The 57,671-nt window shown below is 41.8% G+C and carries 48 protein-coding genes, 1 tRNA gene, 1 riboswitch and 2 other annotated features; of the genes, 7 read left to right on the top strand and 42 right to left on the bottom strand.

What is annotated here, in order from left to right; all coding sequences use genetic code 11:
- Positions 1-316: 316 nt before the first annotated feature.
- From D0469_RS00250 to D0469_RS00210, 9 genes are all read right to left on the bottom strand, one after another.
- Complete coding sequence (locus D0469_RS00250; protein ID WP_117324655.1) at positions 317-1,303, bottom strand: hypothetical protein; 987 nt, start codon at positions 1,301-1,303, stop codon at positions 317-319.
- Between the two features lie 95 nt (positions 1,304-1,398).
- The gene (locus D0469_RS00245; RefSeq protein WP_117324654.1) at positions 1,399-2,565 is read right to left on the bottom strand and encodes a LysM peptidoglycan-binding domain-containing protein; all 1,167 of its coding nucleotides are present in this window, start codon (positions 2,563-2,565) and stop codon (positions 1,399-1,401) included.
- A complete protein-coding gene (locus D0469_RS00240; RefSeq protein WP_142919139.1) occupies positions 2,562-3,176 on the bottom strand; it encodes a PilN domain-containing protein in 615 nt (204 codons plus the stop codon). The genes D0469_RS00245 and D0469_RS00240 overlap by 4 nt, the downstream gene beginning before the upstream one ends.
- Before the next feature lie 15 nt (positions 3,177-3,191).
- Entirely contained in the window at positions 3,192-4,169 is a 978-nt protein-coding gene (gene pilM, locus D0469_RS00235) for a type IV pilus biogenesis protein PilM (RefSeq protein ID WP_117324652.1), read from the bottom strand.
- A 15-nt stretch (positions 4,170-4,184) separates the two neighbouring features.
- A complete protein-coding gene (locus D0469_RS00230; RefSeq protein WP_117324651.1) occupies positions 4,185-4,940 on the bottom strand; it encodes a prepilin peptidase in 756 nt (251 codons plus the stop codon).
- A gap of 115 nt (positions 4,941-5,055) precedes the next feature.
- Entirely contained in the window at positions 5,056-5,577 is a 522-nt protein-coding gene (locus tag D0469_RS00225) for a type II secretion system protein (RefSeq protein ID WP_117324650.1), read from the bottom strand.
- Between the two features lie 158 nt (positions 5,578-5,735).
- Positions 5,736-5,819, bottom strand: a riboswitch (cyclic di-GMP riboswitch).
- Between the two features lie 68 nt (positions 5,820-5,887).
- Complete coding sequence (locus D0469_RS00220; RefSeq protein WP_117324649.1) at positions 5,888-7,096, bottom strand: type II secretion system F family protein; 1,209 nt, start codon at positions 7,094-7,096, stop codon at positions 5,888-5,890.
- Positions 7,096-8,136: a type IV pilus twitching motility protein PilT gene (locus D0469_RS00215; protein WP_117324648.1), complete on the bottom strand. Its 1,041-nt coding sequence runs from the start codon at positions 8,134-8,136 to the stop codon at positions 7,096-7,098. The genes D0469_RS00220 and D0469_RS00215 overlap by 1 nt, the downstream gene beginning before the upstream one ends.
- Before the next feature lie 11 nt (positions 8,137-8,147).
- Positions 8,148-9,794, bottom strand: coding sequence for a GspE/PulE family protein (locus tag D0469_RS00210; protein WP_117324647.1), 1,647 nt, complete (start codon positions 9,792-9,794; stop codon positions 8,148-8,150).
- A 240-nt stretch (positions 9,795-10,034) separates the two neighbouring features.
- Here D0469_RS00210 and D0469_RS00205 point away from each other — a divergent pair, with 240 nt between their 5' ends.
- Genes D0469_RS00205 through D0469_RS00195 form a run of 3 tightly spaced genes read left to right on the top strand, consistent with a single transcriptional unit; the run spans position 10,035 to position 12,300 of the window.
- Positions 10,035-10,574: a type IV pilus modification PilV family protein gene (locus tag D0469_RS00205; RefSeq protein WP_117324646.1), complete on the top strand. Its 540-nt coding sequence runs from the start codon at positions 10,035-10,037 to the stop codon at positions 10,572-10,574.
- A 13-nt stretch (positions 10,575-10,587) separates the two neighbouring features.
- A complete protein-coding gene (locus D0469_RS00200) occupies positions 10,588-11,055 on the top strand; it encodes a PilW family protein (RefSeq protein WP_158553308.1) in 468 nt (155 codons plus the stop codon).
- 12 nt (positions 11,056-11,067) lie between these two features.
- Positions 11,068-12,300, top strand: a complete 1,233-nt coding sequence (locus tag D0469_RS00195; RefSeq protein ID WP_117324644.1) for a hypothetical protein — start codon at positions 11,068-11,070, stop codon at positions 12,298-12,300.
- A gap of 44 nt (positions 12,301-12,344) precedes the next feature.
- Here the strand turns inward: D0469_RS00195 and D0469_RS00190 are convergent, their stop codons facing one another.
- From D0469_RS00190 to D0469_RS00180, 3 genes are all read right to left on the bottom strand, one after another.
- Entirely contained in the window at positions 12,345-13,658 is a 1,314-nt protein-coding gene (locus tag D0469_RS00190; RefSeq protein WP_117324643.1) for a VanW family protein, read from the bottom strand.
- Between the two features lie 17 nt (positions 13,659-13,675).
- Complete coding sequence (locus tag D0469_RS00185) at positions 13,676-15,190, bottom strand: hypothetical protein (RefSeq protein WP_117324642.1); 1,515 nt, start codon at positions 15,188-15,190, stop codon at positions 13,676-13,678.
- A gap of 206 nt (positions 15,191-15,396) precedes the next feature.
- Positions 15,397-16,686, bottom strand: a complete 1,290-nt coding sequence (locus D0469_RS00180) for a bifunctional folylpolyglutamate synthase/dihydrofolate synthase (RefSeq protein WP_117324641.1) — start codon at positions 16,684-16,686, stop codon at positions 15,397-15,399.
- Positions 16,687-16,786: 100 nt separating this feature from the next.
- Between D0469_RS00180 and D0469_RS00175 the strand changes: the two genes are divergently transcribed.
- Positions 16,787-17,689, top strand: coding sequence for an ATP-grasp domain-containing protein (locus tag D0469_RS00175; protein ID WP_117324640.1), 903 nt, complete (start codon positions 16,787-16,789; stop codon positions 17,687-17,689).
- Positions 17,686-18,531 (top strand): ATP-grasp domain-containing protein, encoded by an 846-nt coding sequence (locus D0469_RS00170; protein ID WP_117324639.1) that lies wholly within the window; start codon positions 17,686-17,688, stop codon positions 18,529-18,531. Before D0469_RS00175 ends, D0469_RS00170 begins: the two co-directional genes overlap by 4 nt.
- Positions 18,532-18,587: 56 nt before the next feature.
- On the opposite strand, the gene D0469_RS00165 is transcribed toward D0469_RS00170, so the two are convergent.
- Positions 18,588-21,248, bottom strand: a complete 2,661-nt coding sequence (locus D0469_RS00165; protein WP_117324638.1) for a valine--tRNA ligase — start codon at positions 21,246-21,248, stop codon at positions 18,588-18,590.
- 226 nt (positions 21,249-21,474) lie between these two features.
- Positions 21,475-21,713, bottom strand: a binding site (T-box leader).
- Positions 21,714-21,955: 242 nt separating this feature from the next.
- Here D0469_RS00165 and D0469_RS21430 point away from each other — a divergent pair.
- Positions 21,956-22,147: a hypothetical protein gene (locus D0469_RS21430; protein ID WP_117324637.1), complete on the top strand. Its 192-nt coding sequence runs from the start codon at positions 21,956-21,958 to the stop codon at positions 22,145-22,147.
- Positions 22,148-22,379: 232 nt separating this feature from the next.
- Here D0469_RS21430 and ysxE read toward each other — a convergent pair whose 3' ends face one another.
- The 8 genes from ysxE to hemA all read right to left on the bottom strand — a co-directional run bounded on the left by ysxE (position 22,380) and on the right by hemA (position 31,840).
- A complete protein-coding gene (ysxE, locus tag D0469_RS00155) occupies positions 22,380-23,417 on the bottom strand; it encodes a spore coat protein YsxE (protein ID WP_117324786.1) in 1,038 nt (345 codons plus the stop codon).
- A 9-nt stretch (positions 23,418-23,426) separates the two neighbouring features.
- The gene (gene spoVID / locus D0469_RS00150) at positions 23,427-25,073 is read right to left on the bottom strand and encodes a stage VI sporulation protein D (protein ID WP_142919138.1); all 1,647 of its coding nucleotides are present in this window, start codon (positions 25,071-25,073) and stop codon (positions 23,427-23,429) included.
- A 164-nt stretch (positions 25,074-25,237) separates the two neighbouring features.
- Entirely contained in the window at positions 25,238-26,527 is a 1,290-nt protein-coding gene (hemL, locus tag D0469_RS00145) for a glutamate-1-semialdehyde 2,1-aminomutase (protein WP_117324635.1), read from the bottom strand.
- A 329-nt stretch (positions 26,528-26,856) separates the two neighbouring features.
- Entirely contained in the window at positions 26,857-27,840 is a 984-nt protein-coding gene (gene hemB / locus D0469_RS00140) for a porphobilinogen synthase (RefSeq protein WP_117324634.1), read from the bottom strand.
- 93 nt (positions 27,841-27,933) lie between these two features.
- Positions 27,934-28,716 (bottom strand): uroporphyrinogen-III synthase, encoded by a 783-nt coding sequence (locus tag D0469_RS00135; protein ID WP_117324633.1) that lies wholly within the window; start codon positions 28,714-28,716, stop codon positions 27,934-27,936.
- Positions 28,716-29,648 carry a hydroxymethylbilane synthase gene (gene hemC / locus D0469_RS00130; RefSeq protein WP_117324632.1) on the bottom strand — a complete coding sequence of 311 codons (933 nt, stop codon included), beginning with the start codon at positions 29,646-29,648 and terminating at the stop codon, positions 28,716-28,718. The genes D0469_RS00135 and hemC overlap by 1 nt, the downstream gene beginning before the upstream one ends.
- 9 nt (positions 29,649-29,657) lie before the next feature.
- Positions 29,658-30,491, bottom strand: a complete 834-nt coding sequence (locus D0469_RS00125) for a cytochrome C assembly family protein (RefSeq protein ID WP_117324631.1) — start codon at positions 30,489-30,491, stop codon at positions 29,658-29,660.
- An 11-nt stretch (positions 30,492-30,502) separates the two neighbouring features.
- Positions 30,503-31,840 (bottom strand): glutamyl-tRNA reductase, encoded by a 1,338-nt coding sequence (gene hemA, locus D0469_RS00120; RefSeq protein WP_117324630.1) that lies wholly within the window; start codon positions 31,838-31,840, stop codon positions 30,503-30,505.
- Between the two features lie 517 nt (positions 31,841-32,357).
- Here hemA and D0469_RS00115 point away from each other — a divergent pair.
- Positions 32,358-32,843, top strand: a complete 486-nt coding sequence (locus tag D0469_RS00115) for a hypothetical protein (RefSeq protein WP_117324629.1) — start codon at positions 32,358-32,360, stop codon at positions 32,841-32,843.
- Positions 32,844-33,132: 289 nt separating this feature from the next.
- On the opposite strand, the gene D0469_RS00110 is transcribed toward D0469_RS00115, so the two are convergent.
- The 21 genes from D0469_RS00110 to D0469_RS21425 form a co-directional block, all read right to left on the bottom strand.
- Positions 33,133-33,900 carry an NAD-dependent protein deacylase gene (locus D0469_RS00110; protein WP_117324628.1) on the bottom strand — a complete coding sequence of 256 codons (768 nt, stop codon included), beginning with the start codon at positions 33,898-33,900 and terminating at the stop codon, positions 33,133-33,135.
- Between the two features lie 135 nt (positions 33,901-34,035).
- Positions 34,036-34,629 carry a ribosome biogenesis GTP-binding protein YihA/YsxC gene (yihA, locus tag D0469_RS00105; protein WP_117324627.1) on the bottom strand — a complete coding sequence of 198 codons (594 nt, stop codon included), beginning with the start codon at positions 34,627-34,629 and terminating at the stop codon, positions 34,036-34,038.
- Positions 34,626-36,953: an endopeptidase La gene (gene lon / locus D0469_RS00100; RefSeq protein ID WP_117324626.1), complete on the bottom strand. Its 2,328-nt coding sequence runs from the start codon at positions 36,951-36,953 to the stop codon at positions 34,626-34,628. The genes yihA and lon overlap by 4 nt, the downstream gene beginning before the upstream one ends.
- Positions 36,954-37,200: 247 nt before the next feature.
- On the bottom strand, positions 37,201-38,865 hold the full coding sequence (gene lonB / locus D0469_RS00090) for an ATP-dependent protease LonB (RefSeq protein WP_117324624.1): 1,665 nt from the start codon (positions 38,863-38,865) through the stop codon (positions 37,201-37,203).
- Between the two features lie 438 nt (positions 38,866-39,303).
- Positions 39,304-40,572 carry an ATP-dependent protease ATP-binding subunit ClpX gene (gene clpX / locus D0469_RS00085; RefSeq protein ID WP_117324623.1) on the bottom strand — a complete coding sequence of 423 codons (1,269 nt, stop codon included), beginning with the start codon at positions 40,570-40,572 and terminating at the stop codon, positions 39,304-39,306.
- A gap of 551 nt (positions 40,573-41,123) precedes the next feature.
- A complete protein-coding gene (gene tig, locus D0469_RS00080) occupies positions 41,124-42,410 on the bottom strand; it encodes a trigger factor (RefSeq protein ID WP_117324622.1) in 1,287 nt (428 codons plus the stop codon).
- Positions 42,411-42,586: 176 nt separating this feature from the next.
- Entirely contained in the window at positions 42,587-43,615 is a 1,029-nt protein-coding gene (locus tag D0469_RS00075; protein WP_117324621.1) for a tetratricopeptide repeat protein, read from the bottom strand.
- A gap of 314 nt (positions 43,616-43,929) precedes the next feature.
- A complete protein-coding gene (gene leuD / locus D0469_RS00070) occupies positions 43,930-44,529 on the bottom strand; it encodes a 3-isopropylmalate dehydratase small subunit (RefSeq protein WP_117324620.1) in 600 nt (199 codons plus the stop codon).
- Between the two features lie 65 nt (positions 44,530-44,594).
- Positions 44,595-46,022 carry a 3-isopropylmalate dehydratase large subunit gene (gene leuC / locus D0469_RS00065; protein WP_117324619.1) on the bottom strand — a complete coding sequence of 476 codons (1,428 nt, stop codon included), beginning with the start codon at positions 46,020-46,022 and terminating at the stop codon, positions 44,595-44,597.
- Between the two features lie 104 nt (positions 46,023-46,126).
- Positions 46,127-47,239 carry a 3-isopropylmalate dehydrogenase gene (gene leuB / locus D0469_RS00060; RefSeq protein WP_117324618.1) on the bottom strand — a complete coding sequence of 371 codons (1,113 nt, stop codon included), beginning with the start codon at positions 47,237-47,239 and terminating at the stop codon, positions 46,127-46,129.
- A gap of 22 nt (positions 47,240-47,261) precedes the next feature.
- A complete protein-coding gene (locus tag D0469_RS00055; RefSeq protein WP_117324617.1) occupies positions 47,262-48,797 on the bottom strand; it encodes a 2-isopropylmalate synthase in 1,536 nt (511 codons plus the stop codon).
- Entirely contained in the window at positions 48,784-49,809 is a 1,026-nt protein-coding gene (gene ilvC / locus D0469_RS00050; RefSeq protein ID WP_117324616.1) for a ketol-acid reductoisomerase, read from the bottom strand. Before ilvC ends, D0469_RS00055 begins: the two co-directional genes overlap by 14 nt.
- A gap of 49 nt (positions 49,810-49,858) precedes the next feature.
- Positions 49,859-50,377 (bottom strand): acetolactate synthase small subunit, encoded by a 519-nt coding sequence (ilvN, locus tag D0469_RS00045; RefSeq protein ID WP_117324615.1) that lies wholly within the window; start codon positions 50,375-50,377, stop codon positions 49,859-49,861.
- The gene (gene ilvB, locus D0469_RS00040) at positions 50,374-52,092 is read right to left on the bottom strand and encodes an acetolactate synthase large subunit (RefSeq protein WP_117324614.1); all 1,719 of its coding nucleotides are present in this window, start codon (positions 52,090-52,092) and stop codon (positions 50,374-50,376) included. The genes ilvN and ilvB overlap by 4 nt, the downstream gene beginning before the upstream one ends.
- A 177-nt stretch (positions 52,093-52,269) precedes the next feature.
- Positions 52,270-52,531, bottom strand: a binding site (T-box leader).
- Positions 52,532-52,534: 3 nt separating this feature from the next.
- Positions 52,535-53,440 (bottom strand): branched-chain-amino-acid transaminase, encoded by a 906-nt coding sequence (gene ilvE, locus D0469_RS00035; protein WP_117324613.1) that lies wholly within the window; start codon positions 53,438-53,440, stop codon positions 52,535-52,537.
- Positions 53,441-54,036: 596 nt separating this feature from the next.
- Positions 54,037-54,110 (bottom strand) — tRNA-Arg (locus D0469_RS00030).
- A 115-nt stretch (positions 54,111-54,225) separates the two neighbouring features.
- Positions 54,226-54,738 carry a metallophosphoesterase gene (locus D0469_RS00025; protein WP_117324612.1) on the bottom strand — a complete coding sequence of 171 codons (513 nt, stop codon included), beginning with the start codon at positions 54,736-54,738 and terminating at the stop codon, positions 54,226-54,228.
- Positions 54,735-55,349 carry an XTP/dITP diphosphatase gene (locus D0469_RS00020; RefSeq protein ID WP_117324785.1) on the bottom strand — a complete coding sequence of 205 codons (615 nt, stop codon included), beginning with the start codon at positions 55,347-55,349 and terminating at the stop codon, positions 54,735-54,737. Before D0469_RS00020 ends, D0469_RS00025 begins: the two co-directional genes overlap by 4 nt.
- A complete protein-coding gene (rph, locus tag D0469_RS00015) occupies positions 55,349-56,107 on the bottom strand; it encodes a ribonuclease PH (RefSeq protein WP_117324611.1) in 759 nt (252 codons plus the stop codon). The genes D0469_RS00020 and rph overlap by 1 nt, the downstream gene beginning before the upstream one ends.
- Before the next feature lie 122 nt (positions 56,108-56,229).
- The gene (locus D0469_RS00010) at positions 56,230-57,306 is read right to left on the bottom strand and encodes a GerMN domain-containing protein (protein ID WP_117324610.1); all 1,077 of its coding nucleotides are present in this window, start codon (positions 57,304-57,306) and stop codon (positions 56,230-56,232) included.
- Positions 57,307-57,471: 165 nt separating this feature from the next.
- Positions 57,472-57,671, bottom strand: a 200-nt coding sequence (locus D0469_RS21425; RefSeq protein WP_233522898.1) for a hypothetical protein, incomplete at its 5' end; no start/stop codon positions are given.

Raw genomic sequence — 57,671 nt, 5'->3', positions numbered from 1 at the left:
CATGTTGCTTATTAGAAGATACAACTTCATCGTAACAAATATTTCCTTTCGGCACAATGCAGGACTATCTGTTGCTAATTTAATTTTATAAGGGAGAAATAATCAGTGTGTCACTTATGTCTTTTAATGTGTTCTAAAACATACAAATTGGGTGAAAGATAAGATTTATTGGTTAGTTTTCCTAATTGTATTCTTTTAACGGAGATTTGTAGCCGGGGAAATGCGAGCGGACTAAAAAAACACAGCCTAGGAAGGCCCAGGGAGGGACTTCCTCATAAAAAAGCTGGAGGAAAACGAATTATCCTTCCATACAATTTTAACCTGCTGATAATTCTTGGGTTAACCTAAGATATGTCAAAAGCCGGGCCTGTGCTTTAAGCAGGATAACAGGCTGAGATGATTCCTCTGTTTGTTTAATAAATTCATCCGCAAGCACCAGCTGTTTATACATATCTTTCAGCTGTTTATTTTTCATTTCTTCCTTATTCAATGATGTTAATATCCCCTGGTATTCATCCGGCTTGATACCGGGATCTTCCTGCAGCATTCGTGACGTAACAATTGATGTCATATCCTTATAAACGGAAGAAAGGGAATGTAATAATTCTTGATCCTGGCTTGTCATTTTATTGGAATAATCCAAGGTTACCGGTTTCCAGTAAACATCCAACTGAAATCCCTTATAATAGGCTGATAGTTTTTTGCCGGCTTCCAGGCTTGGTGCTGTTCCAAGAAACAAAAAATATTTACCTTCCAGCGGAAATACCCGGACAGGAATTTGCTTTTGTTCAATATCCTCCAGTACCTTCTTGGCAGCTTCTTCTGTACTGAATACTCCCCCCTGTACTACAAAAGCCTCCAGTGAGGATACCGCTGCGGCCGCTTTTGGGGCATCTTCAGATGGTACCACACTAACAACGCTGGCTGACGTTTCTTTTACCTCTTCCTTTGCAGTAATAATTTTCAAGACAATAATGCCTAGACACGCCCCAATTAGAACAGCTAAAAACAAAGCGGCTAGTGGCCTTTTAAAAAAGCTGAAGTTTTTTGTCTGTTTTACGCTCTCAAATGTAAACCCTGTTTTCTTCTTTGTTAATTCCGGGTCGAAAATAGATTCAGCAGTTTCATTGCTCGCTTCATCATGATCCGGAAGAATCCAATCAAAGCTTTCATCTGCGTTCTCGACAGCAGCTGCTGTCTCATCCAACGGACTCAAAGAAGAATTATTTTCCTCCGTGAAAGATTTCGTTTCCCCATTAATTTTAATAGTGATAACCCTATCTCTATCAGTTTGCTTGTCCATTTTTTTTACCTCCCTTCGACTTCATTTTTTTCATCCTATCACGGAGTCAAAAAAAAATAACAAGACTTTTGTCGTCTTGTTATCAATAGCTTTCGTCAATTCTCGCCATCTGCCTCTATAGGGATTTCAATTTTCATTCCCGCCTGGAGCTTTGTAAAGCCATTCCAATTTTTGATTATTTCTATTCCTTTATTGCTGTTATAATACTTTAGGGAAAGGCTAAACATGGTATCGCCTTTTTTCACTTTATACGTATAGACATTGTATTTTTTATTATTTTTTTCAACCTGCTTTGGCTGTCCCCACGAAGTTGGCATGTCTCCATTGGTAACAGTACCGCCATTATTTTCATCGGAATCAGCATTTACCCCTTGGACCATTTCTCCATCTGAATTCACTGCCGTTCCATCAGAAGGGGTCGTTTCCCCTTCCTCTGTCTTTAGATTAGGAACTATACTGGGAGCCAGAGGATTAATTTTATTGCCCGGAGCTGGTACATCCAGCTTAGGCAATTGGCTTCTTAATTCTTCCAGATTGGGATAATAAAAGGCTGAAATCGTAACATTATAGGTGAGTTTATCGATCACTTCATCTGTGATTTGCCTTACTTCATTTGTACCGGTAAAAGCCAGATTATCCACCATTGTAATTCTAGGCAGAGACTGGATTTCTTTAATGAAAGATTCAAGCTCAAAATAAGTAGGCGACTCCACTGTCATCGCCGCCGTTATCCGTTCAATTCCTTCGGGAAGAGAAACGGCAGGGGCTGCTGCTTCAGAGTTCTCCCAAGTTTCCCCTTGGTCTTGTTGTGTTCCTCCAGTATTTCCTTCCTGCCCAGGATTTTGTGCTCCCCCGGCCGTTAAGGGATTAGTCTGTTCTGTACCAGCTTGTTGAGGAATTTGCCCCTCTCCCTGTAGCGTTTCATTTGTCATTGCCTGCCCCTCTGAAAAGCTAATGCTGGTTATCAAGCTCCCTGAAGCGACCTCTGCCCTCTCGAGTTCCAGAAGAAATTGATCCACCAATGGTGATACCGGCACCTTTTTCTGTAACTCGGTCGTTTGAATTAAAATTTCTCCTTTATTCCCTGTTTGCTGTCTTTCCATCTCTGCTAACAGCTGTTCCTCACTGGCGATGGTCTGCTTAAGTGTTTCTATATTTTGCTTTACCAGTAGAAAATGGAACCAGTATACATAAAAAGAAACAGCAAAAAGAAGGACTATTAATAGCAATATAATCAGGACGGGCTTTTTCCCAGCCATCATTGCTGTCTCACCCGCCCTTCTTCCTCAGCCTTTTTTAGTTCGGCTTTATCGATAGTGAGTGAATATTGGGCGATATATCTCGGCAAAGGTGTTTCTATATTCCCGGCTGTTCCAGTTTGGGCTCTATTCTCTTCTTCAGTTCCTTCTGTAACAAGACTATTTAGTTTAGCTTCTTTTATTAGCTTTGAGTCGGTAAGACTCTTTAAATAGAAGGCTGCTTCCCTGGAAGAATCAAACTGAACTGAACATTGAGCGTTCCCGCTATCCTCGTATGAAAAAGTAAGGATAAAGCCGCGCTCAGGCAGCAGGCTGGCAAAATGCCTCAGGATCAAGTAGGTTGATACCGGGTATTCCTCTGCCCACTGAATCGCCGTTTCAAGCTGTTTTGCAGCCGTTTGGCCAGCACTTTCCACCTTCGTATTTGCCTGTACTTCGCGCAGCTTTTGAGTATATGCAAGCTGCTGCTCCAGCCTGATATTCTCTTGGGCCAGCTGTTTATATAGAAACCACGAATACGCTCCGGCCGCAAATACGATCAACAGGAACGCAAAGACAAAGAATAACGTTGTGGATCGCTTCTTTTCTTTTTGCGGCAGTAAATTAATATCCACAAGCATAAATGACACCTACTTTAGCGCAAGTCCGATACAATCAGCATAAACCGGCGGAATGTTTATTCCTTTTTTTGTCTGGAATAAAGGCTTTAAAAGAGACTGCACTTCAATTTCAAATGAGTTACTGATATTTTCTTCGAGCATAGCCATGCAAGGATGGTCACCTGTTATAAAAAGCTTAGTAATTTGGTGCTTACCCCTTGTCAAATTAAAACGGTAAAATGACATAAATCGCTCAATTTCCGTTGTCATATCCTGGGCTTGTCCCATTATTTCTTCCTCAGGACCGCACCATTGGTAATATTGCTGGCCGCTTCTGCTTTCAGCAAGTTCATAATAGGTTTCGGAAAAAGGCAGCTGAAAATGCCTTACCAATACTGGTTTATACTCGTAAAAAACTGACATTGCCATAGAATCAAGCCCGATATGGACCATCAATAAGTGTTCGTTTTTATCTGCAAGGTTTAAATGATAGTACATCCGATAAAGGGATAAAATCGATAAATCGGCCACTACAGGTTTTAATGAAGCTTCCTGAAAAACTTCCGTAAAATCCCTTAATATTGATTCCTTTGAGGCAATCAGCAGCACCTCATTCTGCTCATCCGCCCTTCCCAATAAAACAGCCTCAAGTACCGGGTCCTCAAAAGGCAAATGGATACTGTCCCCAAGCTGCATGTATAAATAGCCTTTTATTTCGGCCTCGGTTATTTCTAAAGGAACAAGCACCTTCCTCAGAATAACAAAAGCATCCGGAATGCAAAACGTAATTTTACTGCCCTTTAATTTATAATGATCAATGATTTCTTCAAGTATCATTTGCAGAGATTCTCTATCCTTAATCTGTCCCTCGACAATAACACCATGAGGAAGGTGTTTTTGTCCATAAAAGTGAAATGTCCGATTCTTTCCTGTTGCTAAAAAGCGAATATAGCGGTCTTTAATAGAAAAGTGTACTCTTTGATGCCTTGTTTTAACCAATGAAAACATTCGCTTCACCACCCGCTATGACAAAAATGAATTTACATACCACTCCATAATTCTTTCACCGTAAAAGAAGCATAGCAATGTTCCAAGGGCTATAAATGGACCAAACGGAATGGCCTGTCCTTTCTTGAACTTGCCTGCGACAATTACCCCGACTCCATACAAAGCTCCCAGCAAGGTTGCAGCAAAAAACGAAAGGAGGGTCAGCTTAAAACCCAGTGCCAAGCCAATTACGAAATAAAGCTTGATATCGCCCCCTCCCATTCCGCCGCGGCTGATCAAGGCAATCAAGAACAGTAAACTAAACCCAAAAATAGCTCCGGCCAGCATATCCCACCATGGATCAAGCGGCACAAATATCCTTTCAGCTGCTATCAATACAGCAAAAAAGATCAGAACTTTATCAGGAATAAGCATATATGCAAGATCAGATACAAAAATAATGACTAGAAGGGAAATCAAAGTAAGTGCAATCAATAGCTCCCAGGTAAACCCCAGCTTATAAAATGCGAAAACAAACAAAATCCCTGTAGCCAGTTCAATACTCGGGTAAATGGGGGATATCCGGCTGCCGCAATGTTTGCATTTCCCCCAAAAAACTGCATACGAGATGACCGGTACCAGCTCAAATGGCCCTAACATTTTTTTACACGAAGTACAATGAGAACCCGGCCGAACAATCGACAAATTTTGCGGCACACGCAGGCCCACCACATTATAAAACGAACCCAGCACACAACCGAGCACAAACAGATAAAAGTATATGAAAACCATATAATACTTCCTTTTATTTATTATCTTTTATTATACAAAATAATTGCAGCAGATTGATAGACAAAAAAAGAACTCCTTGTGAAAGGAGCTCTCCTACTGTCAATCTAGCTTATCATTAACCTCCTGCTGGCGGAGTTGGGGAAGTAGGAGGAGGAGGAGGATTATCTTCAACGTTATCTCTAGAGATTCCAGTTATCAGAACTGGACTATCCGCCTCACCAACATTCCTTTTGTTTCCATCCAGGAATACTAAGTAAGTGAAATTACCTGTAGTTTTAGCAGTCATTATTTGCACATAGGATTTCGCTTCTATATATGGTGCGGAACCACTTGTACCACCGTCTGGATCATTAAGAGGCTCAAGATACCCTTTAGCAATTAAGTCATCAAGATGATACCCTACATTAGTTCCATTTACATTTTCCGTAGGAAGTCCCCCCGCAGATGCCATACGAGCTGCCGATACCATCTGTTGAGCATTTGCTATATGTGCGTCTGTTTTACTGTTTTTTATAATTCCCCCAATACTCGGCACAGCAATCGCCGCAATAATTCCCAAAATAACAATAACAGCAAGCAATTCAACAAGTGTTAAACCCTTCTGGTTCTTGAAAATTCCTCTTACCCGTTTAAGCATCTGTTTCTCTCCTTAAATAATATAATGAAATACTATTAGATTGGTTTTCACCAATATAATCCCTATTACTATCATCGGCCTGGAATGTTTTCTTTGTATCCTTGCCTCAATAAAAAAGGCCAATTTTTTATATCCATTCAGACCATACTGAATAAAACATAAAAATTGGCGGGTTGCACTACTAGCTCCAGGTCATTAAAGTGCCCAAATACAAATGACCTATCATCGCTTCCAATCTCATATCTTTTTTCCTATTATATGAGATCTATGCATATAATTCCATAAAGTTTGTGTTAAATTAATGAATAATTTACTTTATCGTTTCAAATATACTGAACATCGGAACAGCGATAGCAGCGACTATTCCGCCGACGACAAAGGAAAGGAGGACAATCATCAGTGGTTCGATTAATGATTTGATTTGGTCCGTAGCATTGTCAACTTCCATTTCATAAAAATCAGCTACTTTATCAAGCATTAGGTCCATCGTTCCTGATTTCTCCCCGATTGCAATCATACTTGTTACCATAGGAGGGAAAGCCCAATGTCTCTCCATTGGCACCGATATTGACTGCCCTTTTTCAATTGAGGTACGGGATTCCTTCATGACTCTGGCAAGCACTTCGTTCCCGATCACCTTTTCCACAATAGCCAACGATTGTAATATCGGCACAGAGCTGGTAAACAGTGAACTAAGCGTTCTTGTCATACGGGCAATGCCCGCTTTTTGCAAAAGCTTGCCGAAAAGGGGAACTCTGAGCATAAACAGGTCGAAATAATATTTCGTTCTTTTGTTGGACCTAATATATTGAATACCAAGATAAGCGCTTATGAACAAGAGCAAAAATAACCACCAGAAAGCTTGAAAAAAGTCTCCCATCCCCAAAATGGCCCGTGTAATCCATGGCAGTTCACCGCCAAAGGATGCAAACATATCCGCAAAAGCAGGGACGACGGTTGATAAAAGAAATATAACGATTACTATTGAGATGAACCCTACTGTGGCCGGATACATCATGGCTGACTTTACCTTTTGGCGGGTCTGATATTGCTTTTCAAAATAAACAGCCATACGCTCCAGAATTTCATCCATATTACCGCCGGCCTCTCCAGCCCGCATCATATTGATGAACAGAGGCGGATATATGTGCCGATGGGCCTCAGCTGCCTCAGAATATGGCTTACCTTCATCAAGACTTACCGCAACATCCTCCAGTGTTTTCTTTAAGACTTTACTGGCAGTTTGTCTCGCAAGTATATTAGTAGCCTCCACCACAGTAATACCAGCTTTTAAAAGTGTTGAAAACTGCCTGATATAGATCACCAGATCCTGATTTTTAACCTTTTTTTGGCCAACGGAAATCTCTTTATACAGCAACCCGGTCAACTCTTCGATGGATATGACCGCAATACCCTGTTCCCGGATTTTTATCACTGCTTCCCGCCGATTTTCGGCAGTTACTCTGCCCGCTTTCTTCCTTCCTTTTTTATCCCTGCCCTGGTATCGGAAAACTGGCATTATTTAATACCCTCCATCAGGTAAGGAGCGGCAGCTTGGTCATCAATCTTCTTTTCTTCCAGCAACTCCTTAATCGCCATTTCCAAGGTCTGCATTCCGGACGATCTGCTTGTCTGCATTACGCTATGAATCTGATGAATTTTTTCATTTCGAATCAAGTTACGAATGGCTGAATTGTTGATCATGATTTCGATAGCGGCTGCCCTTCCATTCCTATCTACAGTCGGGAAAAGCCTTTGCGAAATGATTGCTCCCAATACAGAAGCAAGCTGAATTCGCACCTGTGGCTGCTGGTTTGGCGGAAAAACGTCGATAATCCGGTCAATCGTCGCAGGCGCATCTGTCGTATGCAAGGTTCCAAGAACCAAATGCCCTGTTTCAGCTGCCGTAATCGCGGTTGAAATGGTTTCCAGATCCCGCATCTCTCCAACCAAAATGATATCAGGATCCTGACGAAGGCAGGCCCGAAGGCCATTGGCGAAATTCTTTGTATCGAATCCTACCTCCCGCTGGTCGATTATACTTAACCCATGTTTATGTAAATACTCTATTGGATCCTCCAAGGTAATAATATGGCGCTTCATATGCTTATTAATAAAATCAATTATGGCAGCAAGTGTTGTTGATTTTCCGCTGCCCGTAGGACCTGTAACGAGTACAAGCCCCTGCGGTTTTTCCGCAATTTGCTTTAATACATTCGGCAATTTCAGTTCTTCAAGGGTTGGGATCTTTGTTGGTACAACCCTGATAGCCAGGCTGACACACGAACGCTGATGGTAGGCATTCACCCTGAAGCGTGACACACCTGGAATTCCGTAGGAAAAATCAAGCTCACCCTTTTCTTTAAACACATCCCATAAATTATCAGCAATGATTGACCTTGCCATTGCTTCCGTATCGTCAGGTGTCAATGCCTCTTTTCCGTACTGCTTCAATTCGCCATGAAGCCTCATGATTGGCGGTACGCCTACAGTCAAGTGAATATCAGAGGTACCGAGTTCAAATGCAGCTGTTAAAATATAATCCAGTCTCTCTTTCATGAAATTCCCCCCTACTCTTGTAAAGCCACCCGCAATACTTCCTCAACGGTTGTTAAACCGTTTTTTGCTTTTAAAAGGCCATCATCAATCAAAAAGATCATACCGGATCTTAATACATAATTCTTTATTTCGTTTATCGGTTTGTTATTCATCATCATTGACTGGATATTTTCATCAATCTCCAGCACCTCATGAATGGCCAATCTTCCTCGGTAACCGGTATTCTGGCATGATTGACAGCCTTTGCCTTTATAAAGCTTTCCGGCTCTCATTCCCCTTCTTTGAAACAGGTTTTTCTCCATTTCCGTTGGTTCGTAGGTTTCTATGCATTCTTTGCATATTTTCCGGATTAACCGCTGCGCCACTACCCCTGTTAATGAGGAAACCACTAAATATGGCTCAATGTCCATATCCATCAGCCTTGGGATTGTTGTCAAGGCACTATTTGTATGAAGGGTACTAAATACTAAGTGTCCTGTCAGTGAGGCCCGTACGGCAATGTCCGCTGTTTCTTTGTCCCGGATTTCCCCAATCATCACAATGTTTGGATCCTGGCGCAGAATGGACCGTAGTCCGCTTGCAAAATCAAGTCCAATCGCCGGGTTGACCTGGACTTGATTAATGCCGGCAAGCTGATATTCTACCGGATCCTCTATGGTAACAATGTTCACCTTTTCAGTATTAAGATAATTCAAAGCCGCATATAAGGTTGACGTTTTTCCCGAACCGGTCGGACCGGTAAGGAGAATCATTCCGGATGGCCTCTCAATCATTTGCACAAACTTCTGCAAATTAACTTTATTAAACCCAAGCTGTGCTAAGTTGATCATAACATTGGACAAATCCAGGATCCGGATAACAACCTTTTCTCCGTACACAGTAGGCAGAAGTGATATCCTTAAATCAACCTGTTTCATATTCACTTCAAGTTTTATTCTTCCATCCTGAGGCAGACGGGCTTCGGTGATATTCAAATTGGCCATTATTTTTATTCTGGCTATCATCAGGCTGTATATATTTCTTGATAAAGTCCGCTCTGTTCTAAGGATACCGTCCACTCTGTAGCGGATCAGTATCTTTGTCTCATGCGGATCAATATGGATATCACTGGCTCTTAATTGAAGCCCCATTGCCAGGATTTGATTTACGAGCCGTACAGCAGGTGCTTCTTCACTATCTATATCGTCATCATCCAATGAAGCGACATCCAAGTCTTCAAAGGTTTCAGCAGCATTATAGTATTTATGTAAAGCAGACAGGATTTCATCTTTCGTAGCAATGACAGGTGAAATTTGAAATCCGGTAGCCAGCCTCAAGTCATCCTGCGCAAAATAATCCATCGGATCGTTCATGGCAACGACAAGCTGATTGCCCTCTTTTTTAAGCGGAATCAGCTTGTTGCGAAACGCAAATTCCTTTTCAACGAGATTTAGTAAGCTCGCATCTATCGGATAACGAAACAGTGAAATATGCGGGATACCCAGTTGAAACTCCAGTACTTCTATCAGCTGCTGCTCCGTAATAAAACCGCGCTCAAGCAGGGCGTCACCAAGCTTTTGTCCTTCCTTTTTCAGCCGAAGCGTGTCCTGAAGCTGCTCATCCGTTACTATCCCAGCTTCGACTAAAAGATCACCTAAGCGTTTTCTTTTGATTGACATAATGTTTTCACCTGTTAATGTGGTATTTGTTCTGACTTTTCCAAACAGCAGTTACTAAGTTATTGAACTAATTTAGCAGTTTTGTAAAGTTCGCCATGATACTATCAATTTCAATTATATTATGTAATATTATCAATATAAAGGATAATAAGGGTTTGGTTATTAAACACGCCACCTTTTAAATATTCCAAAAATAATGCCTTACTTTAGAAAGAGAGTAAACCTAACGAGGTGATACCTGTGCTGTTAAATAACGAAGACGGAATAACATTAATTGAAATACTAGCGTCAATTACCATTCTATTTATTGTTATAGCTACTTTCTTTGCTTTTTTTACTAATGCATTTCAATATAACGCAATGAATTCCGATAGTATAAAAGCTGTGAATATTGCTCGGGAAAAACAAGCCATGTTTAAGGCAGATCCTTTAATGGAAAGTGCATTAACTAGATTTATAGACAATATTAATGATGGTGCGAATGCCGCTGATTTGTCGGCATCTTCGTATCCAGAATTAATGCTGGCTGAGGCCATTCAACCGCCAAATCCTGCTGAAACGGATGAGGCTAAGAAGTCATCTTACTTATTGAAAATGAACGACTCCAAATATAAGGTTTTTATTTATTTAAAGGGGAACGCAGATTTCGTAACTTGTGATAAATCAAAGTCTCTCTATAAAGTGTTTGTGGAAGTATTCCAGGAAGATAAAAAGCTAACAGACACATATACATATTTCGATTATGAAACAAATCCTTCAGTGTCATGTCCTGGCCTATAAAACGGGGGAAATTATGAGAAGAACTTTTAAAGATCAAAAGGCGCTTACCTTGATTGAATTATTAGCTGCACTGACAATCCTTTCCTTTATGATCCTGCTGGTTTCGGGGGTTTTTATTAATGGGATTAGTTATTCAAATAAGGCAAAGTCTACTGTAATGCTTCATGAGGAAGCAAATTATATTGTTACTTTCCTCACAAAGAAACATGAGACCCAAAAGTCATACACAATTGAACTAGACAACAATCCAAATGCGAGCATGATAACAATTACGGATGATAGCGGATCAAGTCAGGTAATTTCTAGTTCCGATTATCGCTACTCTCTATACGAGAATAGTGGAGGAACAGACACTTTAATGGATCAAAGAGTGGATATTAGTTCTACGTCTGCGCAGAGCCTATCCTTCAAATTGGTTATACAGGATGCAAAAAATCCAAAGAACCAATTTGAACTGAAAACGATAATCTCAAGATTATAGGGAGATGTCAAAATGAAGCTTCATACTTCCATAATAAAAAAAAATGAAAAAGGCATTACCCTTGTATCTGTGCTGTTAATGATAACTGTTTTCACTATTATTGGGATGACCCTACTAGGACTTATCATCACCAACACGAAGCAGGTAGAAAAAACTGAATCAGAAATACGCACTCTTGATATTGCAGAAATGGGTTTTAAGTATTATGTAACAGAATTTAACGAGTTTTACGATCGGAAATTACAGACTATAAGGAAAATTATACAAAGTGAAATTGCAGAAGATTATAAAAATAAGGAATTAAAAGCAGCAGATGTTTATGAAAAGATGGTGGCAGACCTCCTAATAAGAGCAATCAAGACATCACCGCTTGTTCCGAGTGCGCCAGGGACAATTGTCTACAATAAAACTGTTGACCAAGAAAGAAATTTCACTGTAACAATAGCCGATATTACCAACAATTTAAAATGCATTACTTGCAGCACAACTGCTCCCGGAGAGAAAATCGAACTAACTTTTAAAAGTGTGGGAACTTTTGGTAACTATCCAAAGAAAAGTATAACTTCTGCACTTACTTTAAATATAGGTGCCATAAAAATGAGCACAGGTGGTGGAGGAGGAGCGTATGAAACAATCATTCCAAGGCCCTCCAGCCTCCCCCTCTGTAACATTCAGACTTTTGGTTCAACAAGTTGTTCTTATAAAGGCGATGTCCAAATCAATCATCCCTTAGGCATAAAAAGTGCGGCTATTTTGGTAGATGGTTCTATTGCTGTATCCAAACCAATAAATAAAGGAATTGTTAATTCTACATTGTATGTAACAAAAAACGCAGCATTTTATAGCCCAATTAATGGAATCGTCAAAAGCAAAATTTTCATTGGTGAAGATGCCCAATTTAAGAATTTAAACCTCGGTATATTTAATTCCACCATTGTTGTAATGGGAGATGCCGCCTTTAATGAAGGTGGATATATTAATAGCATGATCGACTCCGCTATCTACATAAATGGAAATGCTGATTTTAATAAAAAATATATCAACCTATTTGGCATGTCCACAAAAGTATGTGTGCGTGGAACCGTTTCGGGTTTACCATGGAAAAGATATTATAAAATTTATTCTCCAACTATTAATCAGGCAAAGTTTAATGAAAATTGTAACGTTGGCGGAGATCTTTCACCAGGGGATGCTGTTTTTGACTGGTCTTTTGATTCATCAGCTATAGATTATCAGTATAACTAAATGAAAGAACAAAGGCTGTCAATGAGTTTGATTGACAGCCTTTGTTAATTTCTATGATTAATAATTCCAGGATCCAGACTTTCTGGTCCATCTATCGTGCCATCAGCATTTTCATTATCAAGGCTTTCCGTTTGATTTTCCTGGACAGCAGATGTATCCGTTTGCCCTGTTGGGAAAAGATCAGGAGCTTGTGTACTTGGCTGAACAATTTCTTCCACCACGATCTCATTCACCGGTAAATAAAAATCCTCAGCAAGTATGATGGACTCAATTTTCTTCCCCTGTGAATCTAAGATATCCCGGTAAACTGAAACTGAGTAACCTTTTTTTCCTTCTTGTTTAACACGGTTCTGTATCATGTTTATGTCGGGAACATATTGGATTATCTGTTTTGGCTGATATTCTTTTTTGTTTTCCATTCGAATTTTATAGGTAAACCCTACGTTAAGTCCAAGCACCTCGGCCGTGACAGTTCCTGGTTCCTTTGAGCTGAAGCGGACCTTTATGTCAAAATCATTTGGATTGAATAAAAGCAAGTCCATTTCGCCTGGTATTACCTTTGCTTCGTATCCTGCTTCAATGCCGTTAGGAAGTTCCTGGCTCGTGTGCCGTTCAAGTATTTGCACATTGGTCGGCAGAATTGACGAATATAAGACAGAAGCTATTTCACTTAAAAAAACAGCAGGGTATTTTGCACCTTGCTCTGTGGTAACGAGCTGTAAAAATGACACATTCATTTTCGCTGGAATGTTCAATTCACCATGCGTTTTAAGCCACTGCTCCAAATGCTTTGTATCAATGATATTCAGTTTTGAACTCGCTATTACATCCTGTTTCACACCGGCACCTTCAGCAATATAATCCGCAAGTTTAAATTCCAGTTTTCCTGCAGGGAGAGCAGAGATACTATTTTCTATTTCGGCTTTTAATCTTTTGATATCAATCGCCTTCGCCAATGATTCATCCGCAATTAACAGAACCTGCTTTTCGAGATCCGATTGCTGTATAGTCGAATACAGTTTATTTTCTTGATCATTTACTGCTGCCCCTAAAGATTCCTCAATCAGCAGATATACCATATCCAAAGGTATGGCCACATTTCTGTCAGAAAGGGTTAATACTACATTTGAATTCTTTTTCCAATTACCCACTTCTCCGTTTACTTTTGAAAAAGCTTGATCATATGAGAGATTTTCTATATTAACGGGGCCCAACATTGTTCCTTCGCTAAAATTCTCCTTTGCCAGAAAAACAGTTTCATAGGCATATGCACCAAACCTTGAAAAAGCTGTGATAAATAAGATACAAAATAAAATGATTAAAAATATCCTGAACGGAAATGGATGTCCAAGCTTCAATTCACCACAGCTCCTTCCTATTGGCGTTTGCCTTTTTTTCTTAAATAAAGCTCTTCCAAGTCATCAAAAATGTCCTCAAGCCGCTTTTCTTGCGAATGAAGAGTTTTCGGCTGTATACCCAAATATTTTTCAACATTGTGTTCTAGCGATTTTCTCTCTAATTCTTCCATATTAGTGAGAGAATCTTCTTTCAGCTGATTAGTAATATAAGAACGAGACTCTTTTAGCTTTTCTTCAGTATCACGAACAGCAGTGAGAGGCTTATCAGGTATTTCCTCAAGACCTCCGATATCAGAAAGTAACACGTCAGACTTCTCTTTTGTATTCTTATTAGTGAGATGCTCTTTTGATTCTACCTCCATCTCAGGGAAATTAGAAAGATTTTCTAATGGTTTTATATGTGTTTCACCAATATCGGCAAGATTCTCTTCTGTGCTTTTCTCCATCATAGAAATCTCATTAAGATAATCCTTTGTTTTCCTCTCTGTATCAGTTTTACTTGAGAGGTACTCTCCTGCAACAGCGCGGATAGCCGCAGGTTTAATATCACCGATTAACTCCATATTATCGGATTCACTGCTATCCAGTTTTGCAAATAACTTCATCCTTGCTCTTATTAATGCCTCGGCGTCATCAATGCTTTCATCTTCAATTGAGGAATTGAGCTCATCTGGCGACCCTATAAAAACCTGGGGTTTGATAGTGTCACTACGTTCCAGCTGAATCCGGTTTTGTATAAAATCTGTCTTGTCTTCTTCAACAAATCCAATGTTTTTCGGTGTTTCAATATCCTCAAGCAGATCTGTCCAGTCTTTATTCGGCTCATTTCCCAGAGGAGCTGGTTTCTCTATTGTAATGCCGTTCTCGTCTTCCGAAGTTTGATCTTCCTTTTTTCCATCCCAATCAAAAAGTATATTTTCCTCTGCACTATGTATTTCCGGGAGAATATCTGTTTGAAAGTATGAAGGGTTTTGATTTGTTTCTGAATTCACATTAGCATCTAGGTGACCGCCTGCTTGGGCTTTCTGAAGCTCCATATTTTCGTATACTTCTTTGTATGCCTTTTCCAAATCTGGTTCAGTAAAACCGCCTGCTTCTACAGAACCTGCCATATTTCCGGATGGACTATTGTCGGAAGGTCGAGTGTCAGAATGTGTTCTCTTCTTCATCGGACTAAAAAAGTCATCAACCGTTTCAAACATCTTTGCTTTCTCCTCAAGCTCAGGAAGTGAATAAATAGGTTTAATTTCAGGTATATCTTCTATCTCATCTTTTTCGTTATTATCTGAGGAATAAAAAAATGATGGAAACTTTTTATTAAAAAAGTAAGCTATTAGAGTTGAGAAGGCTACTTGAATTATCATTATCTGCCATAAAGGAAGGATTCCAAAGCCAAGCAGACCCATGAGACTAAGAAGGATTCCGGTGGCAAGCACAAACAGTTTCCCTTTTCCGCTCAATTTTAATGGCAAAAAAATGATCAGCAAAGAAAGGATGCATATCGCGAGTATTGCAGCAGAACCTAATATCATTAAAGCCACCTCTTCATATACGGCTATAATATTCCTACTCTTTATTATACTAAAAACATACATGGTTTGTTGAACATTTAAACAAGATTATCTTTGCATTAGGGATGCTATAAAAAATCCAGAGATAGTCATTCATTCTTTCTATTTTGCTATCAAAGTTCGATATATTTCCTGTAGCTAACATTCATTGAACCACTAAAATAATTTTAAGTAGTGGTTAACAGCCGACGTACCTCTGCCAAAAAGTATAATGATCCGGTTATTACCAGCACACTATCCTTCTCCATTAAGTCTAGTGCTTGATCCATTGCTCTTTTCCAGTTTTGCTGCAACTCTTTATTTTTCAATTTACTTTTTTCAAATAACACTTCAGCTTTCAGAGCGCGTTCATGGTTAATTTCTGTAAACCATATTTTTGCTGCGATCCGTCCGAGAGTGTCACTCATTTTCAGATAGTCCTTATCAGCCAATGCAGCAAAAATGATATAATACTTCCTTTCAGGGAAATAATTCTGAAGCGTTTCGGCCAGAACCTCGACTCCTGCCGGATTATGTGCACCATCAAGAACAATCAACGGCTGTTCAGAGACCATTTCGAACCGTCCATTATAAATTGTTTTTTTGAGGCCCAAGTGAATGCTGGCTTCAGAGATCGAAAATAGGCCTGTGCTGTTTAACCAGTCCACAGCCGCCACGGCAAGTGCAGCATTGCTAATCTGATGGCGGCCAAGCATTGATATTTGCAGACCGAAATAATTTGAATTGCCAACCTTCATAGAGAAAGACTGAAGCCTATCCCTTATAGTGTTGTCAGTTATTATAATATCTTCATCCAATATCATTATCGGTGAGTTAAGTCTCTTGGCCCTCTCTTTGATTACAGCAATGGCTTCGGCGTCCCTAGCCCCCGTAATAATCGGTATCTTTTCTTTAATGATCCCAGCTTTTTCCCCAGCAATTGCAGATATTGTATCCCCTAAAACCGCTGTGTGCTCAAGTGAGATATTTGTAATGACGGATAATATCGGAATTATAACATTCGTTGAATCAAGCCTTCCTCCAAGCCCCGCTTCTATAATGACAATATCCGGATTTCTTCTGCTGAAAAATACTAAAGCCATTGCTGTAAAAATTTCAAACACAGTTGGCTTGCGTTTTTCATTATCCATTTCCTTAATATACGGAAACAGTTCCATGAAAACAGACGAGAAATCTTGATCATTGATCATTTTCCCGTTCAGTGAGATTTGTTCATTCATGCTATGCAAATATGGCGATGTAAATGTTCCGACTGTCAGTCCTTCAGCAAGAAACATTTCTTTAATATAATGTAAAGTGGACCCCTTTCCGTTTGTTCCGGCTATATGGATATAGTTGAGACCTTGATGAGGATTCCCGGCGAGTTTCAGCAGCTGTTCCATCCGGTCCAGCCCAAAATCCATGCCAAGATCAACCTGTCTATTTTGAAAAAATAAATGTATCTCCTGGATATTCATTTTTATCCTCCAAATATGTATTGATGATATAGTATGTAAAAGAAAGACCAAGGCTTACTAACCCTTTTGATTTTACAACAAACAAGGAAGTGTTACATATATGGAAAAGCAATTATTCTGCTGGATTATCGTAAATGGGTATCTGAATCAGAAAAAATTCTCCGATTTAGCTGTTTTTATTCAGCGGGCAGCCGAAAAAAAGGGTGTAAATGCAAAGATCGTATTTAATTCAGATGTAATCCCATTCATCGCGGAAGGTAAGCCGCTTTTAAAAGGCAAATATTCAACATTGCCGGATTTTGTTTTATTTATGGATAAAGACATTCATCTTGCCCGCCACCTGGAGCAAATGGGAATCCCTATATACAACAGCAGCACAGCAATCGAATTATGCGATAGCAAAGCCAAGACACATCAAGCGCTCGTTCATCAGGGAATAGCAATGCCAAATACGGTTTTTCCCCCTTTCACCTTTGAAGGAATAGCAAGAAAAGACTTTGATGCATTTCGTGTTATTGGAAAGGAGCTTGGCTATCCGCTTGTCATTAAAGAGTCATATGGATCCTTTGGACAGCAGGTTTATTTAATTGAAAATGAGCAGCAATTAATCGAAAAAGCAACGGAACTTAGCCACAGGCCTTTCATACTTCAGGAATTCATCGAAAACAGCAGAGGGAAAGATATTCGTTTAAATGTTGTAGGCGGCGAAGTCGTTGCGTCTATGAAACGGATATCGGAAACTGATTTTCGGGCGAACGTCTCTGCTGGCGGGAGAACAGAGGCATATTTTCCAACAGACGAGGAAAAGGAACTGGCTATCAAGTGTGCCAGGATACTTGGAACGGACTATGCCGGGGTCGACCTTTTGTTCGGCAGCAATGGCCCGCTTGTCTGTGAGGTAAATTCGAATACTCATATAGTAAGCATCTACGAATCCACAGGAATAAATGTTGCGGATTATATGATGGATTTTGCTCTTGGTGCGGGAAGGAAAGGCCGATGAAGACTGGCTGGCTCATATACAATAGCATTGACGCTGAGAGTAACAAAGCTTATATACAATGGATGCTCGATGAAGCAAAGCGAGCGGACATCAAACTAGAGTTTCTGCTAAGGGATAGGCTGACAATTGGACATCTCAACCTCTCACTCACAGTACTGTATGATGGGGAGCCAATCTCCTATCCGGATTTTGCCATCGTTCGGACGATAGACCCCCTATTCACTCGGCAGCTTGAAATGATAGGGATAAGGACTTTTAATTCATCCATTGTGTCTGAAATCTGCAACAATAAAGCAAAAACTCATCAATTTTTATCCCCGCTTGGCATACCGATGGCTGATACAATTTTTTATCATGGTGAAAAACTTGATCAACTGGCTTTTCCTTTTCCTTATCCATTTATCGTCAAGGAAGTACACGGACGCGGCGGAAAACGTGTTTATATGATCAAATCGGAAGATGATATTAGGAAGATTGAGCATTTGAGGGGTACGTGGCTGCTTCAAAAACCAGCTGTTTTTGGAAAGGATATCAGGATTTTTGTAATCGGCCAAAAAATTATTGCCGCCGTTTTACGGCAATCAGATATAGATTTCAAATCCAATTATACCTTGGGCGGCAGGGCAGCAATATATAAGCTCTCCAAAAGCGAAATCGCTTTGGCAGAAAAAATCATTGCTGCGTTTGATTTTGGTATGGTAGGAATAGATTTTGTGTTTCATGAAGATGGCAGCCTGCTATTAAACGAAATTGAAGATGTGGTCGGCAGCCGGACATTAAGCGCGCTGACAGATCTCAATATTGTAAGGGAGTACCTAACATTTATCAAAAAAACAATTTAATTTTTTTCACAGGAAAAGGCCCGTTAATGAATCGACGGGCCTTTTATATATAATTTTTATAGTTCTTTTAATTCGCTAATTCTTCTAATTACAGCCTCTCGTTTTTCGCTGTAATCCTTTTCCTTGGCACGTTCTTCTTCGATTACCTTTGCAGGGGCTTTCGCTACAAAGCCTTCATTGCCCAGCTTTTTCTGAACACGTTCTACTTCTTTATTCAGTTTATCCAGTTCTTTTTCTAGACGGGCTACTTCTTCTTCAATATTAATCAGACCCTGCAGCGGAAGGATAAGTTCCACGCCGGTAATGACGGCAGTCATTGCCTGTTCAGGCTCCTGTACATCTACGCCAATTGTCAGTTCTTCTGGATTGCAGAAGCGTTCAATATAAGCGCTATTCTTCTCTAACTTGCCAAGTACAGTTTCATCTTTCGCTTTAAGAATCAGCTTTATTTTCTTGCTGAGCGGAGTATTTACCTCAGCACGGATATTCCGGACTGAGCGGATGATTTCAACAAGCAGCTTCATTTCTTCTGCAGCTTCCTCATCAGTCAGCTCAGGACGGACCAGCGGCCACTGGGCAACTGTAATCGATTCGCCATTATGCGGCAAATTCTGCCATATTTCCTCGGTAATAAACGGCATGAATGGATGCAGCAATCTCATCGTATTGTCCAGTACATATGCCAAAATGGAGCGCGTCGTTTTCTTGGCAGCTTCATCTTCTCCATAAAGCGGCAGCTTCGCCATTTCAATATACCAGTCACAGAAGTCGTCCCAGATAAAGTTGTATAGTACCCGGCCGACTTCGCCGAATTCATATTTATCGGCAAGCCTTGTTACTGTTTCAATTGTTTCATTTAATCTCGTCAGAATCCATTTATCGGCAACGGACTTTTCACCGCTTAAATCAATTTCTTCATATGTCAGGCCTTCCATGTTCATTAATGCGAAACGGGAAGCATTCCAAATCTTGTTTGCAAAGTTCCAGACAGATTCAACCTTCTCAATACTGAAGCGAAGATCCTGACCTGGAGAACTGCCGGTAGACAGGAAGTAGCGTAATGAATCAGCACCATACTTGTCAATAACATCCATGGGGTCAACACCATTGCCAAGCGATTTACTCATTTTACGGCCCTGAGCATCACGTACGAGACCATGGATCAAAACATCTTTAAACGGACGTTCGCCCGTAAATTCAATCCCCTGGAAAATCATCCTTGATACCCAGAAGAAAATGATATCATAGCCGGTTACAAGAGCACCGGTTGGATAGTAGCGCTTAAAATCTGCAGCCTCGTTTTCAGGCCAGCCCATTGTTGAGAACGGCCATAGCGCGGAGCTGAACCATGTATCAAGAACATCATTATCCTGTTCCCAATTTTCAATATCTGCAGGTTCTTCATGGCCAACATATACTTCGCCGGTCTCCTTATGATACCAGGCAGGAATTCGGTGTCCCCACCATAACTGGCGGGAAATACACCAGTCGCGGATATTTTCCATCCAGTGCAGGTATGTTTTTTCAAACCTTTCAGGCACAAAGTTAACCTTTTCAGAATAATCTTTTTGCTGAAGTTCAACTGCTGCATCCGCCAGCGGCTGCATTTTAACAAACCATTGAGTCGATAGGTACGGCTCAACTACAGCACCGCTCCGTTCAGAATGGCCAACAGAATGAAGATGCTCTTCCACTTTGAAAAGAACCCCTTGGTCCTGAAGATCTTTTACAATCTGCTTACGGCATTCAAACCGGTCCATACCCTGATACTTGTCCGCATTACCATTCATTGTTCCATCTTCATTCATGACAAGAATCCGTTCAAGGTCGTGCCGATTGCCTATCTCAAAATCATTAGGGTCATGTGCTGGTGTTATTTTAACAGCACCTGATCCAAACTCCATATCCACATAATCATCGGCAACAATCGGAATTTCCCTTCCCACAATTGGAAGTTTGACTTTTTTGCCGATCAAATGCTTATAGCGGTCATCTTCAGGATGAACGGCTACAGCAGTATCTCCCAGCATAGTCTCTGGACGGGTTGTTGCAATTTCAATATGTCCTGAACCGTCTGCCAAAGGATATTTCATATGATAAAAAGCACCCTGGACATCCTTATAAATTACTTCAATATCAGAGAGCGCCGTCTTTGTGGATGGATCCCAGTTAATGATACGTTCGCCGCGGTAAATGAGGCCTTTACGATAAAGAGATACGAATACTTCGCGTACTGCTTTTGACAGACCCTCATCCAAAGTAAACCGTTCGCGTGTATAATCAAGGCCAAGCCCGACCTTTGACCACTGCTCACGGATATGGCTTGCATATTCTTCTTTCCACTTCCATGTTTCCTCGACAAATTTTTCCCTGCCAAGGTCATAGCGGCTAATTCCATCATTGCGCAGTTTTTCTTCAACCTTCGCCTGCGTGGCAATTCCGGCATGGTCCATTCCTGGCAGCCATAATACATCATAGCCCTGCATCCGCTTCATCCGTGTAATGATATCCTGCAGCGTTGTATCCCACGCATGCCCAAGATGAAGTTTTCCTGTTACGTTGGGCGGCGGAATTACGATTGTGTACGGTTCTTTCTCCTGATTCTTCCCGGCTTCAAAAAATTTCCCCTGTAACCACCATTCATAGCGGCCTTTTTCGATGGATGCAGGGTCGTACTTTGTCGGCATAGAAATTGAATTTGTTTCATTGTTTTCCATCTGTGATTCCTCCTAATTAGAAAAGCGCAAGCGCCCTGTTTAGCCCTGACAAGCATAAGACTAGCGCTGACAGAAGGCGCTTTTTGCCTTCCGAAGTGATTGGCTTATGACCAGGGTTGTGACGGCCTTTGGTCACAACATTCGAGGGGCTGGGCGCTAGAGCTAGACATCTGTGCTAGTTAAAAAATTATACTTCCTTTGTACAAATAAAAAACTCCCATCATCACAAAAGGACGAAGGGAGTTGTTCGCGGTGCCACCTTTTTTCCGAAAAACAATCTTAAAAAGATTATTATAATCGGCTCTCAAATGTCCATAACGGCTTTTAACCGGCCTCTGCTAACCATCAGGATCACAGAAGCAGCTCCAGGGCGACTTCAGAAGGCACTTGCTTAGAAACCTCTCAGCAATGGTTTCCTCTCTAAAAAGCAGTTATTCTCTTACTCTTCCCTATCTTTGCTTTTAATTATATCGATTAAATATTTCCTTACTATATTACAGAAAAGCTTCCTGTGTAGTCAATAATCATTAACATTTTTTCAACATTTTATTCAGTTGTCTGCCGTATCCTTCCAAAAAGTACACATTTTCTTGCTTTCCTTCATAGAATGGATTATATCATCGGTTATCAGCGGATTCAGTAACGGATTGTAATTATGCGGATTGGAAAGAACTTCTTTCCTTTCTGTCAGGAAGGCGGGGATGAGAATGAGAAAAAGATACAACCCATATGCCTTGCCCCCCTGGCTCAGATATATCAGAGGGGTTTGCTGCCAGCTTAGTGTTCCTTTTTGTATTTTTCAGGGATTACGGACGTTTTTCCTTCCGACCACATTTGATGTGTTTTTGTTAGCTATTTTTATATTGATTACTGTCGCCCTTCATTTAGAGTGGATTTAAATGGAGGGCCGGAACCCATAATGAACCAAAGGCTTTCACCATTAATGCATATGGATATGAAAAAGATTGTTCATTAACGAAAAAATTATAATTAAAAGCTGCTGGCATTCGGTTCAGAGATCATGCTCTGAACCGCAATACCGGCAGCTTTTAGTGTTCATATGGGGCATGCGCCCAACAAATGAAGATGCTTTTTGAAATTTTGGAATTTCATAGTCCTGCCTTCATTTCTTTATTCCGCCGCCTGCGCCTGAGCCGCCTTTTTTTGCTGCTCCCTCTCTTCTACCTGCATTACAATGTATTCCGTATTTTTTAAAAGCCAATATTCCCGTAAAAGTTTTGTGACGTATTTTAGTTCGTTTTTGTCTTCCTTTTTGTCTAGATAGCTCTCCACTATCGCAAACTGTGAGCCTGGATGAGCCAGGTAGCTTTGAAAGAGCAGCATTTCATCTTCTTTTAATGGAAAGTAATTAAAATAATTGTACAGCCAGCCAACACAATCATCACAGGCCTGAGGATAGGCCGCTGTTGATTTCCGCAAGAAAGGCAAAAGATCGAAATGGGGTGGAACAATTCTGGTATTTTCAAAGTTGATAAAATGGCCGTATCCTCGATCGTCCTGAATAAAATGCTGGAGAGATACTTTCCCATGAGTAATTACCGTTCTTACCTTCTCAGAATCCTTTGTCTTTTCATACCATTCATCGAGCTTTTTCTCAGCATAATTCAACGCCTGAATAATGTCAGTGTAATACATGCAAAAATGCAATTCAAACGGGGACATATACCATTTTTTTTCGCAATGCTTAATGAATTCATTTAGGAATTCTTTTTGTTTCTTCCATTGGCCTGAGATCTTTTCAAAGTGATGTTCCCGTTTTTCTTTATCAATTGTTATTTCTTTCGCAGAAATCGAATGCATCCTTGCCAATTCCCGGAACATTTTATTATGCTTCTCAAAGCGTTCCCCGCTTCCCTCATTTGAGAGCCAGGGCATCAGGTAATATAACCTATCTCTCTGAAGTATTGCATATCGGCCGTCTTGGGTCGGAAAAATTGGGACAATCCTGTTATATCCCTTTTGATACAATGACTGGACATTGCGAATAAAATCAATGCCATTTTGCGCCGGTATTGATTTTAGTGCAAATTGTCCCTGATCTGTGTAAACCCGCCTGATTTTTCCATTTTCCTCGACATACCTCGGAATCAGCCCGTAGTTATTAAGGATGTATTGTGTTTCTCTACTGAGCGTTTCTTTGTTTGTCACAAGGCCCACTCACCTTCTTTGAACAGGGCGCTTTTCGCTTCTGTTACCTCCTGTTGCGGCCAGCTGAGGGATATATAGTACTTGGCCTTCCTTTACATCCTGGGAGGGATCAAGATCATTGCTATTTAAAATTGCCTGAACACTGACATCATACCGGTCAGCCAATGTGTTGATAGAATCTCCCTGCTGAACTATGCAAATCTTAAGCTTTGCCAGTTCTTCCCCTTTATGACCGAATAAGTCTGTCAAAGAAATATAATCAGCTTTCTTGTTAGACTGCTGCTCCTGTGCCAAATCATCCTGACTTGCAGATTGAGGGGCTGCTGTTTTTTCCTGGCCATACGTAACCTGCGGAACCTGCATCATTGGCATAACAGGGGACTCTTCTTCAGCTACAGGCTCTGCTTGCTTTACCTCTTGCACCGGTTGCTCCTCTTCCTGGACTTCTGAAGCAGGTGCTTCTTGCATTAGTTGTGGACCCGCTTGCTGCGGGCTGGAAACCGCTGTTGTTTCCTGAGGGATATTATAGAATGGTGTTGTATCTTCTTCTATTTGCCCTCCTGGTTTTGTCTGAATTTCTCCTGCCGGGTGAATTCCTGCCTGACTTGTTGTTTCACCTCTGGAAAATTCAAGCTGCGGGCTTTCAACGGTCTCGTCCTGTACAGGTTCTTTTCTGGCAACCGCTTCAAAAGGAAGGAAAAGGTCACTGCCATCCTCGACTTTATCATCCTGATTGCTGCTGTCTTCTACAGCGCCTTGCAGCTGGGCAGCAGGCCACACAGCATCGTTTGACCCATCTTCATTCCGAACATTTTCTGGATTTGTTGCTGCTATAATAGAACCGGAAATCAGATTTTGCTCTTCAGCTCGTTCCTCTACGGCCTCAGTTTCTAATGATTCCTCACTATATTGCCCGGTTTCATAGATTTGAGTGTACTGCACATCAGCAAGCCGCTCTTCCGCTGGCTCCTCTTCAACTTGCTCTTCGACCGGTTCTAAGCGGAACAATGCTTCTTGGTATACATTATCTTCAGCGATAGTAGAATCCGGGCTGTCATCCTCTGCTTCTTCAAAACGGCTTCCAGCCAATAGCTCATCCGGCATGGGAGCGGTCTCGTCATCATCATTTGCATCAGGAATGTAAAATGCTTCCGGCTGTAAAACATCCTCGCTATCTGCCCGGTTACCTTCATCCTCAGGACTGAAGCTATGCTGCTGCTCTCCATAAATCCCTGTTATCAGCAGATCCGCAGACAGCTTAAGGCAATTGTTTTCTGGCAGCAAATAGTCAAAAGTCTGAATTGATACGTTTACTTCTTCAAGCGAGTTTATCCGGTTATAGGGTATTGTTATATCAACAGGAAATCTGTGCATGAATTCCTGGAGCCCATTTTCTCTCGGTACAACTCTTTGGACTGTTTTAGGCAAAAATGATTGTGTGTAATCCTTGATTTCTGAGTGTCCGTTTTGAGGCTCTCCCTTATATTCACCCACTAAATCCAGGGTTCCTCGAATAATAACATACTGTTCCAGTTCTTCAATTGACACGTTAGGATCAAGGGAAAGGGAATATAGTTCACCCACTTCCTGTCCGTTTTGGAACCAAATTGACTCTTCTAGTGTAAATCGCAGACACGATTGATTTTCTTTAGACAACAAAATTCCTCCTTCCGCTTCTTCGGAAATGCAATATTATGCCAATACCAGCCTATGAGGTGGAAGGATATTTTATTACTTATTATGTAAAAGACCCAGCATTTAAATGCTTGATATAAAAGACCCTTTCCCAGCTAAAGGAAAGGGTCTCTTAGTATAAAAATTTATTTTGCTAAAACAGCAAATGCTTTCTCTGCAGCCTGAATTGTTTTTTCAATATCTTCATCTGAATGAGAGGTTGAAAGGAATAATCCTTCAAACTGAGATGGCGGCAGGAAGACTCCCTGATTAGCCATTTCACGATAGTAGGTGCCAAAGAAATCAAGATCTGATGTCTTTGCAGTCTCATAGTCGATGACATTTTCATTGGTAAAGAACAGGCCAATCATAGATCCGGCACGGTTAAATGTATGCGGAATGCCATACTTTTTAGCTGCCTGTCCTATTCCCTCCTCAAGCATGTCGCCTTTCCTGATGAATTCCTTGTATGTACCAGGCGTTAGCTGGCTTAAGGTTTCATAGCCTGCTGTCATAGCAAGTGGGTTTCCTGAAAGTGTACCAGCCTGGTAAATCGGGCCGCTTGGAGCAATTTGCTCCAAAATTTCAGCTTTTCCTCCGTAAGCACCGACAGGAAGGCCACCCCCAATTACTTTACCAAGACATGTTATATCTGGCTCAATGTCAAAATGTCCCTGGGCACAGTTATATCCAACACGGAATCCAGTCATAACCTCATCAAAGATCAGCAGTGCTCCCGCTGAAGCCGTAATCTCCCGCAAGCCTTCAAGGAAACCTGGCAGCGGAGGGACAACACCCATATTTCCGGCAACCGGTTCAACGATGACTCCCGCGATATCTTCTCCATATTGTTCAAAAGCGTAGCGCACGCTTTCCAGATCATTATAAGGAACAGTAATTGTATTTTTCGCTATTCCTTCCGGTACCCCAGGGCTATCAGGTAAACCAAGCGTTGCTACTCCAGAACCGGCTTTAATCAGCAGGGAATCTCCATGGCCATGATAGCATCCTTCAAATTTCAAAATCTTATTTCTTCCAGTATATCCCCTGGCCAGGCGAAGAGCACTCATCGTCGCTTCCGTCCCAGACGAAACCATGCGAATCATTTCAATGGAAGGAACTCTTTCAATGACGAGCTTCGCCAGCTCGTTTTCACTGATTGTTGGTGCTCCGTAGCTTGTCCCTGTTTCAGCAATCTTTTTAAGCGCTTCTACAACGCGATCATTGGAGTGACCCAATATAAGCGGTCCCCATGACAGCACATAATCGATATACTCGTTTCCATCAATATCATAAATTTTAGAGCCTTTACCGCGTTCCATGAAAATAGGATCCATTTTCACTGATTTGAACGCACGAACAGGGCTGTTTACACCGCCTGGCATCAGTTTTTTAGCTTCTGAAAATGCCTGTTTCGATTTCTCGTATGAGCGCATAAGTTTTCCTCTTTTCCTATTAAGATAGGTTGTTTATAAGAAAAGCGCCAGCGCCAATGAAAATCACTAAGTCCTCGCACTTGCTGTGCCAACGTCGATGTCAGAATATCACAAAGAAAGAACGGCTATCATTGCCACATCCTGTGGCGACGTTCATAACACTATCGCTTTGTTTCGTGCGCTGTATTGCTGCCAAAGTGTTTCTTGTCCTGTGCGTTAGGGCTTAATTTCCTGCGAAAAAAAGTGGCTGGGCGCTGGAGCTAGACATTTGTATTATTAAGAAACTTATCTAGTCAGAAAACATATTGTTCTGTTTTTTCTCAGATCAGTTAACCTTTAAGCCAGCTCGCAATATCTTTTGCAAAATAAGTGATAATTAAATCGGCTCCTGCCCGCTTGAATCCAGTGTGCATTTCCATAACGATCTTCTGCTCATCAATCCAGCCATTTTGGGCAGCCGCTTTTACCATTGCATATTCGCCGCTCACATTATAGGCAACAACAGGCAGATTGAAGTTATTTTTCACATCACGGATAATATCCATATAAGCTAGTGCAGGCTTGACGATCATGAAGTCAGCACCCTCAAGGACATCACTCTCTGCCTCGCGAAGGGCTTCAAGCCTGTTAGCGGAATCCATTTGATATGTCTTGCGATCTCCAAATTGCGGAGTGCTGTTTGCTGCATCACGGAATGGTCCATAAAAAGCTGAAGAGTATTTTACCCCATATGACATAATCGGGATGTCTTCATAACCTGCTTCATCCAGGCCTTTTCTGATAGCTGCCACAAAACCGTCCATCATATTGGACGGAGCAATGATATCTGCTCCTGCCTCCACTTGGCTTACAGCCGTTTTTGCAAGAAGATCAAGTGTTGGATCATTCAGGATCTTGCCGCCTTCAACAATCCCGCAGTGGCCATGGCTCGTATATTCGCATAAACAAGTATCTGCTACAACGACTACATCAGGAAAATCCTTTTTAACAGCTCTAGTTGCTTGCTGAACGAGTCCATTATGGCTAAATGCTCCCGAACCATGCTCGTCCTTGTCATGTTCATGCGGCACACCGAACAATATAACCGATTTAATGCCAAGCGCAGTTACTTCTTCCATTTCGGCACGCAAATTATCCATAGAAAGCTGGAATACTCCAGGCATTGAAGGTACTTCTCTCTTAATCTGCTCCCCATCTGCAATAAAAATCGGATAAATTAAATCCTCAATCTGCAAATGTGTTTCCCGTACCATATCCCTGATGGTACTATTCTGGCGCAATCGCCGGTGTCTATTGAATTGAAGGTTGTCCATCCATCTTCCTCCTAGGTAATTCTTTTGAAAATAAGCTATAAAGTTAATGTCTCCAGTAAAATTTTTACCGGTCCCAACTGTATGTTATCACAATTAAACACTATCAGCTAAATAACAGGCTAGAGCCTCAATCATCGCCTCTGCAGTATAAACCTCCGGACATACCTTTACAGAAATACCATACTTTTCAGCTGTCTTTCGTGCAATGGGCCCTATACAGGCATACAAAAGCCGGCTGATTTCGTCGGCCAAATTATATTGGTTCACTATGCTCATAAAATGTTCAACTGTTGAGGAGCTTGTAAAAGTAACCACATCTGCTTCACAATTTCTAAGTAAAGTAACGAGTTTCGCTTTACTACCTTCCGGCAAAACCGTCCGATAAATAATCATATCTTCACAAAAAAAGCCTGCTTGCGTTAACGAAGCAGTAATGATATCTCTTGAAAGGTTTCCTTTCACTGCAAGTAGCTTAGCCTTTTTCCTGATGACAGGTAAGAACTCCTGAATAAAAGCCTCCGCAACGAATTCCCGCGGAATAAAATCCGGTTTAAGACCATACTTCAGAAGAGCATCGCATGTTTTGTCGCCAATAACGGCTATCCTAGGAATAGAACCTCTATATTCCGTTTGTTTAAGCGCTTTAAAAAAGAAATCTACCCCGTTTTTACTTGTGAAGACCAGCCAGTCAAATTCGTGAAGTTCGTAAAATTTTTCTTTTATTTCATCAATATGGTCCGGCAAGGCAAAATCAAGAAGGGGAATCGCAAGCGGCACCCCTCCAAGTTCGGTTATTCTTTCAATCATCGCAGATGACTGTTCTATAGCCCTTGTTATGAGAACTCTTTTCCCTAAAAGAGGCTTATTACAATCCATTACTTATCAAGCTCCGCTTTTACATCATCAATCAGCTGTTTGCCGCCTTTTTCAGTCAGTTGTCGGGCAGTTTCATTTCCTATAAGCTTTGGGTCGGTTCCTTCAAAACGTTCCTTGTAGATGGTCTTTCCATCCGGTGAGGCAACAAGTCCAGTTAAAGCTATATTTCCATGTTCAGTAACAGTAGCATATCCTGCTATCGGTACCTGGCATCCTCCTTCCATCTTATCAAGGAAGGCTCTCTCAGCTTCAACTGTTCTTTTCGTGGTTTCGCAAGTAAGTTTAGCAAGCTCTGCCAGCAGCTCAGCATCATCCTCACGGCACTCGATGGATAACGCTCCCTGTCCTACTGCAGGAAGACAAAGTTCAGGCTCGAGGTATTGTGTTACAACTTCTGATTTCCATCCTAACCTTGCAAGTCCTGCTGCTGCCAAAATGATAGCATCGTATTCTTCATCCTTAAGCTTTTGAAGGCGGGTATCAACATTCCCGCGAATCCATTTAATTTCCAGATCAGGCCTCTTGGCAAGAAGCTGGGCGCTCCGGCGCAGGCTGCTCGTTCCAATTACCGCACCTGGCTGAAGCTCTTCAAATGGTACATTATCTTTTGAAATCAGTACATCACGATGGTCTTCCCTTGGAGGAATGCATCCGATAGTTAGCCCCTTTGGAAGGACTGCAGGCATATCCTTCATGCTGTGCACGGCCATATCAATTTCCTTGTTAAGCATGGCTTGTTCAATCTCTTTAACAAACAAGCCTTTTCCCCCAACTTTTGAAAGTGTCACATCGAGAATTTGATCGCCTCTGGTTACGATCTCTTTAACCTCAAACTCATATGGTACCCCCAGGCTCTTTAATTGATTGATCACCCAGTTCGTTTGAGTCAGGGCAAGCTTGCTTCTTCTTGAACCAACAATAATTTTTCTCATGTTATCCTCCTAGGTATTCCAAAAGTGAAAGGCCGAGAGACTGCCAAACAGAAAGAAATTAATCAGCACAATAAAGAAAGAAGCTGTATTCCAATATGCCAGAGTAATTCCAAATCTCTGCTTCCGTACCTTCAGATATAAATAAATGCTATAAACTATTAAAACAATAAAAGAACCAACAATTTTCGGATCGAACCACATTAGATCAGGTACTTTTAAATACGCCCATTGCAAACCAAGGATCAATGAAAGCACTAGCATCGGCACCCCAATCGCATTAAGGACATAGGTCATGTGCTCAAGTTTGGATAAATCACCGAGGCGATGCAGCCTTTTTCCCCATTTCTTCCTCTTGAGCAAATCATATTGAATCAAATAAAGCAAAGAAAATACAAATGATAGTGAAAATGCACCATACGATAATATGGCCATCGTAATATGAATCATCAGCAGTTCAGAAACAAGCTGCTGTGCCAGAACTTCGGATTCTATTTGAACTGGCGCAAATGTATGGATCGCCATAACAATAAATCCCAGCACATTGGTAAAGAACACTGTAAAATCCATACGGAGGAAGCGGTTTATAGCTAATGACAGGCTTACTAGTATCCATGCATAGAAATAAAACCCTTCAAATATCGTTAATACTGGAAATCTGCCTGTCTCCAACATATATAGAAATAAAAAAATTGTTTGAAGGAGCCAAACAATTGCAAGTAACCAGAAGGCAATCCGATTTACCTTCCGGTTATTATTAAGAAAATCAATAAAATATAAAAGGACGCTTAATGCATACAGGAGCACCGTGGCTTCATGCAATCTTGTAATGGTTAATTCCAGCATAGTCAACCCTCTTATGCTTCAAACGGAATTGGATTAGCCCTGGATGCATTTCCATGCTGTTCCTTAGCCGATTGCTTTTCCACCAATTCCTCGATATGAAAGATTTTCGTAAATCTCTCTAAAGCTTCAGCTGAATCAGCCTCACCAGCTAATTCCTTCGCATAAAGAATCGGATCTTTTAGCAGCTGGTTGATAATGCTTTTTGTATGCTTGTTAATGACTTTCTTGTCCCGGTCGCTTAAATGGGCCAGTTTTCTTTCAATGCTGTGCATCGTTTCTGACTGAATTGCCAGTGCTTTTTCACGCAGTGCCGAAATGACCGGAACCACACCCAAAAGGTTAAGCCATTTGGTAAATTCCACAATCTCAGCTTCAATCATGATCATGATTGTTTCAGCTGCTTTTTTACGTTCCTGAAGGTTTGCTTCAACAATTCCCTCAAGGTCATCTATATCATATAAGAATACACTTTCAATCTCTCCAAGTGCAGGATCTAAATCACGGGGTACCGCGATATCAACCATGAAAATTGGGCGGCCTTTCCGCAGCTTATTTACAGAATCCATCATTTCCTTTGTAATAACAAAGTCCTTTGCTCCTGTAGAAGTGATTAATATATCTGCTTCAACTAAAGCACATTGAAGTTCATCAAGCTTCTTTGCTTTTCCGGAAAATCGTTCAGCAAGTGCGACTGCTTTTTCAAAAGTACGGTTGATTACTGTCACTTTTGATGCACCATTGCTATGAAGATTTCGAATGGCCAGCTCACCCATTTTGCCGGCACCCAGAATAAGGACATGCTTATCTTTCAAGCTGCCGAAGATTTTCTTTGCAAGCTCTACCGCAGCATAGCTGACAGAAACAGCATTCGTATTGATTTCTGTTTCAGCATGTGATTTCTTGGCCAGGGTTATCGCTTGTTTAAAGAGTTGGTTAAACACTGTGCCAACGGTATTTTCACTTTGTGCTAGCTGGTAGCTTGATCTGACCTGTCCAAGAATTTGCGTCTCTCCCAGAACCATTGAGTTTAAGCCGCATGCAACCTGGAATAAATGTTCAACGGCGGCTTCTCCCTCATAAATAAATAAAAACGGAGAAAATTCCTCTTGCTCGATTTCGAACCATTCAGAAAGAAATTCCTTAATATAGTAACGGCCAGTATGAATCTGATCGACAACCGCATAGATCTCTGTCCTGTTGCAGGTTGAAACGATCACATTTTCCAATATACTTTTTTTATTTTTAAGAGCATCCATTGCATCTGCAAGTTCAGCTTCATTGAATGACAATCTCTCACGAATCTCTACAGGGGCAGTTTTATAGTTTAATCCTACTGATAGTATAAACATCCCTAAATTCGCACCCCCAACTATGTCAATAATTCACGACTTCTATTATAACATGGACAGCTTAATAATCTCACAAAAATTATGAACAGTTGATGAAAACGTTAGAAGATAAAGCCTGTTTATGGCATGTATCTATCTGTACCCATTTTAGCCCCCTGCGATGTAAGACAGTTTGATATTGGTCCATGTTCAGAAAATATAAATTCTGTTATTATTTAAAGAAAAGCGCAAGCGCCCTGATAGTGGAACGACGGCTAATTTCGCCGCGTCCTGTGGCAACACTGTCCTCACCCACATCCTGACAAAGGAACGTCGGCTAAGTTCTGGCACGTCCTGTGGGTCGGGGCTTTATTTTACTCCGTAAAAAAAGTTGCTGGGCGCTGAAGCTAGACATCTATACTAGTCAACGAAATTATACTTTCTTTTATAAATGAGCCTTTTTCGACAAATATCTACTTAAGTAACTTACCAAAAAATACGTTTCACTTCAAGCAATGAAATCGGTATGGAGGGCAAGATGAAATCACAGCGCTATTTTCCTGGAATTGTTTTAACTGGCTTTGGACTTTACTTTTTCCTTGAAAAGACGAAGCCGGCGGTACTGCCTGAATTGTTTACATGGCCTACTTTACTTTGCATTGTCGGCATTGCTTTCTTAGGACAGGCCTATTTCGCAAAGGACCATGAATCCATTTTGCCAGGAACTATATTTACAGGCATAGGACTCCATTTTCATGCGGCCGCCCGTTTTTCTGAATGGCCGCAGCATACAGGTATGTTCATCACAATCATTTCACTTGGATTTATGCTGCGCGCTAGAAAAACAAACACAGGAATGATGTATGGTATTCTTTTGTTTATCATTTCCATGATAATCTTATTTTATGACAGGCTTGTAAACTGGCTCGGTGTTCTTGAAACCGGCGTATCGGCCATTTGGAAGTTTTGGCCTTTATTACTGATTGCAATAGGTTTTTACCTGCTGTTTTTGAAAAAAAAATAATTACATAATGAAGAAAGTGAGGCCTCCGTATAAAGGATTTGAACCTTCATCCTAAGCGGTGCTAGTACATGATCGCCCTAAAAATGGGCTAACCCAATGTTTCCGTGCGATGTATCGCTGCCGAATTGTTCCTTGTCCTTTGCACCGGGATGTTATCATCCTACTGAAAAATTTCCTGGGTGCTTGAGATTTACTCTTTCCGTTATCCACATCTACTGTCTAATAGTTTTGGGGATTTCAAAAAAACCCTTGCTTATACCAAGAGGCAAGGGTTTCGTATAGTAAAGACTCATATATTCAGTTCAATTTCTGAAGCTGCCTCTTTTAGAATTTCTCCTAACGGCCCCAGTAATACCAAATCAAAATACCTATCCATGATCGTTGGTTCATTGTTAATCAAAACTGATGGAATATCAGCCTCCGCTGCGAAAGCAGGAAGCATATTAACGGGGGATACGGACAGCGAGGAACCCATGGCGATAAATAAGTCTGCTTTTTCAATCGCATCTTCCGCCTGCTCCCATCCTATTACGGCATCTCCATATAAAACGATATTTGGCTCAAGAATTACATGTCCGCCGCTTCCAGTGCTTTGACATTTTACGCATAGCGGTGCTTTTTCCAGCCCTTTATAATCAATTTCATAGGATTGGACGCATTCAGGACAGGTTGCACCCCTAAGCGATCCATGCACTTCTATTACATTCGTGCTGCCTGCAGCCTGATGAAATCCGTCAACATTTTGAGTTATGATTGTAACGTTTTTACCTATCTTCTCTATCTCAGACAATACATGATGGCTGACGTTTGGCTTATATTGGTTTAAGGTCTGCAATTGAAAAATATCAATATAGTGGTTCCAAAACTCGGCTGGATGCTGCTGAAAATAAGAACGCGACAAATAATATTCCAGCCTATGCTCCCTTTTATAAATGCCTTCAGAAGACCTAAAATCGGGCAGGCCGCTTTCGGTACTTACACCGGCCCCAGTCAGGATTGCAATATTTTTTGCATGCTTTATCCTTTCAGTAAGCTCATTTGTTTTAGGATTCTTCATCTGTATCCACCTTTCATTAAATAAAAAAACTGACTTATGACTTGGGCAGCTTCTGCATCAAGAATGGCTAAGCCATTTTTGATCTGTTGCGCCAAACTGTCATAAGTCAGAACTTTTCCGCTATACAAGAATTATCTATGCGAATTCATGCATATGCCTTTTTAAGGCAGACCATGCTTCATCTTTCCCCTGGCCGGTTTCACCTGAAAAAAGAATTAATTCATGGTTTTTTTCCATATCCAGTGTTTCCCGTATTACCTTCATATGCTTTTGCCATTTCCCTTTTGGGATCTTATCAGCCTTGGTTGCAATGACAATTACTGGAAGATTATGATGATTTAGAAACTCATACATCAACACATCATCATTGGAGGGTGGATGGCGTAAATCGACTATAAGAAGGGCGGCGGTTAATTGCTCCCTGCTGGTAAAATACGTTTCAATCATCCGGCCCCATGCTTCACGTTCACTTTTAGAGACCTTTGCGTATCCATAGCCTGGCACGTCCACAAAATGGAACATATCATTAATGATATAAAAATTCAGAGTTTGCGTTTTTCCTGGCTTTGATGACTTTCTGGCCAGATTTTTGCGGTTAATCATTTTATTGATAAACGAAGACTTTCCCACATTAGATCTTCCTGCGAGCGCAAATTCAGGCAGGTTAACATCAGGATACTGAGCAGGCTTAACCGCGCTGATCACAATATCCGCACTTGTTACCTTCACTTACTTTCACCTTCCAATAATGCATGTTGAATAACCTCATCGACATGTGATACCAGAACGAATTCCAGTTCATTGCGGACGCTTTCCGGAATGTCATCTATGTCTTTTTCATTATCCTTCGGGCAAATAATTTTAGTTAAACCAGCCCTGTGTGCACTTAAGGATTTTTCCTTCAAGCCGCCAATTGGCAATACTCGGCCACGCAGGGTGATTTCCCCTGTCATGCCCACTTCGCGTCTGATCGGACGGCCGGTCAATGCTGAAATAAGAGCGGTCGCCATCGTAATTCCCGCAGACGGCCCATCTTTTGGCACTGCTCCTTCAGGGACGTGTATATGAATATCATATTTTTCATTGAAATCTGTTTCTATATTCAGCTCTGCCGCTTTGGAGCGCACATAGCTGAAAGCTGCCTGTGCTGATTCTTTCATAACATCGCCAAGTTTCCCTGTAAGAACTAGCTTTCCTTTTCCAGGAGAAAGGGATACTTCAATTTGAAGAGTGTCTCCACCAACAGTTGTATAAGCTAGTCCTGTAGCAACGCCAACCTGGTCTTCCAGCTCCGCCTGGCCATAGTGGTAAATTGTTTTGCCCAAAAAGTCCTCCACACCGCCATCAGAAATGATAACCCGTTTCTTCTCGCCTGACACAATGATTTTTGCAGTTTTACGGCAAATACTGGCAAGCTGCCTTTCCAGACTCCGCACCCCTGCTTCCCTTGTATAATAGCGGATGATTCGGAGCATCGCATCATCCTTGATTTGCAGCTGGGCTTTTTTCAGTCCATGGTCTTTTAACTGCCTTGGCAGTAAATGATCCTTGGCAATATGAAGCTTTTCAATCTCGGTATAGCCCGAAATGGTGATAATCTCCATCCGGTCGCGGAGCGGCCCAGGAATGGTAGCCAGGTTGTTGGCAGTTGCAATAAACATTACCTTGGATAAATCATATGTTTCTTCAATATAATGATCGCTAAAATTATGATTTTGTTCAGGATCTAGCACTTCAAGCATTGCTGATGATGGGTCACCCCTGAAATCGCTTGACATTTTGTCCACTTCGTCCAATAAGAATACGGGATTGATTGTACCGGCTTTTCGCATACCTTGTATAATCCGGCCAGGCATCGCACCGACATAGGTTCTCCGATGGCCGCGGATCTCGGATTCATCACGGACACCACCGAGCGATATCCGGACGAAATTACGGTTCATGGACGTCGCAATTGATTTCGCAAGACTTGTTTTCCCTACCCCCGGAGGACCCGCAAGGCAAAGGATCGGCCCTTTTAACGAATTAGTAAGCTGCTGCACTGCCAGATATTCAAGTACTCTTTCTTTCACCTTTTCCAGTCCAAAATGCTCACTGTTCAAAATCGTTTCGGCTTTATGGATGTCTAAATCATCTTTGGTTGAGTTTGACCATGGCAAGGCAGCGAGCCATTCGATATAATTACGGATAACTGCACTTTCGGCAGAACTTGCCGGAACTTTTTCATAACGGTCCAATTCCCTAAAAGCCGCAGCTTGAATGTGTTCCGGCATTCCTGCTTTTTCAATTTTTTCAGTTAAATCAGCAATCTCGCCTGTCTTTCCTTCTTTGTCACCGAGCTCTTTCTGGATAGCTTTCATCTGCTCGCGTAAATAATATTCCTTCTGGGTCCGTTCCATCGACCGCTTGACCCGCTGGCCGATTTTCTTTTCCAGATTCAATACTTCCCGTTCATTATTAATGATCTCGATAACACGGCTCAGCCGTTTCCTCACATCAATCGTTTCAAGTATTTCCTGCTTTTCTTTTTGCTTTAACGGAAGGTGGGAGGCAATGATATCTGCCAGCCTTCCTGGTTCCTCAATATCAGAAGTAGCTGAGAAGGTTTCAGCGGAAATTTTCTTGGACATCTTTATGTATTGCTCGAAGTAGTCTAAAAGTGTCCGCATTAAAGCCTGATGCTCAATTTCCTTTTCAGCGCTGTCTTCATAAACTTCAACCTTAGCGGAGAAATAGGTTTCGTGATCAGATACCGAAATAATTTCTGCCCGGTTAAGTCCCTCAACCAAAACCCGAATCGTCCCATTCGGGAGTTTAAGCATCTGCTTAACCTTAGTAAGGGTTCCCATTTTATAAATGTCATCTTCGCCAGGTTCATCTAAAGAAACATCTTTTTGGGTTGTCAAAAAAATAAGATGGTCTTCCACCATTGCTTTTTCAAGTGCCTGTACAGATTTATCACGTCCAACATCTAAATGAAGGACCATAGTTGGATATACAAGCAGTCCTCTAAGCGGAAGGAGGGGGACAATGAATTCTTTCCTATCAGCCATAGCCGGACACCTCCATTTTCTATATTTTCTTAAATGTATTTTTCATATGTCGCGGACCTTTGTACAATTCTATCTCATTTGGGTAAAAGTGTCTATTTTGGTCCATGTGGGAATTGTAATTGTATTATCTCTAAAATTTAATCATAAAGCACGTAAAAAGATTAGGGTTTAATTGAATAGGCATAGATTACATTAGTCAGACAAGGAACAATCAGCGAGAAAGTCCCCGCTGATTGTCGTAGCCTGTTCAACCACTTTCTTTTTTTGTAAGATCCAATGACGGAAGGATGTGATCCGGCATAACTTCTTTCTTTAAGGCAATATCAAAAACTTCCTTCAGGTTCATGACAGGTGAAATTTCGATCCCTTTAATTTCTTTGAGAATAGATTGCATGTTTTCAGCCGGAATAATAACCCTTTTGGCTCCAGCCTTTTTTGCTGCCTTTACTTTTGCATATACCCCGCCAACAGGTTTTACATTCCCGTGGATGCTAATTTCCCCTGTAATTGCTATAGTATGGTCAACCGGTATCTTATAAATCGCTGAATAAATACCGGTCGCCATTGCAATTCCTGCAGATGGACCGTCGATAGGTGTTCCTCCAGGAAAGTTCACATGAATATCAAATTGGTCAGCCGGCACCCCCAGCGACCTCAAAACCGTAATTACATTTTCTCCAGAGCCGCGAGCCATGCTCTTTCTCCGTATCGATTTTCCATTCCCGCCGATACTTTCTTCATCGATGATACCGGTAATATTTATGCTTCCTTTATCTGTAGCAGGCATAACCGTTACTTCTATTTCCAGCAATGTACCAGTGTTTGGCCCGTAAACTGCTAGGCCATTGACAAGACCAACCTTTGGTTTTGCAGCAATTTTTTGTTCCATCCTAGGACTTAGCTGACTGCTCTGGACGACCCACTCAATATCTTCATCCTTAATAAAGGAGCGATTATCTGTCACAGCAAGCCCTGCCACTATTTGAATCATATTAACTGCTTCGCGTCCGTTTCGCGCATAATCCGATAGTGTTTCTAGTGCTTTGTCACTAATTGGCAGCTTGACCTTATCAGCTGCTTTTCGGCCAATCGTTATAACCTCTTCCTGCTGAAGTTCCCTAAAAAACACCTCCATGCATCGAGATCTAATGGCTGGCGGAATTTCATTCGGAGTTCTTGTTGTAGCTCCAACAAGCCGAAAATCAGCTGGGAAGCCGTTTTTGAAAATATCATGGATATGAGCTGGAATATTCACATTTTCTTCTTGGTAATAAGCACTTTCGAGAAAAACTTTCCGGTCCTCTAGCACCTTAAGGAGTTTGTTCATTTGTATAGGATGAAGCTCTCCAATCTCATCTATAAATAATACGCCACCATGTGCATTGGTAACTGCACCTTGTTTCGGCTGGGGAATTCCAGCCTGTCCCATTGCACCTGCACCTTGGTAGATCGGGTCATGTACAGAACCAATTAACGGGTCTGCGATGCCTCTCTCATCAAACCTGGCCGTTGTGGCATCAAGTTCCACGAAAACAGATGAAGATTTGAAGGGTGATTTAGCCGATCTTTTGGCTTCTTCTAGTACCAGACGCGCTGCAGCAGTCTTGCCAACTCCTGGTGGTCCATAGATGATAACATGCTGAGGATTTGGCCCGCATAGAGCTGCTTTCAAAGCTTTGATTCCATCCTCTTGACCCACAATATCCTCGAAGGATGCCGGCCGAACTCTTTCCGACAGCGGTTCAGTTAACGAGATCCCGCGCATTTTCCGGAGCTGGTCCATTTCCTTTCTTGATTCCCTGTCAATTGTGACTTTTTGGGAACGTTGCCCCTTTAGCAGGTTTAAAAAGTACAATCCTATTACAATCCCAAAAAACAGCTGAATTAATAATGCTATTCCTGTCCAACTCACATGTATCCCTCCTGCAATCCCAAGTTCGTTAATTATTGCTAGTATCTCCGTTGAAGGTAGGGATTAACCGGAATTTTTATCACCGAATCAGGAAAGTAAAAAACGGTTCAAAGCAACTCATATATAATTAAATCGAACTATAAAAAAAGAAGAAGTAATTCATAAAAAAAGGCTGCCGCATGTGCGGACAGCCTTTTTTTGAAACATAAAATATGGACTGTTGTCTGGCTTCAGCGCCAAGCAACTTTTTCCAATAGGAAGTTAAATCCTCAGAGTACATGACAAGAGCTTCATCAGCGTTGCACTAAACTGCAAAACGGTAGTTTTGTGAGGACATTTTAGTGCCGAAGTGCCACAGAACGCAGTTCAGGACAGTGTTGCCACACGGCGTGGCGCACTTATTTCCTTCCTCTGTGAGGGCGCTTTTCACTTTTCTGTTCATGCAGAGGTTTTCTTTTCTTCGCTCTCAACAACGGAACCATCCGTTAAAACCATTTTGGGCGGTTTGTTATCAGCAACTGTTTCTGCTGTAATAATACACTTTTGGATATCATTCCGTGATGGCAGGTCAAACATCACTTCAAGCATAATGCCTTCAATGATGGAGCGCAGCCCGCGGGCACCTGTCTTGCGTTCGATCGCTTTTTTAGCGATTTCTACAAGTGCTTCCTTTTCAAACTCAAGATCCACTTCATCAAGCTCAAGCATCTTTTGATATTGCTTCACTAGAGCATTCTTTGGCTTTGTCAGAATTTCAATCAACGCTTCCTCATCAAGTTGAGTAAGGGTTGCGATTACTGGCAGACGGCCAATGAATTCGGGAATTAAACCAAAGCGCAGAAGGTCCTCAGGCAATACTTTTGAAAGCAGCGCCTTATCGTTTACTTCTTCTTTTTTAGTTCCAGATCCAAATCCAATTACTTTTTGGCCGAGACGTCTTTTAATGATCGGCTCAATTCCATCAAACGCTCCACCGCAAATAAATAGAATGTTTGACGTATCAATTTGGATAAACTCCTGATGGGGATGCTTTCTTCCACCCTGCGGAGGAACACTGGCAACTGTTCCTTCGAGGATTTTCAGCAACGCCTGCTGAACACCTTCACCGGAAACATCACGGGTAATGGAAGGATTTTCAGACTTTCTAGCAACTTTATCAATTTCATCGATATAGATGATTCCCTTTTCTGCTTTTTCCACATCATAATCTGCAGCCTGGATTAGTTTAAGAAGAATATTTTCAACATCTTCCCCTACATATCCGGCTTCCGTTAATGAGGTAGCATCAGCAATGGCAAATGGAACGTTTAACAAACGAGCAAGTGTCTGCGCTAAAAGAGTTTTTCCGCTTCCAGTTGGTCCAATTAAGCAGATATTACTCTTTGCAAGCTCCACATCATCAATCTTGCTGTTGGAATTGATGCGTTTGTAATGGTTATAAACCGCTACTGCAAGAGACTTTTTCGCCTGTTCTTGCCCAATTACATATTCATCAAGAATTTCACGGATTTCCATTGGCTTCGGTACATCCTTAAATTCAACTTCTTCCTCTGAGCCAAGCTCTTCCTCAACAATTTCCGTACATAACTCTATACATTCATCACAAATATATACGCCAGGGCCAGCGACAAGCTTTCTCACCTGTTCCTGGGTTTTGCCGCAAAAAGAACATTTAAGCTGCCCTTTTTCATCATTAAATTTAAACATTAACGCTCACCCCTTTAAGTACTCATTCTCTATTCATAGACAGTTACCCTGTCTCGATCTGACGGATTACAAAAGATTAAACCAATTTTAATTTAATCTGTATTGTAACACGGTTCACAGTCAAACAGGTAACGATATGCTTCTCCATGAAATAGCCATCCAGTATTTAAAACCAAATCAATAATATGTATTTTGCCCTTTACCATCAATCCCAAACTCCAGGATTAATAAAAATAAAGGCTTTCTTTCTTTATGTATATGCTATATTCGGGACAAACTATCCCTTAATCCCAAAAACAGGGTCAGAAAAGGTATTAAAAATAGTATAGTTTGATATGTAAAATACCGCAAGCAATAACCTTTCAGCCAGCTTCCGGCTTCATGCGGGACATGGTACAAGGAGCGTGCTGCCACTTTACCGTGACCGCGTTTTACTTTTCTTTGTTAGACTGAGAACCAGTACAGATGTCCAGCTGCATAGCTTTCGCTTTTCTTGTTATATGTTACAAAACAAGGCACGATAATTCGTGCCTTGTTATTTAATAAAAAAATTATTCAGCTGTTTTGCTGTTTTCAACAAGGAAATCAATAGCCTTGCGGATTTTCAGGTCACCCTTAATTCCCTCAAGATTTCCTAGTGCTTTTTTGATGTTTTCTACATCCATATTATACATTGAAGCCATGCTCTCAAGTTCTGCATTTACATCTTCTTCAGTTGCTTCAAGATTTTCAGCTTCAGCAATTGCTTCTAATGTAAGGTTTGCACGGACGCGAATTTCAGCTTCATCCTTCATTTGTCCTTTTAATGCTTCTTCATCCTGTCCAGAGAACTGGAAGTACAAGTCAAGATTCATACCTTGAGCTTGAAGGCGCTGACCGAATTCATCCATCATACGGTCAACTTCATTTGAAATCATTGCCTCAGGGATGTCAATTTTAGCATTTTCAGCAGCTTTTTCAACTACTGCATCGCGAACTTGATGTTCAGCAGCATGCTTTTTGCTCTCAACAAGACGAGTTTTTGTTTTTTCACGAAGTTCAGCCATTGTTTCTACTTCTTCGTCTGCATCCTTAGCGAATTCATCATCCAGCTCAGGAAGCTGTCTTGATTTAATTTCGTGAAGCTTAACCTTGAATACAGCAGGCTTTCCAGCAAGCTCAGCCGCGTGGTATTCTTCAGGGAATGTAACATTTATATCCTTTTCTTCGCCTGCAGCAACACCAACTAATTGTTCTTCAAATCCAGGGATGAAAGAACCTGAACCAAGTTCAAGTGAATAGTTATCGCCTTTACCGCCTTCAAATGCTTCATCATCAACAAAGCCTTCAAAATCGATAACAACAGTATCTCCATTTTCAGCTTGTCCTTCTTCTTTCACGACTAGCTCAGCATGACGATCACGGATCGAGTTGATTTCATTTTCAACATCTTCATCTGTTACTTCAGTATCAGCCTTTTCTACTTCAAGGCCTTTATACTCGCCTAATTCCACTTCCGGCTTAACAGTTACAGTAGCTTTAAAGATAAGGTTTTGGCCTTTCTCCATTTGTTCAATGTCGATTTCCGGACGGTCAACAGGAGTGATTCCTGCTTCTTCTACTGCATTTGCATATGCATCTGGAAGAATGAAGTCCAATGCATCCTGATAAAGTGATTCAACGCCAAAACGCTTTTCGAACATTTGGCGAGGCATTTTACCTTTACGGAATCCAGGAACATTAACCTGTTTAACTACTTTTTTGAATGCTGCATCAAGGCCTTCGTTAACCTTTGCTGCATCAACTTCAACTGTAAGAACCCCTTGGTTCCCTTCTTGCTTTTCCCAATTTACAGACATTTGTTTCCCTCCAAAAATCTATATACTTCATTTGTAAGCGAGTGATGATTCTGCCATCTCATTCAATCACAATTACCCGATCATGCCAGGATTTTCGTGAAATGTCGCTACTGGTGCATTATATATTACAACCACTACATTATAACATAGGATGATTTTGTTTCAACAGCAATCCCTTAAATTATCGGGTAAGAAATTTCTTCAATTTCCTTAAGCCTTGAAACGATTTTCTTTACGGCTTCAGTCTCACATTGATAGTGTTCCGCGATTACAGATAATGACGGTTCGAAACCTTGGTATTCTTCTGACAGGTAATGATATGCTGCAGCCCATTCTTCAAACGCTTCTCCCCCGGGATCAAATGGATAATAAAGGAAATGGTGCCGTTCCAAAAGCCCGGAAGCTAGCTCAAATAGGGTCGGATTAACATCCTCAAGTTCCCTTTCAAGCAACCTCGAAATTTCATTATAAAAAGGATTGCTTTTCATTTCGGGCAGCTTGGCGGGTATAATCGTCTTCTGCATTCCAAATTTCTCAATCATCAACTCTATTTCAAACTCTTGTTCCCGCAATATATTGACCAATAGAGTCTTGAAAAAGGGGTGTCCCGTTTCGTCCTCAAAAAATTCTTTAATCTGGTCCCTGTACGGCCTTGCGTTCATTGATGATAACCTTGAGATGGTCAAAAGCAGTTCCTGTTCACTTTTACCGGACAATAAACTTTCATTAAAGCTTTGTTCCTCACGCTCTCTTGCCGCTTCCCGCTGTCTTTCTTTTTCGGCAACTGATCGCCTGCTGAACTGGAGCATTTTTTCAAAATGATCCACTTTATCTGGAGGAACTTGATTGTCATCAAGCAGCGCTTCAATCGTAGAAGCCATTTCCTCCTGTTCATTAAGCTGCAGAAGGATCATTAAGTAAATATTTACAACCTGAAAATAATCGCCAATTCCCTTATGAAGCAGCTCCTTACACAGCTCTTTTGCTTCTTCATAAAACCCAAGCTCCACTAAAGATACAACAAGCCCAACATTCAGATCGGGATCTTCCGGTTCAAGTTCCTTGGCCTGTCTGAACAATTCAGCAGCTCTTTTAAAATCCTTAACTGACAGCGATTCCAGCCCCATCTCCACCAGACGATTGGCCAGCTTTGGGAATGGAATAACCTTTTTATCTTCTTTTCCGCCAGACCGCTTTTCCTTCATTGATATACCGCCCTATCAACTTCGTTTTAAAACACAGTTTAGCACGTTAATTGCAGAAAAACAAAATATTGCTTTAATTACCTAAACGCTCAATCAAAACAGTGACGCTCCTCATTCGATAATTAAGAGAAGAATGAGGCGATGTATTTTAAAGCTTTAATCAATTATTTCCTCAACAAAGCATATAGTCGTTCAATCAAGCCTTATTTAAAATCAGCTTGCGATACTGCAAAAACTTGAAAAGATAAAAAGCAAAAAAAACCAGCCACCCGCATCGATCGGCAGGGTGGCTGTGTTTAAACCAAATAATTCTTTTAATAGGAAGAAACCACTTGATCTTTCTGTTCATGCTGCCGGATTTGCTCGTCATATTGCAGCGTGATTGAGATCTCATCCCAGCCGTTGACGAGCATTTCCTTCCAATATGGATGGATGTCAAATGACGCCTGAAACCCTTTATTATCAGTAACAGTTTGATTCGGTAAATCAACTGTAAGCTGATGCCCAGGTTCTTCGGCCGCCTTCATTAGCCGACTAACGTCCTCACTCGAAAGAGCGATTGGAAGCATCCCATTCTTTAAACAGTTATTTTTAAAAATATCAGCAAAGGAAGGGGCTATTACAGCTTGAAATCCATAATCATATAGCGACCATGGCGCATGTTCCCGTGATGATCCGCAGCCAAAATTATCTCCGGCAATTAAAATGTTGGCGCCTTTTGATTCAGGTTTATTTAACTCGAAATCGGCTCGTTCATTTCCTTTTTCATCATATCTCCAGTCATAAAACAAAAATTCACCAAAGCCTGTCCGTTCAATACGCTTTAAAAATTGTTTCGGGATGATCTGATCTGTATCCACGTTAGAACGGTCCATAACGGCTGCTTTTCCAGTTAAGCATTGAATAGGTTCCATCATGCGCACCTCACTTTATAAAAAGTAAAATATTCTTTTCCACAATTGATGCGAAGCAGTTGTCCTTACTTAACCGCCTCATCCGCAATGCCTGCAGCATTAATCTGCCGAATATCAACGAACTTGCCGAATAATGCTGCAGCCGCAGCCATGGAAGGGCTCACCAAATGCGTACGCGCACCAGTGCCCTGCCTGCCTTCAAAGTTTCTGTTTGACGTTGAAGCACAATGTTCACCAGGAGGAACCACATCAGGATTCATGCTTAGGCACATGCTGCAGCCAGATTCACGCCACTCAAAACCAGCTTCAGTGAAAATTTTATCCAGCCCCTCTTCTTCGGCTGCTAGTTTTACCCGCTGAGAACCTGGTACTACCAGCGCTCTGACACCGGTTGACACCTTTTGTCCTTTCACAACATCAGCGGCTTGGCGTAAGTCCTCAAGGCGGGAATTCGTACACGAACCGATAAATACATGCTGAACAGGAATATCAGTAATCTTCATGCCCTCTTCAAGACCCATATATTGAAGCGCGCTACGCAAAGATTTCTTGCTATCTTCTGTTTTTACTTCACCAGCGGTCGGAATGCTGCTGTCCACCGGACTGCACATGCCTGGATTGGTACCCCAGCTAACCATTGGGGATATGTCGGATCCGTCAATTTCGAGGCAATGATCATATTCCGCATCATCGTCGCTTACAAGTGAGCTCCAATCCGTGACGGCTTTTTCAAAATCGTCCCCTTTTGGAGAGTACTTTCTTCCGAGCAGATATGAATAAGTAGTTTCATCCGGAGCAACAAGCCCTGCTCTTGCGCCTCCTTCAATGGACATATTACAGACAGTCATTCTTTCTTCCATCGACATATTTCTAATTACATCACCGCAATACTCAATGATGTACCCGGTTCCAAAATTTACGCCATATTTAGAAATGATATATAAAATAACATCCTTGGCAGTAACGCCCCGGCCTAAGGAGCCATTGATCTCCAGCTTTAATGTCTTGGGCTTTGTTTGCCAAAGGGTTTGTGTCGCAAGAACATGTTCTACCTCACTTGTTCCAATACCAAAGGCAATCGCCCCAAAGGCTCCGTGTGTAGAAGTATGGCTGTCTCCGCAAACAATTGTCATCCCTGGCTTAGTTAGCCCAAGTTCTGGACCAATTACATGAACAATTCCCTGATCCGGACTATCCAAATCTGCAAGAGATATCGAGAATTCATCACAATTCTTTTTTAATGCTTCCAGCTGTGTACGTGCCACTTCGTCATGGATGAGGTAGCGGTTAATTGTCGGTACATTATGATCCATTGTTGCAAATGTTTTGTCCGGGCGCCTGACGCTTCTGCCTTTTAACCGGAGGCCCTCAAATGCCTGTGGCGATGTTACTTCATGGATATAATGCAGGTCGATATATAATAAATCAGGCTTACTATCTTCCTTATAAACAATATGGCGGTCCCATATTTTTTCAATAATTGACTTGCCCATGGTATTCCTCCTTATCAGAAAAGCGGAAGCGCCTTCGCCATCTTATTTTCCTAAGAAAAGCAGCTAGGCGCCCGAGCTAGACATCTGTATGTTGCCATTGATATTTATGCGTAAGCACCCATGATTTGTATAATTGCTTCATTGTCTAAAATGGAGGCTTTGACCTCTGCTACCATTTCTGTTGTTGAAAGAACTTTTGTTCCGTCCGCGACAATATCCCGTGTCCTGAAACCAGCGTCAAGCACATCCCGTACTGCACGTTCAATTTCCTCTGCTTCTTCTTCAAGGCCAAAGGAAAGGCGCAGCATTGAGGCAGCTGAAAGAATAGTTGCCAACGGGTTGGCTACATTCATTCCGGCAATGTCCGGAGCAGAACCGTGAATCGGTTCGTACATGCTAGGTCCTCCGATTGAAAGGGAAGCGGAAGGAAGCATTCCAAGTGAACCCGTTAAAACTGATGCCTCGTCGCTTAAAATATCACCGAACATATTTTCTGTCACAATCACATCAAATTGTCTTGGATTTCTAATAAGCTGCATCGCTGCATTGTCTACAAGCATATGTTCCAGTTCAACCTCTGGATAGGAAGCTGCCACTTCTTCTGCAACCTCACGCCATAGCCTGCTAGACTCCAATACATTTGCTTTATCAACTGAAGTAACTTTTTTTCTGCGGCCGTTCGCTACTTTAAATGCCAGCTCAATTATCCGCTTAATCTCTTCCCGTTTATAAAATAGGGTATCAACTACCGCTTCTTTTCCTTCATGTGTGGTACGTTCGCTCGGCTTGCCAAAGTACAGGCCGCCTGTCAGCTCCCTGACAATGATCAGGTCAACCTCTTCAATGATTTCTTTTCTTAAAGGGGATGCTTCTGATAAGCTGGAATAATAGCTGATTGGCCTTAGATTCGCATACAGGTCGAGTTCCTTCCGGATAGCAAGCAGTCCCCTTTCTGGTCTTAAATGGGAAGGATTATTGTCCCATTTTGGACCTCCAACTGCTCCAAGGAGGACAGCATCGCTGGCTTTGCACATTTCAATTGTCTCTTCCGGAAGGGGATTTCCTGTTTCGTCAATGGCCCCACCGCCAATAGAACCATATTGGAACTCGAATTCATGGTTGTATCTTTCGGCAATCGCCTGGAGAATCTCGACCGCCCCTCTTGTCACTTCTTTTCCGATTCCATCGCCCGGCAGTACTGCAATTTTCCTTTTCATCGTAGCATCCCCTTTCATATATTTAAGGCTGTAATACCGTTTCTCTATCATTTAAATAAATGACTCTGTTAACAGCGTGAAGGTAGGCCTTTGCTGATGCTTCCAAAACATCCTGGGCCAGCCCGCGGCCACTTGTTTCAACACCATCAAATTTCAACTTTACAAACACCTGTGCAAGGGCATCCCTGCCTGCGCCAACAGATTGGATCCGATAGTCCAGAAGATTAACCGTTCCATCGATGCATCTTTCGAGCGTATTGTATAAAGCCTCAATACTTCCAGCTCCTGTTGCCGCTTCTTGAATTACTTCATTTTCCCGCCCTGAAAGTGTAACTGTAGCTGTCGGTATCTGGCTTGTGCCGTACACAACTTGGATTGATTCTAATTCAAAGAATCTTTGATCCTTTGAAAGCTTTTCTTCAAGGACCAGTGCATTCAAATCGTCATCTGTCATTTCTTTTTTCTTATCGGCCAGCTCCTTAAATTGGACGAACAGCCTGTTCAGTTCTTCCTCTGTAACGCTCATTCCCAGCTCTTCAAGTCGGGTCTTAAATGCATGCCGGCCTGAATGTTTACCCAGTACCATGGAGTTAATGGAAACTCCCACAAGGTCAGGAGAAATGATTTCATATGTTGTTTTTTCCTTTAATACTCCATCCTGATGAATCCCGGATTCATGGGCAAAAGCATTTCTTCCTACTACAGCCTTATTTGCCGGTATAACCATACCGGTTAGCTTGCTGATCAAGCTGCTGGTACGCGAAATTTCATTCAATTTAAGACGGGTATTAGCCTGGTAATGATCAGCTCTGGTATGAAGCGCTACCACTACTTCTTCCAAAGCAGCATTTCCTGCTCTTTCGCCAATTCCGTTAATGGTTCCTTCTACTTGTTCCGCCCCGGCTTCAATCGCAGCAAGCGAGTTTGCAGTAGCCATTCCTAGATCATCATGGCAGTGGGCAGAAAGCTTTACTTTATGAATAGAAGGAACATGTTCCCTCAAGTATCTGAAGATGTTTCCATATTCAGCGGGAGGCAGGTATCCAACCGTATCCGGGATGTTGATAACATGGGCTCCTGCCTGGATAACGGCTTCAACAATTTCGGCTAGATAATCAAGCTCTGTTCTTCCCGCATCCTCTGCTGACCATTGAACAATTGGGAACCGCTGTGCGGCGTATTTAACAGACCCAACTGCAATTTCAATTACTTCTTCCTTGGATTTCTTTAGCTTATACTGCCGATGGATAGGAGACGTGGCAATAAATGTATGGATTCTTGGCTCAGCTCCATCCTTTAATGCATCCCAAGCTGCATCAAGGTCGCTCTGTATGGAACGGGCAAGCCCTGTTACGGAACAATTCCGAACGATCCTTGCTATCTCTTGCACAGAAGCGAAATCCCCTTTAGAAGAAGCCGGAAACCCGGCTTCGATTATATCTACACCAAGGCGTTCAAGCTGCCTGGCGATTTCTATTTTTTCGGAAAAATTTAAATTCACACCGGCTGATTGTTCACCATCACGTAACGTAGTGTCGAATATATTAATTTTTCGCAACTGCTGCCACTTCTTTCTTCTTTTGCTGCTGGACGAAAGGCATCATTTTGCGAAGCTCGCGTCCTACTGTTTCAATTGGATGTTCTTTTTCGCTTTCATTAATTGCGTTAAAGACAGGACGGTTAGCCTGATTTTCCAAAATCCAGCCCTTAGCAAACTCGCCTTTTTGAATATCAGTCAGGACCTTCTTCATTTCTGCTTTTGACTGCTCATTTACTACTCGCGGCCCGGAAACGAAATCACCCCATTGTGCTGTATCTGAAATCGAATACCTCATGCCTTCCAATCCGCCTTCGTACATTAAGTCAACAATTAGCTTCAATTCATGCAAGCATTCAAAGTATGCCACTTCAGGCTGGTAACCTGCTTCAGTCAATGTCTCAAATCCAGCCTTTACAAGCGATGTCAATCCGCCGCAAAGCACTGCCTGTTCTCCAAAAAGATCCGTTTCTGTTTCTTCCTTGAATGTAGTTTCAAGCGCACCAGCTCTTAAAGCACCAATTCCTTTCGCATAGGCAAGAGCCAATTCCCTTGCTTCCCCAGTCACATCCTGATAAATAGCGAATAATGCAGGTACTCCAGCTTCCTGCTCATAAGTTCTGCGTACCAAATGTCCAGGACCTTTTGGTGCAACAAGCAGCACGTCTACCTCAGCAGGGGGAACGATTTGATGGAAATGAATATTAAATCCGTGAGCAAACATTAATGCATGGCCTTCTCTTAAAGCAGGAGCGATTTCTTCTTTATATACCTTCGGCTGCATTTCATCAGGAAGCAGGATCATTACAACATCTGAAGCTTCAACTGCTTCTCCGACAGGGTAAACTTTAAAGCCGTCCTGGACTGCCTTCTCCCATGATTTTCCTTCTCTTAGCCCAATAACTACATCTACGCCGCTGTCACGAAGATTTTGTGCGTGAGCGTGTCCCTGGGAACCATAACCAATAACTGCCACTCTTTTATTCTGAAAATATGCTGTATTACCTTCTGCGTTATAATAAACTTTTGCCATTTAAAATCTCTCCCTTTTCCATTTGTTAGTTTGATTGGATTTATTTAAATTATAAAATAGATACCACTTTATTTGTCTGGCTGCTGCGCTGCATGCCTCTCAGGAAAGCTGTTGTTCCAGTACGGGCCAGTTCCTTGATGCCGTATGGTTTTAGCAGTTCAATAAAGGCTTCAATTTTTTCGGATTCTCCTGTAATCTGAATGGTCAGATTGTCTTTGCTTACATCAATCACTGATGCCCTGAATGGTTCAATCAGTGAATATATTTCTGCCCTTGTTTGCGGGTTGACTGCTACTTTTATCAGGGCAAGCTCCCTCGCAACAATGGATTGTCCGGTAATATCGGAAACCTTTAAAATATCAACCTGCTTGTTTAGCTGTTTCGTAATCTGTTCAATGTCCTTTTCATCCTCTGCCTGGACGACAACCGTAATTCGTGAGATGTCTTCCTGCTCGGAATGACCGACCGTAATGCTTTCAATATTATAGCTTCTCTTTGAAAATAGATTGGTAATCCGGTTAAGTACGCCTGGCCTGTTAAGTACAGTCAGAGTGATTATTCCTTTCATGGCTTTACACCTTCCATTTCATGTAACCCTTTTCCTGGTGCGATCATTGGATATACATTTTCGCCAGGTTCAACACGTAAATCGAGAAGTACAGGCTCATTCAAGGCAAATGCCTTCTGGAGAACTGTTTTTGCCTCCTCTTCAGTGGATGCCTGGAACGCTTTGATATCATATGCGTCCGCCAGCTTCACGAATGAAGGCTGTACCGGAAACAGGCTATGAGAGTAACGTTCCTGATAAAACAGTTCCTGCCACTGCCTCACCATCCCTAACGCCTGGTTGTTGACGATAATGATTTTAATAGGAAGCTTCATCTCCGCTATTACCGCCAGCTCCTGGCTTGTCATCTGGAAGCCAGCATCTCCTACTACTGCGATTACCGTCTTTTCCGGTTCAGCAATCTGGGCACCAATCGCTGCAGGGACACAGAACCCCATTGTTCCAAGCCCTCCTGAAGTTACCCAGGCATGAGGCTTATTGAATGTATAATACTGGGCAGCCCACATTTGATGCTGGCCTACATCAGTAACCACGACTGCGTCACCTTTGGTATATTCATGAAGCAGCTCAATTACCCTTTGCGGCTTCAGGTTGTCGCTTTCGGTGTTATACCAGAGCGGATATTCTGCTTTCCACTTCGATATTTGATCCAGCCATTCATCAGATTCAGCCTTCTTGCCATTTTGTTCAACTAGCTGCGAGAGAGCCTCTTTAGCGTCCCCGACGACAGGTATTTTGGTCGGTACATTTTTTCCGATTTCAGCCGGGTCAATATCAATATGGGCGACTGTTGCCTTTGTGGCGAAATGCTTCAGGTTTCCAGTCAACCGGTCATCGAACCTTGCCCCAACGCTAATTAATAGATCACATTCAGACAAAGCCATATTGGCGGCATATTCACCATGCATGCCGGCCATTCCAATAAAAAGTCTGTGATCAGCCGGAAAACCGCCAAGGCCAAGCAGAGTGTTGACAACCGGAATACCCTGTTGCTCAGCATAAGCTATAAGAGATTCGGAAGCTTTAGCGTGAAGCACCCCTGCTCCAGCGAGGATAACAGGCCTTTTTGCGCCGGATACTGCTTCGACAAGCTTTCGAATCTGCAGATAGTTCGGCTGGATTTTCGGCTGATAACCTGGCAGATAAAGCTCTGGATTTTCATCCGCTTCCCCCTCCAAGACAGCCACATCCTTAGGAATATCGATCAGCACCGGTCCCGGCCTCCCGCTGGCAGCAATGTAAAAAGCTTCTTTTACAATCCTTGGGATATCCGAGGCTGTTCTTACCTGATAATTATGCTTTGTTATTGGGGTGGTTATCCCAAGGATATCCGCCTCCTGGAAGGCATCGGTCCCGATTACACTCGTCGCAACCTGGCCGGTGAATACTACCAAAGGAATGGAGTCGATCATCGCATCTGCCAGGCCTGTCACGATGTTCGTGGCTCCTGGTCCTGATGTGGCGATAACCACCCCTGGCTTTCCGGTAATTCTTGCATATCCTTCAGCTGCGTGGATTGATCCTTGCTCATGCCGGCAAAGGATATGTGGTATTCCAGCGTCATAAAGCTTGTCATAAATTGGGAGTACAGCTCCGCCTGGATAACCAAATATTACTTCTACTTTATGATTTCGTAGCGCTTCCATCAAAAAATCGGCACCGGCTTTTTTTGTTTTTTCACCCTTCTTCTCTGGAAGTACTGTCTTTTGATTCATTTTTTTGCCTCCCCAATAACTTTTTCATTATTTTTTTACAAATCATTTGTGCAAATTATCTAAAATCTTTTTCCAGGAACTGGCCATAGGCTTTCCTTAGGGTTTACTTGCTTTTTGACTGTAAAAAAAACAATATAAAAAGCCCCTCCACCCACATACGCCTGCAAGCAGCAAGCTAAAAGGGGTGAAAAGGCTTTGGGAACCAATCCACGGTACCACCCTTAATTCGCGCTAATAAAATGTGCGCGCACTTATGGACAGCTTATGCTATCCGTTTTGATAACGGGTGATGGTATTCACCCGTCCAGCTCTACTCGATTACTTTCAAGCTGAAACTCCGAGGTGAGTTCATTTCCCAGCTGCATGACCGGCTCTCAGCTAACCCGGCTCTCTGTACCTGCTTTTCTGGGAAACTACTTATCCTCTTCAACGTTTTTCGATATTATATGACTTGCGGGGCAGCCTCCGGATAATATACCGGCACCCCATCTTCGACTACTTTTTTCCTGAATACTTTAAGCAGCTTTTTTGTTGTCTCACCTGGTACACCCTCGCCAATCGTTCGTCCATCAACCTTGATGACAGCGATTACCTCGGCAGCTGTACCTGTCAAGAAAACTTCGTCAGCTACATAGACATCATGCCTTGTAAATGCCTGTTCCTTTACTTCATAGCCTAATTCCTTGGCAATTTCGATAATAGCACTTCGGGTAATACCTTCCAGTGCTCCAATATAACCAGGCGGTGTATAGATGCAGCCCTTTTTAACAATAAACACGTTATCTGCTGATCCTTCTGCTACATAGCCTTGATCGTTTAACATTAATGCTTCATTAACATTCGCAAGATGGGCTTCAATTCTTACTAATACATTATTCAAGTAATTCAGCGATTTCACCATTGGACTTAACACGTCAGGACGGTTTCTTCTTGTAGCAACAGTTACAATCTCAATTCCCGTTTCATAAAGATGTTTCGGGAATATGGCCAGTGGTTCAACAATGATGACAACACTTGGAGCTTTACAATTATATGGGTCCAGACCCAGATCTCCAATACCCCTGGAAATCACAAGCCGGATATAGGCATCTTTAATATTATTTCGTGCTACTGTCTCCAGAACTAGTCCAGTCAATTCTTCCTGTGTATGTGGAATTTGAAGCAAAATGGATTTTCCTGACTGATACAGGCGGTCCATATGTTCTTCCATTCTGTAGACATTGCCGCTATATACTCGAATTCCTTCGAAAATTCCGTCTCCGTATAAAAAGCCGTGATCGTAAACCGATACTTTTGCATCTTCTTTCGTTACGAAGTGGCCATTTAAATAAATCCATTGATCTGACAAAAAAGACACTCCTTTTAAGTGAAAAGCTTTAAACCAATAAAGCGGAAAAATAAAACCATGACTGGGCGTGAGTTTTATTGTGCAATTCGCTAAACTCTGGCTGTTTTTCTTGGTCAGCCATCCCTTATTTGTGGACTATATTACGCCCATTTTACAGGAGAGTCAATACCATTTTCGTGAATTATTTGACTATTTTGATTTATCGATTACTTTGTATCCGCTTACATATGCATCAGGACAACAAAAGTCCTTTTAAAAATTTTTTTGATTTTTTAAATTTATTAAATAATTACCTTCCTGCTCAATGGGGAAATACTTATATCGACACGCCATTATTTTGTGACAAAATTTCGAACAATTAAAAAAGAGATGACCGTTTATTCCATCTCTTAGGGATCATAAGCATCATTATTCTGTTTCATATATTCATCGACTTCCTGATTATTGCGCACGACCTTCGCAACTGTAAAGGATGAGATAATCATACTATCGTACCCATTGGGTAATATTGCGAGAAAGTCAGTCCAAAGTTTTGGTTGCATTTCTCTTTACACACAAAAAAAGAAAACCCCTAAAGAGGTTTTCCTTTCAATTAGCGTCCCAGGAGAGATTCGAACTCCCGACCGACGGCTTAGAAGGCCGTTGCTCTATCCAGCTGAGCTACTGGGACATATTTTATGTTTTTCAAGGACATTTTTGATTATAGTACTATAAAAATTGAAAGTCAACCCCATTTTTTGAACAATAGACAGAAAGATTTTCACTTTCTGTCTATTGTTACAATATCACTTAAAAATATACGTTTGGCTCAGTCCGTCAACAGAATTTCCTTCTAAATCATAAAAATTCACATTCACTTCATTGCCGCTGTTTTCTAAAATAACATATGTTTTTTCAGCCCGCATTTTTGGGAGACGAATGCTTCCAGGATTGATGAAGAGTGTCCCATTAATCATTTCTGATCCGGCTATGTGAGAATGGCCAAAGCAAACAATTTGTGCATCCACTTCTTCCGCTTTATAAGATAGGTTTATCAGTGATATTTTAACATTGTACAGATGCCCATGAGTAATATAAAAACGGAAGCCTTCCAGGTCCTCTGACAGCTGCTCAGGATAGTCTTTATCGAAATCGCAATTTCCCCTTACAGCAAGAAACCGTGACATCTCCGGACTGCCAAAAGGCAGTTCAGAATCACCACAATGGATCATTGCCTCTACCTCACCGCTGTGCCTTTCCTTAATATTGCTTATTTCATGAGTTAAGCCATGGCTGTCACTCATTATCAAAACTTTCATTGCTTCTCCTCTTCCTTCTGCAAAAAAGTTTCTAACAGCCCTTCCAGCTTCTTAAGAGCCACTGCCCGATGGCTGATGGCATTTTTCTCTTCTTTCACCAGTTCAGCCATCGTTTTTCCTTTTTCATCAATGAAAAATACCGGGTCATATCCAAAACCATTTTTTCCGGCTGGCTTTTCGGTGATTCGTCCTTCGACCGTCCCTGCAACCGTTACGGTTTGCTGATTGGGTGAAGCAAGCGCCAGGGCACAGTAAAAGCGGGCTGTTCGCTTACTTTCTGGTACTCCATCCAGCTCCTGCAGGACCTTTTCAGTATTGGCAGCGTCATTTTTCTCTTCTCCGGCATAGCGTGCAGAATACACACCTGGCTTGCCGTCCAGAGCATCCACAATCAATCCAGAATCATCACCTATCACAATAGTGCCAGTCTGCCTTGCAATTGTTTCAGCTTTCAAGATGGCGTTTTCCTCAAATGTTGAGCCTGTTTCCTCAACGTCTATTGAATCTTCTATATCCAGCAGAGTTTGAACCTTGTAACCCTTTGGCAAGAATAAGCTTTCGAATTCTTTTGCTTTCCCTTTATTCTTTGTGGCAATCAATACGGTTTTCATCATGCCTGGCCCTCGGCAGCCGGTTGTATTTTATCGGCGATTTCACCTAGTGCTTCCCTCTGGATTTCAAATAAATTCATTAACCCCTGCTGCGCTACATCAAGCAATTGCTGTAACTGGCTATAGGAGAAAGTTGCCTCTTCTCCTGTCCCCTGAAGCTCTACAAATTCACCGCTTCCCGTCATAATAATATTCATATCAACAAGGGCCGCTGAGTCCTCAACATAATTTAAGTCCAGAACGACACCCTGATTATCTAGAATTCCAACACTTGTGGCAGCCAGGAAATCTATTATCGGGAATTTTGCAATCCTTTTATCAGTATGTAATTTATTGAGTGCAATCGCCATTGCCACAAATGCACCTGTTATGGAAGCTGTTCTTGTTCCTCCATCTGCCTGGATTACATCACAGTCAATCCATACCGTTTTTTCCCCAATGGCTTTCAGGTCAACAATCGCTCTAAGTGCACGGCCAATCAGCCGCTGGATCTCCATGGTACGCCCTGTGATCTTCCCTTTTGCAGCTTCCCTGATTGTACGCTGGTTTGTTGCCCTTGGGAGCATGGAATACTCTGCAGTTATCCACCCCTTCCCCTCGCCTCTCATAAACGGCGGCACACGATCTTCAATACTCGCCGTGCAAATCACCTTTGTATCACCAACAGTGATTAAAACAGAGCCTTCAGGGTGCTTCAAATAATTTGTATCAATATGTATCTCTCTTAGTTGATTATGTACCCGTCCATCATTTCGCATAAAAAATTCCTCCTGCCTTACCGATTTTCGTTCTTATTCCCGGTACAATTTTTCTCAAACAAATAAGAGGCGGCTTTCGCCTACCCCTGCTATTCTCTATATAGTATATCAAAAAAATTTTTTTAAAAACTACCAGTGTTTACTTTTTCTGGACGCATTACTGGTTCGGATAGCGGTTTTCCTTCTTCGTTGACCAGTTCCGCCCTACCATTCACCTTAATTTCTACGCTCTCAATCCCTGTTTGTTCAGTTAATGACAGCACTAGAGCATCAAGCACCTGATTTGAAACTTTATTTTTTTCCTTGAAACTCCCTGTAATGGACTCATTAAAATTTAATGTAACCTTGCCATCGGCTACCTTTGGCTCATCGACAAGCTTGACATCAGGCATAAATAAATTCTCAAGGCTTGAAGCGTATGAAGGGCCCTTTACCAATTCATCAATCGCGGCTGCCACATTATCCTTTTTTGTTTCGCTGACCCTTCGTGTGACAGGCACATAGTAATAATTATCCTCTTCTCCACCAATATAATAAACAGTCAGCGCTTTAGTATTGGTGATATCTGCAACATTTTGGACATCAAGGTTGATACCATGTGCCCGCGATACACCTTCAGACACAGGAGTGCCATTTACAGGCATTTCATTTACATCGTGCCCGTTGATTCTCAGCTTGACCTTTTGCACGGAATCGAATTGTGTCAGTGTCCAAGTGATCGCTTGAAGGATTCGTTCTTCATCCTCTGCTTTATACTCTGAAAATTCCTTGGAGAAATCGGCAATTGCTTCTCCATCTTTTATATTCACATCTACCTCGGTGCCAGCAGGAAGCACTGCACGGAAGCCATTTGGCAGCATTTCTTCAACTGGACCATTTGATACAAGGTATTCCAGGGCCTGTTTAGCTATCCCTTCTGACTTTGGCAATACCATTGTCTGCGGAACTACATAACCATTCTTATCAATTAAATAAAGCTCCGTTTTCACAGTTCCTTGTCCAGCTTCCTTATTTGCTATTTGTCCCGTTTTACCATTGTCCCCGTTCGTATCCAGTTCCTTAGCATCATCGACATACGTAACAGCTTTTGGCGGATCTATTTTCTTAACCTCTTCTCCACCAAACAATCCGCAGCCAGTCAGCAGCACAGAAGAAGCTAGAATCGATCCAGCAATAGTTCCTCTTGTCACTTTGGACATTACAATCCCTCCCAAGACAGTTTGTACTACTATTTATACGAGCCTTGGGATAAATTAGACCGATTTAAAAAATTAAATAATTAATAGGAGCCATACCGCCCTGAAAAAAGGAACGACGATGTTAGTTCATTATCAAAGCGGAAAAACATCTAAAATCGCTACGCCTTATGGCCACGTTGGCACCAGAACACCCTCAAAAAGCTGCTGCTTAATTTCGTGCGGGGGTATTGATGCTGTACCGTGCCTTGTCCTGTACCTCGGATCTCTACCACTTTCGTTATCTGCAAATGCTTTCTTTATAACGAAAAATCCCCTGCCGTTTAAAGTGTACCCTTTGTAAAGGACAGTCTTAAAAAAAGCTAGGC

This window comes from Peribacillus saganii (genome assembly GCF_003429095.1).
Taxonomy (GTDB): Bacteria; Bacillota; Bacilli; order Bacillales; family DSM-1321; genus Peribacillus; species Peribacillus saganii.
The sequence above is the reverse complement of the archived record's forward strand: the minus strand, read 5'-3'. Positions and strand labels throughout refer to the sequence as shown.

Coding starts and splice junctions, on each gene's coding strand:
- D0469_RS00025 (WP_117324612.1), bottom strand. CDS start 54,738: ATGAAAGTTTTGATAATGAGTGACAGCCATGGCTTAACTCATGAAATA.
- pilM (WP_117324652.1), bottom strand. CDS start 4,169: ATGTTTTCATTGGTTAAAACAAGGCATCAAAGAGTACACTTTTCTATT.
- D0469_RS00110 (WP_117324628.1), bottom strand. CDS start 33,900: ATGAAGAATCCTAAAACAAATGAGCTTACTGAAAGGATAAAGCATGCA.
- D0469_RS00230 (WP_117324651.1), bottom strand. CDS start 4,940: ATGGTTTTCATATACTTTTATCTGTTTGTGCTCGGTTGTGTGCTGGGT.
- D0469_RS00225 (WP_117324650.1), bottom strand. CDS start 5,577: ATGCTTAAACGGGTAAGAGGAATTTTCAAGAACCAGAAGGGTTTAACA.
- D0469_RS00115 (WP_117324629.1), top strand. CDS start 32,358: ATGAAATCACAGCGCTATTTTCCTGGAATTGTTTTAACTGGCTTTGGA.
- leuD (WP_117324620.1), bottom strand. CDS start 44,529: ATGGAACCTATTCAATGCTTAACTGGAAAAGCAGCCGTTATGGACCGT.
- leuC (WP_117324619.1), bottom strand. CDS start 46,022: ATGGGCAAGTCAATTATTGAAAAAATATGGGACCGCCATATTGTTTAT.
- D0469_RS00165 (WP_117324638.1), bottom strand. CDS start 21,248: ATGGAAAACAATGAAACAAATTCAATTTCTATGCCGACAAAGTACGAC.
- D0469_RS00195 (WP_117324644.1), top strand. CDS start 11,068: ATGAAGCTTCATACTTCCATAATAAAAAAAAATGAAAAAGGCATTACC.
- D0469_RS00175 (WP_117324640.1), top strand. CDS start 16,787: ATGGAAAAGCAATTATTCTGCTGGATTATCGTAAATGGGTATCTGAAT.
- lon (WP_117324626.1), bottom strand. CDS start 36,953: ATGGCTGATAGGAAAGAATTCATTGTCCCCCTCCTTCCGCTTAGAGGA.
- rph (WP_117324611.1), bottom strand. CDS start 56,107: ATGCGAAATGATGGACGGGTACATAATCAACTAAGAGAGATACATATT.
- D0469_RS00215 (WP_117324648.1), bottom strand. CDS start 8,136: ATGAAAGAGAGACTGGATTATATTTTAACAGCTGCATTTGAACTCGGT.
- ilvN (WP_117324615.1), bottom strand. CDS start 50,377: ATGAAAGGAATAATCACTCTGACTGTACTTAACAGGCCAGGCGTACTT.
- D0469_RS00075 (WP_117324621.1), bottom strand. CDS start 43,615: ATGAAGGAAAAGCGGTCTGGCGGAAAAGAAGATAAAAAGGTTATTCCA.
- D0469_RS00245 (WP_117324654.1), bottom strand. CDS start 2,565: ATGATGGCTGGGAAAAAGCCCGTCCTGATTATATTGCTATTAATAGTC.
- hemL (WP_117324635.1), bottom strand. CDS start 26,527: ATGCGCTCATACGAGAAATCGAAACAGGCATTTTCAGAAGCTAAAAAA.
- D0469_RS00010 (WP_117324610.1), bottom strand. CDS start 57,306: ATGTCCAAAGTGACAAGAGGAACTATTGCTGGATCGATTCTAGCTTCT.
- D0469_RS00135 (WP_117324633.1), bottom strand. CDS start 28,716: ATGGATTGTAATAAGCCTCTTTTAGGGAAAAGAGTTCTCATAACAAGG.
- D0469_RS21430 (WP_117324637.1), top strand. CDS start 21,956: ATGAGAAAAAGATACAACCCATATGCCTTGCCCCCCTGGCTCAGATAT.
- leuB (WP_117324618.1), bottom strand. CDS start 47,239: ATGAAAAGGAAAATTGCAGTACTGCCGGGCGATGGAATCGGAAAAGAA.
- D0469_RS00180 (WP_117324641.1), bottom strand. CDS start 16,686: ATGAATATCCAGGAGATACATTTATTTTTTCAAAATAGACAGGTTGAT.
- hemB (WP_117324634.1), bottom strand. CDS start 27,840: ATGGACAACCTTCAATTCAATAGACACCGGCGATTGCGCCAGAATAGT.
- D0469_RS00170 (WP_117324639.1), top strand. CDS start 17,686: ATGAAGACTGGCTGGCTCATATACAATAGCATTGACGCTGAGAGTAAC.
- tig (WP_117324622.1), bottom strand. CDS start 42,410: ATGTCTGTAAATTGGGAAAAGCAAGAAGGGAACCAAGGGGTTCTTACA.
- ilvB (WP_117324614.1), bottom strand. CDS start 52,092: ATGAATCAAAAGACAGTACTTCCAGAGAAGAAGGGTGAAAAAACAAAA.
- D0469_RS00220 (WP_117324649.1), bottom strand. CDS start 7,096: ATGCCAGTTTTCCGATACCAGGGCAGGGATAAAAAAGGAAGGAAGAAA.
- clpX (WP_117324623.1), bottom strand. CDS start 40,572: ATGTTTAAATTTAATGATGAAAAAGGGCAGCTTAAATGTTCTTTTTGC.
- D0469_RS00020 (WP_117324785.1), bottom strand. CDS start 55,349: ATGAAAACCGTATTGATTGCCACAAAGAATAAAGGGAAAGCAAAAGAA.
- D0469_RS00185 (WP_117324642.1), bottom strand. CDS start 15,190: ATGATATTAGGTTCTGCTGCAATACTCGCGATATGCATCCTTTCTTTG.
- D0469_RS00200 (WP_158553308.1), top strand. CDS start 10,588: ATGAGAAGAACTTTTAAAGATCAAAAGGCGCTTACCTTGATTGAATTA.
- hemA (WP_117324630.1), bottom strand. CDS start 31,840: ATGTTTATACTATCAGTAGGATTAAACTATAAAACTGCCCCTGTAGAG.
- hemC (WP_117324632.1), bottom strand. CDS start 29,648: ATGAGAAAAATTATTGTTGGTTCAAGAAGAAGCAAGCTTGCCCTGACT.
- ilvC (WP_117324616.1), bottom strand. CDS start 49,809: ATGGCAAAAGTTTATTATAACGCAGAAGGTAATACAGCATATTTTCAG.
- D0469_RS00210 (WP_117324647.1), bottom strand. CDS start 9,794: ATGTCAATCAAAAGAAAACGCTTAGGTGATCTTTTAGTCGAAGCTGGG.
- D0469_RS00125 (WP_117324631.1), bottom strand. CDS start 30,491: ATGCTGGAATTAACCATTACAAGATTGCATGAAGCCACGGTGCTCCTG.
- D0469_RS00250 (WP_117324655.1), bottom strand. CDS start 1,303: ATGGACAAGCAAACTGATAGAGATAGGGTTATCACTATTAAAATTAAT.